At 60.8% G+C, this 53,078-nt stretch carries 50 protein-coding genes and 2 pseudogenes (1 of these 52 cut by a window edge); 23 read left to right on the forward strand and 29 right to left on the reverse strand.

What is annotated here, in order from left to right; genetic code table 11:
• A protein-coding gene (gene prfB / locus AACY45_RS16730) for a peptide chain release factor 2 (RefSeq protein ID WP_339546476.1) occupies positions 1-338 on the reverse strand; the annotation gives its coding sequence in 2 pieces (ribosomal slippage) (positions 1-265 and positions 267-338; 1,095 coding nt in all); it reaches 758 nt to the left of the window's first position.
• Between the two features lie 475 nt (positions 339-813).
• Between prfB and AACY45_RS16735 the strand changes: the two genes are divergently transcribed.
• From AACY45_RS16735 to AACY45_RS16755, 5 genes are read left to right on the forward strand one after another with little or no spacing between them, the layout of a single operon-like run.
• Positions 814-2,163, forward strand: a complete 1,350-nt coding sequence (locus tag AACY45_RS16735; RefSeq protein ID WP_339546477.1) for a saccharopine dehydrogenase C-terminal domain-containing protein — start codon at positions 814-816, stop codon at positions 2,161-2,163.
• 27 nt (positions 2,164-2,190) lie between these two features.
• Positions 2,191-2,925: a ferritin-like domain-containing protein gene (locus AACY45_RS16740; protein ID WP_339546478.1), complete on the forward strand. Its 735-nt coding sequence runs from the start codon at positions 2,191-2,193 to the stop codon at positions 2,923-2,925.
• A 26-nt stretch (positions 2,926-2,951) separates the two neighbouring features.
• Positions 2,952-3,665 (forward strand): hypothetical protein, encoded by a 714-nt coding sequence (locus AACY45_RS16745; protein ID WP_339546480.1) that lies wholly within the window; start codon positions 2,952-2,954, stop codon positions 3,663-3,665.
• Between the two features lie 14 nt (positions 3,666-3,679).
• A complete protein-coding gene (locus tag AACY45_RS16750) occupies positions 3,680-4,018 on the forward strand; it encodes a hypothetical protein (protein ID WP_339546526.1) in 339 nt (112 codons plus the stop codon).
• Between the two features lie 20 nt (positions 4,019-4,038).
• Positions 4,039-4,218 (forward strand): rubredoxin, encoded by a 180-nt coding sequence (locus tag AACY45_RS16755; protein ID WP_339546481.1) that lies wholly within the window; start codon positions 4,039-4,041, stop codon positions 4,216-4,218.
• Between the two features lie 140 nt (positions 4,219-4,358).
• On the opposite strand, the gene AACY45_RS16760 is transcribed toward AACY45_RS16755, so the two are convergent.
• The 8 genes from AACY45_RS16760 to AACY45_RS16795 form a co-directional block, all read right to left on the reverse strand.
• Positions 4,359-5,360: a PleD family two-component system response regulator gene (locus AACY45_RS16760; RefSeq protein WP_339546482.1), complete on the reverse strand. Its 1,002-nt coding sequence runs from the start codon at positions 5,358-5,360 to the stop codon at positions 4,359-4,361.
• Between the two features lie 48 nt (positions 5,361-5,408).
• Positions 5,409-6,419: a chemotaxis response regulator protein-glutamate methylesterase gene (locus AACY45_RS16765; RefSeq protein ID WP_339546483.1), complete on the reverse strand. Its 1,011-nt coding sequence runs from the start codon at positions 6,417-6,419 to the stop codon at positions 5,409-5,411.
• Positions 6,416-8,686 (reverse strand): hybrid sensor histidine kinase/response regulator, encoded by a 2,271-nt coding sequence (locus tag AACY45_RS16770; protein ID WP_339546484.1) that lies wholly within the window; start codon positions 8,684-8,686, stop codon positions 6,416-6,418. The genes AACY45_RS16765 and AACY45_RS16770 overlap by 4 nt, the downstream gene beginning before the upstream one ends.
• Positions 8,683-9,366 (reverse strand): chemotaxis protein CheW, encoded by a 684-nt coding sequence (locus AACY45_RS16775; protein ID WP_339546485.1) that lies wholly within the window; start codon positions 9,364-9,366, stop codon positions 8,683-8,685. Before AACY45_RS16775 ends, AACY45_RS16770 begins: the two co-directional genes overlap by 4 nt.
• Positions 9,363-10,640 (reverse strand): CheR family methyltransferase, encoded by a 1,278-nt coding sequence (locus AACY45_RS16780; RefSeq protein WP_339546486.1) that lies wholly within the window; start codon positions 10,638-10,640, stop codon positions 9,363-9,365. Before AACY45_RS16780 ends, AACY45_RS16775 begins: the two co-directional genes overlap by 4 nt.
• Positions 10,637-11,173 (reverse strand): chemotaxis protein CheW, encoded by a 537-nt coding sequence (locus AACY45_RS16785; protein ID WP_339546487.1) that lies wholly within the window; start codon positions 11,171-11,173, stop codon positions 10,637-10,639. Before AACY45_RS16785 ends, AACY45_RS16780 begins: the two co-directional genes overlap by 4 nt.
• Complete coding sequence (locus AACY45_RS16790; RefSeq protein ID WP_445261193.1) at positions 11,173-12,735, reverse strand: methyl-accepting chemotaxis protein; 1,563 nt, start codon at positions 12,733-12,735, stop codon at positions 11,173-11,175. The genes AACY45_RS16785 and AACY45_RS16790 overlap by 1 nt, the downstream gene beginning before the upstream one ends.
• A gap of 333 nt (positions 12,736-13,068) precedes the next feature.
• Positions 13,069-13,743: a tellurite resistance TerB family protein gene (locus tag AACY45_RS16795; protein ID WP_339546489.1), complete on the reverse strand. Its 675-nt coding sequence runs from the start codon at positions 13,741-13,743 to the stop codon at positions 13,069-13,071.
• Positions 13,744-13,940: 197 nt separating this feature from the next.
• Here AACY45_RS16795 and AACY45_RS16800 point away from each other — a divergent pair, with 197 nt between their 5' ends.
• The 8 genes from AACY45_RS16800 (at position 13,941) to AACY45_RS16835 (ending at position 24,384) form a co-directional block, all read left to right on the forward strand.
• On the forward strand, positions 13,941-14,855 hold the full coding sequence (locus AACY45_RS16800) for a LysR family transcriptional regulator (protein ID WP_166588604.1): 915 nt from the start codon (positions 13,941-13,943) through the stop codon (positions 14,853-14,855).
• Positions 14,856-14,956: 101 nt separating this feature from the next.
• A complete protein-coding gene (locus tag AACY45_RS16805; RefSeq protein WP_339546490.1) occupies positions 14,957-16,447 on the forward strand; it encodes a gamma-aminobutyraldehyde dehydrogenase in 1,491 nt (496 codons plus the stop codon).
• Between the two features lie 87 nt (positions 16,448-16,534).
• Positions 16,535-17,686, forward strand: coding sequence for a putative ABC transporter substrate-binding protein YdcS (ydcS, locus tag AACY45_RS16810; RefSeq protein ID WP_339546491.1), 1,152 nt, complete (start codon positions 16,535-16,537; stop codon positions 17,684-17,686).
• Between the two features lie 249 nt (positions 17,687-17,935).
• Entirely contained in the window at positions 17,936-18,973 is a 1,038-nt protein-coding gene (locus AACY45_RS16815) for an ABC transporter ATP-binding protein (protein WP_339546492.1), read from the forward strand.
• Position 18,974: 1 nt separating this feature from the next.
• On the forward strand, positions 18,975-19,922 hold the full coding sequence (locus AACY45_RS16820; RefSeq protein ID WP_339546493.1) for an ABC transporter permease: 948 nt from the start codon (positions 18,975-18,977) through the stop codon (positions 19,920-19,922).
• Positions 19,912-20,721 (forward strand): ABC transporter permease, encoded by an 810-nt coding sequence (locus tag AACY45_RS16825; protein ID WP_339546494.1) that lies wholly within the window; start codon positions 19,912-19,914, stop codon positions 20,719-20,721. The genes AACY45_RS16820 and AACY45_RS16825 overlap by 11 nt, the downstream gene beginning before the upstream one ends.
• 166 nt (positions 20,722-20,887) lie before the next feature.
• Entirely contained in the window at positions 20,888-22,312 is a 1,425-nt protein-coding gene (locus tag AACY45_RS16830; RefSeq protein ID WP_339546495.1) for a gamma-aminobutyraldehyde dehydrogenase, read from the forward strand.
• Positions 22,313-22,521: 209 nt separating this feature from the next.
• Positions 22,522-24,384, forward strand: a complete 1,863-nt coding sequence (locus AACY45_RS16835; RefSeq protein ID WP_339546496.1) for an NAD(P)-binding protein — start codon at positions 22,522-22,524, stop codon at positions 24,382-24,384.
• A 99-nt stretch (positions 24,385-24,483) separates the two neighbouring features.
• On the opposite strand, the gene AACY45_RS16840 is transcribed toward AACY45_RS16835, so the two are convergent.
• A complete protein-coding gene (locus AACY45_RS16840) occupies positions 24,484-24,669 on the reverse strand; it encodes a hypothetical protein (RefSeq protein WP_339546497.1) in 186 nt (61 codons plus the stop codon).
• Positions 24,670-25,064: 395 nt separating this feature from the next.
• Between AACY45_RS16840 and AACY45_RS16845 the strand changes: the two genes are divergently transcribed.
• Positions 25,065-26,699, forward strand: coding sequence for a glucan biosynthesis protein D (locus tag AACY45_RS16845; protein ID WP_339546498.1), 1,635 nt, complete (start codon positions 25,065-25,067; stop codon positions 26,697-26,699).
• A gap of 162 nt (positions 26,700-26,861) precedes the next feature.
• Here AACY45_RS16845 and AACY45_RS16850 read toward each other — a convergent pair whose 3' ends face one another.
• The 3 genes from AACY45_RS16850 to AACY45_RS16860 form a co-directional block, all read right to left on the reverse strand.
• Complete coding sequence (locus AACY45_RS16850; RefSeq protein ID WP_339546499.1) at positions 26,862-27,968, reverse strand: NADH:flavin oxidoreductase/NADH oxidase; 1,107 nt, start codon at positions 27,966-27,968, stop codon at positions 26,862-26,864.
• 168 nt (positions 27,969-28,136) lie between these two features.
• Positions 28,137-29,846, reverse strand: coding sequence for a single-stranded-DNA-specific exonuclease RecJ (gene recJ / locus AACY45_RS16855; RefSeq protein WP_339546500.1), 1,710 nt, complete (start codon positions 29,844-29,846; stop codon positions 28,137-28,139).
• Positions 29,847-29,927: 81 nt separating this feature from the next.
• Entirely contained in the window at positions 29,928-30,470 is a 543-nt protein-coding gene (locus tag AACY45_RS16860) for a YaeQ family protein (RefSeq protein ID WP_095166662.1), read from the reverse strand.
• A gap of 149 nt (positions 30,471-30,619) precedes the next feature.
• Between AACY45_RS16860 and AACY45_RS16865 the strand changes: the two genes are divergently transcribed.
• Positions 30,620-31,819, forward strand: a complete 1,200-nt coding sequence (locus AACY45_RS16865) for a CaiB/BaiF CoA transferase family protein (protein WP_339546501.1) — start codon at positions 30,620-30,622, stop codon at positions 31,817-31,819.
• Positions 31,773-32,726 carry a TIGR02285 family protein gene (locus AACY45_RS16870; protein ID WP_339546502.1) on the forward strand — a complete coding sequence of 318 codons (954 nt, stop codon included), beginning with the start codon at positions 31,773-31,775 and terminating at the stop codon, positions 32,724-32,726. The genes AACY45_RS16865 and AACY45_RS16870 overlap by 47 nt, the downstream gene beginning before the upstream one ends.
• 166 nt (positions 32,727-32,892) lie before the next feature.
• Here the strand turns inward: AACY45_RS16870 and AACY45_RS16875 are convergent, their stop codons facing one another.
• The 6 genes from AACY45_RS16875 to xerD form a co-directional block, all read right to left on the reverse strand.
• A complete protein-coding gene (locus tag AACY45_RS16875) occupies positions 32,893-33,180 on the reverse strand; it encodes a DUF3509 domain-containing protein (protein ID WP_339546503.1) in 288 nt (95 codons plus the stop codon).
• A 168-nt stretch (positions 33,181-33,348) separates the two neighbouring features.
• Complete coding sequence (locus tag AACY45_RS16880) at positions 33,349-34,710, reverse strand: transporter substrate-binding domain-containing protein (RefSeq protein WP_339546504.1); 1,362 nt, start codon at positions 34,708-34,710, stop codon at positions 33,349-33,351.
• A 119-nt stretch (positions 34,711-34,829) separates the two neighbouring features.
• A complete protein-coding gene (gene thrC / locus AACY45_RS16885; RefSeq protein WP_166588619.1) occupies positions 34,830-36,239 on the reverse strand; it encodes a threonine synthase in 1,410 nt (469 codons plus the stop codon).
• A gap of 65 nt (positions 36,240-36,304) precedes the next feature.
• Positions 36,305-37,609, reverse strand: a complete 1,305-nt coding sequence (locus tag AACY45_RS16890) for a homoserine dehydrogenase (protein ID WP_166588620.1) — start codon at positions 37,607-37,609, stop codon at positions 36,305-36,307.
• 136 nt (positions 37,610-37,745) lie between these two features.
• On the reverse strand, positions 37,746-38,477 hold the full coding sequence (locus tag AACY45_RS16895) for a DsbC family protein (protein WP_339546505.1): 732 nt from the start codon (positions 38,475-38,477) through the stop codon (positions 37,746-37,748).
• 163 nt (positions 38,478-38,640) lie between these two features.
• Entirely contained in the window at positions 38,641-39,537 is an 897-nt protein-coding gene (gene xerD / locus AACY45_RS16900; RefSeq protein WP_339546506.1) for a site-specific tyrosine recombinase XerD, read from the reverse strand.
• Between the two features lie 107 nt (positions 39,538-39,644).
• Between xerD and AACY45_RS16905 the strand changes: the two are divergent.
• Positions 39,645-41,453, forward strand: a pseudogene (locus AACY45_RS16905) (cation:proton antiporter).
• 73 nt (positions 41,454-41,526) lie between these two features.
• Here AACY45_RS16905 and rplS read toward each other — a convergent pair.
• From rplS to ffh, 5 genes are all read right to left on the reverse strand, one after another.
• Positions 41,527-41,877: a 50S ribosomal protein L19 gene (gene rplS, locus AACY45_RS16910; RefSeq protein WP_003175895.1), complete on the reverse strand. Its 351-nt coding sequence runs from the start codon at positions 41,875-41,877 to the stop codon at positions 41,527-41,529.
• Between the two features lie 45 nt (positions 41,878-41,922).
• A complete protein-coding gene (gene trmD, locus AACY45_RS16915; protein WP_174244565.1) occupies positions 41,923-42,696 on the reverse strand; it encodes a tRNA (guanosine(37)-N1)-methyltransferase TrmD in 774 nt (257 codons plus the stop codon).
• Positions 42,678-43,214: a ribosome maturation factor RimM gene (gene rimM, locus AACY45_RS16920; RefSeq protein WP_339546507.1), complete on the reverse strand. Its 537-nt coding sequence runs from the start codon at positions 43,212-43,214 to the stop codon at positions 42,678-42,680. The genes trmD and rimM overlap by 19 nt, the downstream gene beginning before the upstream one ends.
• A 5-nt stretch (positions 43,215-43,219) precedes the next feature.
• Positions 43,220-43,471, reverse strand: a complete 252-nt coding sequence (gene rpsP, locus AACY45_RS16925) for a 30S ribosomal protein S16 (RefSeq protein WP_003198088.1) — start codon at positions 43,469-43,471, stop codon at positions 43,220-43,222.
• 249 nt (positions 43,472-43,720) lie between these two features.
• Entirely contained in the window at positions 43,721-45,097 is a 1,377-nt protein-coding gene (gene ffh, locus AACY45_RS16930) for a signal recognition particle protein (RefSeq protein ID WP_339546508.1), read from the reverse strand.
• A gap of 208 nt (positions 45,098-45,305) precedes the next feature.
• On the opposite strand from ffh, the gene AACY45_RS16935 reads away from it, so the two are divergent.
• Entirely contained in the window at positions 45,306-46,118 is an 813-nt protein-coding gene (locus tag AACY45_RS16935) for a cytochrome C assembly family protein (protein WP_339546509.1), read from the forward strand.
• 12 nt (positions 46,119-46,130) lie between these two features.
• Complete coding sequence (locus AACY45_RS16940; protein WP_339546510.1) at positions 46,131-47,372, forward strand: transporter associated domain-containing protein; 1,242 nt, start codon at positions 46,131-46,133, stop codon at positions 47,370-47,372.
• Between the two features lie 196 nt (positions 47,373-47,568).
• Here the strand turns inward: AACY45_RS16940 and purT are convergent, their stop codons facing one another.
• The 5 genes from purT to AACY45_RS16965 all read right to left on the reverse strand — a co-directional run bounded on the left by purT (position 47,569) and on the right by AACY45_RS16965 (position 50,794).
• Complete coding sequence (gene purT, locus AACY45_RS16945) at positions 47,569-48,750, reverse strand: formate-dependent phosphoribosylglycinamide formyltransferase (RefSeq protein WP_339546512.1); 1,182 nt, start codon at positions 48,748-48,750, stop codon at positions 47,569-47,571.
• 101 nt (positions 48,751-48,851) lie between these two features.
• Positions 48,852-49,319 (reverse strand): preQ0 transporter, encoded by a 468-nt coding sequence (locus AACY45_RS16950; protein WP_339546513.1) that lies wholly within the window; start codon positions 49,317-49,319, stop codon positions 48,852-48,854.
• 89 nt (positions 49,320-49,408) lie between these two features.
• Entirely contained in the window at positions 49,409-49,624 is a 216-nt protein-coding gene (locus AACY45_RS16955; RefSeq protein ID WP_339546514.1) for a DUF1289 domain-containing protein, read from the reverse strand.
• Positions 49,621-50,145 (reverse strand): gamma carbonic anhydrase family protein, encoded by a 525-nt coding sequence (locus AACY45_RS16960; protein ID WP_339546515.1) that lies wholly within the window; start codon positions 50,143-50,145, stop codon positions 49,621-49,623. The genes AACY45_RS16955 and AACY45_RS16960 overlap by 4 nt, the downstream gene beginning before the upstream one ends.
• A 49-nt stretch (positions 50,146-50,194) precedes the next feature.
• Positions 50,195-50,794, reverse strand: coding sequence for a CoA pyrophosphatase (locus tag AACY45_RS16965; protein ID WP_339546516.1), 600 nt, complete (start codon positions 50,792-50,794; stop codon positions 50,195-50,197).
• A gap of 148 nt (positions 50,795-50,942) precedes the next feature.
• Between AACY45_RS16965 and AACY45_RS16970 the strand changes: the two genes are divergently transcribed.
• The 4 genes and pseudogenes from AACY45_RS16970 to AACY45_RS16990 all read left to right on the forward strand — a co-directional run.
• Positions 50,943-51,494 carry an NUDIX hydrolase gene (locus AACY45_RS16970; protein ID WP_339546517.1) on the forward strand — a complete coding sequence of 184 codons (552 nt, stop codon included), beginning with the start codon at positions 50,943-50,945 and terminating at the stop codon, positions 51,492-51,494.
• A gap of 40 nt (positions 51,495-51,534) precedes the next feature.
• Complete coding sequence (locus AACY45_RS16975; protein WP_339546518.1) at positions 51,535-52,038, forward strand: L,D-transpeptidase family protein; 504 nt, start codon at positions 51,535-51,537, stop codon at positions 52,036-52,038.
• 400 nt (positions 52,039-52,438) lie between these two features.
• Positions 52,439-52,735 (forward strand): annotated as a pseudogene (locus AACY45_RS16985) (N-acetylglucosamine-6-phosphate deacetylase); the annotation flags it as partial.
• A 126-nt stretch (positions 52,736-52,861) separates the two neighbouring features.
• Positions 52,862-53,078, forward strand: a 217-nt coding sequence (locus AACY45_RS16990; RefSeq protein WP_339546519.1) for a PAAR domain-containing protein, incomplete at its 3' end; no start/stop codon positions are given.

Consider the following 53,078-nt stretch of genomic DNA (forward strand, 5'->3'; position numbering starts at 1 on the left):
CAAGCTTCTCGAGGGCCTCGCGCAGGCGTTCGACTTCGGCAGCGACGTCATCGACGGCGGCCTGGTCTTCTTCCTCGGCAGACATCAACAGCAGGTCCTTGGCATCGGCCAGGCCGCTGGACATCTCATCGAGGGTTTCTACGATCTGGGCCAGCAGCGAGCGCTCGCGACCCAGGTTCTGAGCGTACTCAGGGTTGTTCCAGACGTTCGGATCTTCAAGCTCGCGATTGACCTCGGTCAGACGCTCATGCTTTTGATCGTAGTCAAAGATACCCCCGAATAGTTTCGGAGCGCTCGGACAGGTCCTTGATACTGTTAAGGATCGGGTTGATTTCCATGGCGGGCAGCACTCGTTGGCGAACTTTTGAAAGCCGGCGAGTATAACGTAATCAGGCCGTCACGGCAGCCCGCCTGGCCGCCAATCATCGAAATCAGTGGGCTCAGCCTGGGCATGCCAACGAGCGCATGCCATGGGCTGAAGCCCTTAAAAGCGAGGCAATGCCACTATCCCGATCCGGACACCGTCACATCCTCTCAGAAAACTTATCCGCGGCCAGACAAATACATCGATAAGGCTGTAGGAAATAACATCAAAGAAAGCGGACAGATCCTACTCAACTAATAATTGCGTAGTGGCCCGCACCCCCCTATAAATAAGCAACACAAAGAAACTTGAGAAAACAAGCACTCACTCTAAAAAACACAAAATCACTTTTTGTGGACCAGCTTAGCTTCCTACATTTAGACCGTACAACCTTATCCAATGACAATCGCACTTAAAAACCAACTCACCCCTCAAAAAAAGGAATAATAATGAGACCTACTAACAACATAATAATTGTAGGTTTTGGCAGCATCGCTCAAGCACTGCTTCCTTTATTAATAGAAAACTACACCAACGCGCAAATAGTCATATTCGACAAAGAAGCAAACCAGAATCAACAGAGCATCGCAAAAGAGTTTTCGGCCACCTTGAACAAGCAACTGATAACCAATGAGAATTTTAGCGAGGTTTTGTCACCACTATTAAGCAACCACAGCTTTCTTTTGAACCTGGCGGTATCCGTCTCAAGCATAGCTTTGATTGACCTTGCTCAACGCTTCGACACACTTTATCTAGATACGTGCATAGAACCTTGGGAGTATGAGTTTCAGAAAGACCATACCCTTACCAGCAATCATCACCTGCGGGAAGAGTTTAAACAATACGTACAATCTCAAACACCCACAACAACAGCACTTGTTGCACATGGTGCAAACCCAGGCTTCATCTCGATCCTGCTCAAAAAAGCAATGATTGAAATGGCAGCCATTAATAACATTCACGATAGACCAACGGCACAGATCGCGTGGGCCGAGCTAGCTGAGAAGCTACAATTGCAAGTTATTCAGATATCAGAGCGAGACACTCAAATAACCTCAGGAGTTCGTAAAAAACATAACTTCATGTGCACTTGGTCAGTAGACGGCTTCATCACGGAGTGTTTGCAACCAGCAGAAATGGGATGGGGGTCGCACGAAGAGACTGTGCCACCCAGAGCCAAAGTCATAGATCACTCGTTGAAATTAACCGAACGAGGGCAAGAGATCATAGTAAAAAGTTGGTCACCTAACTACCTGGAGTTTTTCGCATATTTACTAACTCACAACGAATCACTTTCCATTGCGGAGTACTTAACATTAGGCAACCCACTAAAACCCGATTATCGCCCGACCGTCTATTACGCCTACCACCCTTGTGACCAAGCGATAGACTCGATGCAACTACTTACTGAAGGAAGTGAACGCCAAGTCGCCACCAAAGAAGTACTAAAGGACGCCATTGTTTCAGGAATAGATGAACTAGGAATCTTCCTAATTAGCAAAAAGTACAAATCATTCTGGCTCGGCTCTAACCTCTCAATAGGAAAGGCGCGGAAAATGGCCAAGCACAATAGCGCTACAAGCTTACAAGTTGTCTCAAGCATAGTGGCTGGAATGAAGTGGGCTGAAGCGAACCCCAAGTCAGGGGCATTAGAATCTGAACATCTCGACTGGCAATACATTTACGACTTCGCAGAGCGGTACTGGCAACCTATAGTTACACAGGAAACGGACTGGCGGCCAAACCCAACTGACAACTCCTTGCTATTCAACAACTTCCGAGTAGCACCTAACTGTTAACTCCACAAACGACGGAGCGTCAGAACAATGAAGATAACAGCGAATATCAACCATAACCTCGGAGTTCGTCCAACCCCTGGCGCCGCAGTAGTTCTGGCTAATTTCAGATTCCCCGTTATTAACCTTAGCGAGGTCGAGCGCACTGAATGGGCGGACATATTATTTGACTCAATCATTACAGAATACGATGCTCGGCGTCTGTACTGGTATCTAGAAACCCAACACGCAGACTACTTCCCAACACTGGTAGAGGTATTAAATCCATGGCTCAGGGACGAAATTGACCACGCTTACGGCTTTTCCCTGATTTATGCGTCCTACACGGGCATACCGCTCGACCAAATCGTACTGGAAGCTGAAATAAGAAAACCAGACTTCAGCCTCATCAGCCCAATAACGAATGACGCTTTCAAATTACTCATCATGCTCGCCTACGACGAGATAATCACTACGCATGTTTATCATCGAAGCATAGCCAAGCACGACAAATTCGCATCCCAACAATTATCCACCTGGATCAGAAAAACAAAAAAAGATGAGGCCGCTCACTTCTTTTCCTTTGTACAGAAAGCCAAAGAATTATTTGCTGATCGGATAAATGAGACTCCTTCAATCCTTGAAGAAATTTTCGACATAGACTTTAGAAAAGAAACCTATTCCGGCACATTCGCTTTGGACCATAACACACCCGACTTCCCTATATCCAAGCAAGAAATTAAAAACATGATCATTCCTACCATCATAAAAAAACTTAACGAATAAAAAGTAGTCCACCAGGATAAAAACAAATGAAGCCAGCATTTTTAGCCAAAAGAAACTGGAGCTCCCGAGCCATATTTAATGAAATATCGGACAGCGGTTGGAAAAACTCAAAAATCGATCTTAAATACCGTGATTTTTTCATGGCGGATTTAGTTTCAGAATATGACGCCATCAACCTTTACCATCGCCTACACTTGCAAAGATCTAACTTCTCACCATACTTTGTTCAATACTTAGATTACTGGTTTGCAGATGAGAAAAATCATGCTGATGGTTTTTTTGAGCTGAATCGTCTTTTATTCGGCTCAAGCGAAGAGGAGCTGATTGACCAGTTAAAGACAAGAAAAGGAAATTTTGAGCGTCTCGAAGAAACACTTTCCAGCGAATTCAACCTATTACTCATGTTTGCCTACGACGAATACATTTCGGTCAAGACATACAAAAAAGACACTTTCTATAGCGAGTTCGGACACCCTGCTTTTAACACATGGATTAAAAATTTAATAGCCGACGAAGCAATTCACTTTGGAAACGCGATAAAAATACTGAAACACACCCACACCACGAACTTAGGCATGGCTGAAAATGCACTTTACAACATAGCCAAACTCGAAGCAGGAAGCTACCAAAACACATTCCTACTTGATCACGACGGACCACACTTCTTACTTGAAAAAAATCAACTCGGCAGCACTGTAATTGATACAATTTTATCAGCGCTCGCCAAAGGTCAAAAATGAAAAACCACTACTACATGATCACAGCCTTAGCACTCATGACCTTCGGCGAAATATTAACTATTTACAGCGAAGTATATGCCTCAAAACTTGAGAGCCAACCAATGGAAACCCCATTAATGTTTCTCAAGCCAATACTACTCATTAGCATTGCCGGCACAAGCCTGATCTTTGCATACTGGCTTGGATACAAGGCCACCGGAAACATTTGGGTGGTGACAGTCGCCTCTTTGACGCTACTACTTATTCTAGAGCCCATTGTTATCTATGCAATGTTAAAGGAACTACCTGAACGAGGAGCACTAATAGGTTTTTTCTTAGGGGCGACCGGACTAATTGCCACGATAACACTCTAAAAAATCAATAGGACATAACCATGCATCTCAAAAAAAACACAATGACCTGCACTGTCTGCGGCTATGAATACGACCCAATGGTAGGTGACCCTATGAACGGCATACCAGCCGGAACGCACTGGGAGAATATCCCTGACAACTGGTTATGCCCGGATTGTCAGATGCCCAAGGAAGATTTTGAGAAATCAATTCTATCGTGATAGCTGATCTTACTTGCGAACCACATCAAAAAATCCTTAAACACTCGTAATTAGCTGACAAACTTATTTTAGAATACCAAGCTTGCCAGCTACTTTTTCACCCCCCCCCTAAACAGCCCCATATGTAGCGTCGAAAGCTGTTACTCAATCCCCACCTGATTGCGCCCATTGTGCTTGGCCAGGTACAAGCCCTTGTCAGCCGCCGAAATCAATTGCCGGCAGTCGCTGCCCTGCTTCGGGGTGATGGTCGACAGGCCGATGCTGATGGTCAGGCTCGCCCCTTCGGCTGGGGCGATGTGCGGAATCTTCAGGGCTGCGACGGTCTGACGGAGTTTTTCCGCCACCAGCCGCGCACCGCCCGGCGAGGTGTTGGGCAGCACCAGGGCGAACTCTTCACCGCCATAACGCGCCGGCAGGTCCGAGGGCCGGCTGCTGGCATCGCGGATCGCGGCCGCCACCTTGCGCAGGGCTTCATCACCCTCAAGATGGCCGAAACTGTCGTTATAAGATTTGAAGTAGTCGACATCGATCATCAACAGCGACAGTTGGGTCTGGTCCCGCAGCGACCGCCGCCATTCCAGTTCCAGGTACTCGTCGAAGTGCCGGCGGTTCGACAGGCCGGTCAGGCCGTCGGAGTTCATCAACCGCTGCAGCACCAGGTTGGTGTCGAGCAACTGCTGCTGGCTGACCCGCAACGCCCGGTAGGCCGCATCGCGCTGGATCAGCGTGGTGTAGGAGCGCGAGTGATAACGGATGCGCGCCACCAGCTCGATAGTGTCCGGCAACTTCACCAGGTAGTCGTTGGCCCCGGCGGCAAACGCCGCGCTCTTGATCAAGGGATCTTCCTTGGTCGAGAGCACAATAATCGGGATGTCCTTGGTCGCCGGGTGGTTGCGGTAATCGCGCACCAGCGTCAGGCCGTCGAGGCCGGGCATCACCAGGTCCTGCAGGATCACCGTCGGCTTGATGCGAATGGCCTGGGCGATGGCCTGGTGCGGGTCGGCGCAGAAATGGAAGTCGATGTTGTCTTCGTTCGCCAGACCCCGCCGCACGGCTTCGCCGATCATGGCCTGGTCGTCGACCAGCAGCACCATCGCGGCATTTTCATCGTTCTTGAAAGCGTCGAGCTGTAACTCATCCATGGGGATTCACCTGAGATACTACGTGGCCCGTACCGCTGCGGATGTCATTCATTTTGCAAAGATCTCCAGCAATCGTGGCGCTATTTTTTCCAGCGGGCGAATTTCCACCGCGGCGTCGATGACGGCGGCGGCCTTGGGCATACCGTACACCGCGCTGCTGTGCTGATCCTGAGCGATGGTCAGATAGCCCTGCTGGCGCATCAATTTAAGTCCCTGGGCGCCATCGCGGCCCATCCCGGTGAGCAGCACACCCACTGCATCACCGTTCCAGTAACTGGCCACACTTTCGAAGAACACATCGATCGAGGGCCGGTAGATCTCGTTGACCGGCTCGGCGGTGTAGGCCAGCGTACCGTTTTTCAGCAAACGAATATGGTGGTTGGTGCCGGCCAGCAGCACCGTGCCGCTTTGCGGTGGCTCTCCTTCCTGGGCCAGGCGCACGTTCAGGCCACTGACACTGCTGAGCCACTCAGCCATGCCGGCGGCGAACACCTGGTCCACGTGTTGCACCAGCACGATGGCCGCCGGAAAATCGTGCGGCAAGCCCTTGAGCAGCACTTCCAGCGCCGCCGGGCCGCCGGCCGATGAGCCAATGGCGACCAGACGCTGGCGCGAGGCCGAACTGCGCAGCGGGCTGGGTACCGGGCGCTCGCGGTTGCCCTTCTCGCCGATCAGCCAGCCGATGTTGGTGATTTTGCGCAGCAGCGGTGCGGCGGCCTCCTGGGCATTGCCGACCCCCAGGGCCGGCGTGTCGACCACATCCAGCGCACCGTACCCCATGGCCTCGAACACCCGGTGCACATTCTGCTGGCGGTCGACCGTGACAATGACGATGGCGCACGGGGTTTCAGCCATGATCCGGCGGGTCGCCTCGACCCCATCCATGACCGGCATGATCAGGTCCATCAGGATCAGGTCCGGCGTCAGCTCGGCGCAGCGCTGCACCGCTTCCTCGCCATTACTGGCCACCCACACCACCTGGTGCGCCGGCTCGAACGCCAGGGCCCGGCGCAGCGCTTCGACGGCCATGGGCATATCGTTGACGATTGCGATCTTCATGCCCGCGCTCCTCCTATGAGCTCTACCACTGCGTCGAGCAGGGCATCGTCATGAAAGCTGGCCTTGGCTAGGTAATAGTCGGCGCCCGCGTCCAGCCCACGACGCCGATCCTCTTCACGGTCCTTGTAGGACACCACCATCACCGGCAGCGACTGCAGGCGATTGTCGCGGCGCAACAGCGAGACCAGTTCAATCCCGTCCATGCGCGGCATGTCGATATCGGTAATCAACAGGTCGAAGTCCTCGGCGCGCAGGGCGTTCCAGCCATCCATGCCGTCTACCGCGACGGCCACGTCATAGCCGCGATTGAGCAGCAGCTTGCGTTGCAACTCGCGCACCGTCAGCGAGTCATCGACCACCAGGATCCGTTTGCGGGCCACCTGCGTGGCCTGCTGGCTGTGTCGGGCGATCCGTTCCAGGCGCCCGGTATTGAGCAGTTTCTCCACCGAGCGCAGCATGTCCTCGACGTCGACGATCAACACCACCGAACCATCATCGAGCAAGGCCCCGGCGGAAATATCCTGGATCTTGCCCAGGCGCTCATCCAGCGGCAGCACCACCAGGGTGCGCTCGCCAACAAAACGCTCGACGGCCACGCCGTACACCGCATCGCGTTCACGAATCACCACCACCTTGAGGGTGGCTGCGCTGTGCTGGCTCACCGGCCGTTGCAGCAATTGGGTGGCAGCCACCAGCCCGACATGCCGGCCCTCGTGCCAGAAGTGCTGGCGCCCCTCCACCTGCACGATGTCCTCTGGCGCCAGGTCGCACATGCGCTCGATGTGCGCCAACGGAAAGGCGTACGCCTCTTCGCCCACCTCCACCACCAGGCTGCGGACCACCGACAGGGTCAGCGGCACTTCAAGGTGGAAGCGACTGCCCTCGCCCGCCTTCTGCTCCAGCACCACCGCGCCGCGCAACTGGCGCACCATGTGCTGCACCGCGTCGAGGCCGACCCCACGGCCGGAAACCTCAGTGACTGTGTCGCGCAGGCTGAAGCCGGGCAGAAACAGGAACGTCAGCAGTTCCTCTTCGCTTAATTGCTCAGCCGTCTCGGCCGGCGACAGCTGACGCTGGACGATACTGCGCCGGACCCGTTCCAGGTCCACGCCGTTGCCATCGTCGCTCAGCTCCAGCACCAACAGGCCAGCCTGATGGGAAGCCCGCAGGCGGATCAGCCCTTCGGCCGGTTTGCCGGCCAGCACGCGCTGCTCCGGCGACTCGATACCGTGGTCCACCGCATTGCGCAGCAGGTGGGTCAGCGGTGCTTCGAGTTTTTCCAGCACGTCACGATCGACCTGAGTCTTTTCGCCCTCGATCTCCAGGCGCACCTGTTTGCCCAGGCTACGGCCCAAGTCGCGGACCATCCGCGCCTGGCCAGTCAGCACGTCGGCAAACGGGCGCATGCGGCAGGCCAGCGCGGTGTCGTACAGCACCTGGGCACGCTGGCTGGCTTGCCAGGCAAACTCGTCCAGCTCTGCAGTTTGCTCCGCCAACAATTGCTGAGACTCGGCCAGCAGCCGGCGCGCCTCTTGCAGGGCCTCCTCGACCTCCAGGCTCAGGCTCTGCTCCTTGAGCTGGGCGTTGAGATTTTCCAGGGCGCGCAGGCCGTTGCTCTGCAGACGCTTGAGGCGCTGCAGGGTCGCGAGATAGGGTTTCAGACGCTGGGTCTCGACCAGCGATTTACTCGACAGGTCGAGCAGGCTGTTGAGGCGCTCAGCCGTCACCCGCAGCACCCGCTCGCCGCCCTCGGTGACACGTTTGGCGGGCTTGGCGAACTCCGCCGAGGTCACCAGCAACGGCTCGGGCTCCGACAGCTCAAAACGCGCGACCGGCAGTTCGAGTTGCAGCTCGGCCATCAGCAGCTCCGGCGCCGACGCGGGATCGAGCAACTGCCCCATCAACGCCACGTAGGCGTAGATATCACTGGGCCCGACGTCGTTGCCGGGGGTGGCGATGCGCATCAGCAGGTCGGTGCCTTGCAGCAAGGCGTCAATGTGCTCGGGGCGCAGCAGCAGGCGGCCCTCCTGGGCGCTGACCAGACAATCTTCCATCACATGGGACACTTCGACCCCGGCATCCACGCCAACAATCCGCGCCGCGCCCTTGAGCGAGTGGGCGGCGCGCATGCAGGCTTCCAGGTGATCGGCCTGGGTCGGATCACGCTCCAGCGCCAGCAACCCGGCGCTGAGCACCTGGGTCTGGGCTTCAGCCTCCAGGCTGAACAACTCCAGCAACGAAGCGTCGCGCATTTGCTCGGGGGTCATGTGAGGCTCCGGGTCACGGCGGACAGCAACTGTTCTTCATCCAGCCAACGCAAACTGCGACCGTTAAAGGGCAATACGCCTCGGGTGTACTTGGCGCCGGCCTGCTGGCCCGAGCGCGAGGCCGCGTCGAGCAGCCGTTGGTCGACGGCATGGATCCCGTCGACTTCGTCCACCGGCACCACCACCGGGCCGCCATGGGCGGCAATGATCAACATGCGCGGCATGACCCGCGCACCAGACGCAGTCGCCGTCGAAGCCTCCAGCCCCAGCAACTCCACCAGCGACAGGCAGGCCACCAGTGCGCCGCGCACATTGGCCACCCCCACCAGCGCCCGCGAGCGCTGGTGGGGCAAGGAATGCACCGGCTGCAAAGGCGCCACTTCCACCAGGCTGCGGGTGCTCAGCGCCAGCCACTCCTCCCCCAGGCGGAACATCAGCAGCGAACGGGTGGCGACCTGCGCCTCGACCGTCGCCGACCCATGGGCCTGATCGTCCTGCTGCAGCGCATAACGGTCCAGCAAGCGGGTGGCCGCGGCCGAGTAGACCGCGCAATTGCGGCAATGAATGTGCTCGGCCAACAACCCACAGGACTTGTCACCGTGGACCCCAATGCGGTTCCAGCAGTCGTCGATGGCCTGGGCATCGACATGGGTCACGTTCAACGAAACTGAACCGATCATCGTTTGCGCTCACTGTCCGCGGTACGTTCGTTGCGCGCCGCGCGCTCCTGCAAGCGTCGGCTCCCGGCCACATCACCCTGGGACGCGAGCAAGGCGGCCAGGTGCATCAGGGCTTCGGGGTGTTGCGGCTCCAGGTACAACGCCTTGCGATAAAAACCCTGGGCTTCCAGCACACCGCCGGCCACATCGCTGAGCAGGCCCAACCAGTAGAACACCTGCGCCACCGGGCCGTGGCTGCGCAGGTACGCCTCGCAGGCGGCACGCGCTTCAGGGCTCTTGCCTTCGTTGGCCAGGGTTGCAATGTTGGCCAGCAGCACCGCCGCATCGCCCGCGCCGGGCTGCTCGGCCCGTGACGACACTGGCCGGGACACAGGGGTAAAGGGTCGATTGCGTACCGACGGCGCAGGCGCGCGGCGCACCGGCAGACTCACCGGCAGCGCTGGCGTGATGTAGGCCGGCAGTGGTTGGGGCTCAGGCTCGGTGTGACGGCTGAAGGCAAACGACTGGGGAATGCCGATCGAGCGCATGCCCAGGCGCCCCAGCAAACTGCCTTCGGCGGGGCCGATGAACAGCACGCCGTCAACGTGGGTCAGGCGCTTGAGCACTTCAAAAACCTGGGTCTGGGTCGGCAGATCGAAATAGATCAGCAGGTTGCGGCAAAACACGAAGTCATAGGCCGGTTCATTGGCCAGCAGGGTCGGGTCCAGCAGGTTGCCGACCTGCAGGCGCACCTGCTCGCGAACCCGTTCGCTGAGGCGATAGCCGTCGTCTTCGGCGCTGAAGTGCCGCTCGCGAAAATCGTCCAACTGCCCACGAAAGGAGTTTTTGCCGTAGCGCGCCCGCTTGGCCCGTTCCACCGACAACGGGCTGACGTCCAGGCCGTCGACCTTGAACTGATGGGGTGCCAACCCGGCATCGAGCAAGGCCATGGCGATCGAATAAGGCTCCTCGCCGGTGGAGCACGGCAGGCTGAGGATGCGCAGTGCGCGCATGTTATTGAGCTCGGCCAGGCGTTTGCCCGCCAGCCGGGCCAAGGTGGTAAAGGATTCCGGATAGCGGAAAAACCAGGTCTCGGGCACGATCACCGCTTCGATCAGTGCTTGCTGTTCGTCTCGTGAAGCCAACAAGCGTTGCCAGTATTGATCGGCCGTTTGCACCTGTTGCGCAGTCGTGCGCTGGCGTACCGCGCGCTCGATGATCGCCGGCCCGACGGACGTCACGTCCAGGCCGATGCGTTCCTTGAGGAAGTCGAAAAAGCGTTGGTCGCTGCTCATGCGCGATCCTCAAGCATCGACAGGTCCAAGGGCGGCGACGGAAACAGCAGCGCCCGCACCTGGGGGTCCAGCAGGTCCGCGACCCGTACCCATTGCAGCAGCCCCTGGGCATCCTCGCGCACCGGCCCCAGGTAGGGCGCCTGGCAGTTGTCCAGACCGTAGGGTTGAAACTCCGCCGGATTGCAACGCAAGGTGTCGGTGGCCTGCTCGAGAATCAACCCCAGCAGTTGCGCCGGCAGCGTGGCATCGGGTCGATAGTGCACCAGCACCAGGCGTGTGCTGGTGCGCGCCTCGGCAACCTGGCCGAAGGTCAGCGCGCCGACATCGATCACCGGCACCACCGTCCCACGGTAGGCAAACACCCCGGCGACCCAGTGCGGTGCCCGGGCAATCGGCTTGAGCGGCAGGCGTGGCAGCACCTCCGCCACTTCGACGGCCTGCACTGCATAACGCTCGCCGCCGATGCGAAACACCAGGAACAGCGCTTGTTTCGGGGCCACACCCACGCCCCGCTTGGCCACAAGCTCGCTCATCAGACTTTGAATCGCGATACGCCGCTGCGCAGACCGACGGCCACCTGGCTCAATTCGTCGATGGCGAAACTGGCCTGGCGCAACGACTCGACGGTCTGGCTGCTGGCATCACCCAACTGCACCAGCGCATGGTTGATCTGTTCGGCACCGGTAGCCTGGGCCTGCATGCCTTCGTTGACCATCAGCACCCGCGGCGCCAGCGCCTGGACCTGATGAATGATCTGCGACAGTTGTTCGCCGACCTGCTGTACTTCGGACATGCCGCGGCGCACTTCTTCGGAGAACTTGTCCATGCCCATTACGCCGGCCGAGACCGCGGACTGGATCTCACGGACCATCTGTTCGATGTCATAGGTGGCCACGGCCGTCTGGTCAGCCAGGCGCCGCACTTCGGTGGCGACCACGGCAAACCCGCGGCCGTACTCACCGGCCTTTTCCGCTTCGATGGCGGCGTTCAGCGACAGCAGGTTGGTCTGGTCGGCGACCTTGACGATGGTCACCACCACTTGGTTGATGTTGCCAGCCTTCTCATTGAGGATCGCCAGCTTGGCGTTGACCAGGTCGGCCGCGCCCATTACCGAGTGCATGGTGTCTTCCATGCGCGCCAGGCCCTGCTGACCGGAGCCCGCCAGTACCGAGGCCTGGTCGGCAGCGGTGGAGACTTCGGTCATGGTGCGCACCAGGTCGCGGGAGGTCGCCGCGATTTCCCGCGAGGTTGCCCCGATTTCCGTGGTGGTCGCTGCGGTTTCGGTGGCCGTGGCCTGCTGTTGCTTGGAGGTGGCGGCGATCTCGGTCACCGACGTGGTGACCTGCACCGAAGAACGTTGGGCCTGGGACACCAGCGCGGTGAGCTCGGTCATCATGTCGTTGAAGCCGGTTTCCACCGCGCCGAACTCATCCTTGCGGTCGAGGTTGAGGCGATTGCTCAAATCACCGGTGCGCATGATGTCGAGGATCGTCACGATGCGGTTCATCGGCGCCATGATCGCGCGCATCAGCAGGAAACCGCAGAGCGCCGCCGCCAGCACCGCCACCAATAATGATACGCCCATGCTGATTTTCGCCGCGACGACGGCGTCGTCGATGGCGGTGGTCGCGTGGTCGGCCACCGCCTTGTTCTCACGGATGATGTCGTTGAGCTTGAGGCGGCCAGCAATCCAGGCCGGCGTCAACTGCTCGTTGAACAGCTTGATTGCCTCCTGCTCCTGGTGGTTTTTACGCAACTCAAGGACCGCGCCCAGAATCCGGCTGAAATTCTGATGCGCCTTCTCGAAGGCATCGAACTCGGTGCGGTCTTCGGTACCTTGAACGGTGGTGGCATAGCTGGCTATATGCTCTTCGAGACGCTGCTCGAAGGTCTTGAAGTCGGCGAGGTCTTGCTCAGTGACCCCTTGCCCCTCCTCCAGCCCGAGCATTTTCTGAGTCTTCAGGTAGCTGTCGACCCAGGCACTGCGAATCATCGAGCTGTAATAGACCCCTGGCACGGCATCATCGCGAACGCTGTTCTCACTGGCTTCGATTTTCAGCAGACGTGAATAAGAGACGACCACCATCAACAGCATGATGGCGATAATCACCGCAAAGCTCGCCAAAATGCGTTGGCGCAACGTCCAGTTCTTCACAGTCAGTCCTCGGGGCCATTCAAATGGTGGGGAGTATAGCCGAGGGCGCGCTGGGATTAAGCAGCGGTTGCGCACTGCGTCTCATCCCGAGCGAAAAGTCCGGGTCCGCTCTGGGACGGCTACTTTCCGTCAGATGAACCAAGGGCCGCCAGTGATATTTGTGTAGAAACAGACCGTGGATTGGCCATTACAGGCGGCGGGCGTGTGCCAATGCCCGCCTTGCACAGGACTTGATGTGGGAGCTCGCCGGGCGGCGCTCCCACACGACAACACTCAGAGGCGCACCTGCTTCTCCAGTTCAGCCTTCAAACCCGGTTCCAGCTTGAGCTGGCGGGCCAGTTCGTCGAGGTAGGACTTTTCCATGAAGTTCTCTTCGTCCACCAGCATCACGCTGGCGATGTACATCTCGGCGGCCATTTCCGGGGTGCTGGCGGCGCGGGCGACATCGGTCGGGTCCAGCGGCTTGTTGAGCTCGGCGTGCAGCCAGTGCTGCAACTCCTGGTCGTTGTCCAGCTTGCGGAACTCGCCCTCGATCAACTCACGCTCACGCGCGTCGACATGCCCATCGGCCTTGGCCGCTGCCACCAGGGCCTTGAGGATGGCCTGGCTGTGCTGCTCGACCTGCGCCGGTGGCAGGCGATCGAGGGTTTGCGGCTCGGTCTGCGGCGCCGTGCCCTGCTGAGCCTGCCAGTTGCCGTAGGCCTTGTAGGCGATCACGCCCAGTGCCGCGAGGCCGCCATAGACCGCCACCTTGCCGCCGACTTTGCGCGCCTTCTTGTTACCCAGCAGCAGCCCCATCGCGCCAGCGGCCAAGGCCCCGCCGCCCGCACCGGAGAGCAGGCTGCCCAGGCCACCGCCCGCTGCTTTGTTCTGGGTACCGCCGGCCTTGTTCTGCAACAGGTCCTGGCCGGACTTGAGTAACTGATCGAGCAAACCACGGGTAATCATGTATGGCCTCCAGAAATTAACGTTTAACCGATAAATAAGGCCATCAGCCTAGATCTAAAGTGCCCGGGTCCTGTCAGTGAGTGTACTTCCAGATGTTGCCCACCCCTTGCGGTCGCCGTGCCTGCTGAGCTAGGGCATCGATAAAAAAGATATACACTGGGAAAAATCTATAAAAACCGCCCACCGGGTAATTTCCCATGATGACTCTGCGTCAGATCCGTCATTTCATCGCCGTCGCCGAAACCGGCTCGATCTCGGCCGCCGCGCAAGCGGTGTATATCTCCCAGTCCACCTTGACCCTGGCCATCCAGCAACTGGAGCAGGAGATTGGGGTCAACCTGTTCAACCGCCACGCCAAGGGCATGACCCTGACCCACCAGGGACACCAGTTCCTGCGCCAGGCGCACTTGATCCTGGCCACCGTGGACAACGCCAAGCGCAGCCTGCAACAAAGCACCGACCAGGTGGCCGGGCAGTTGACCATCGGTGTCACCAGCCTGGTCGCGGGCTACTACCTGGCCGACCTGCTGACCCGTTTTCAACGGGCCTACCCCAATGTCGAGATACGGGTGATGGAGGACGAACGCCCGTACATCGAGCACTTGCTGGTCAGCGGCGAAATCGATGTCGGGGTGCTGATCCTGTCCAACCTCGAGGATCGCCACGCCCTGCAAACCGAAGTGCTGACCCACTCGCCCCACCGCCTGTGGCTACCGGCCCAGCACCCGCTGCTGGAGCACGACAGCATCAACCTGGCGGACGTCGCCCGCGAGCCACTGATCCAACTGAACGTCGACGAGATGGACCGCAACGCCCAGCGCATGTGGCGAGCCGCCTCGCTGCAGCCACGCATCACTTTGCGCACCGCCTCGACCGAGGCCGTGCGCAGCCTGGTAGCAGCGGGCCTGGGGGTGTCGATCCAGCCCGACATGACTTACCGCCCATGGTCCCTGGAAGGCGACATCATCGAAGCCCGGCCCATCGCCGACCTCAGCCAGACCCTCGATGTCGGCCTGGCCTGGCGCCGTGGCACCGCCCGCCCGGCACTGGTCGACCCCTTCCTGACAGTGGCCCGCGAACAGCCGCCCGGTGGACGCAAGCCATCTATTTAATCGAATGCGGCATTCAGTATTTAGTATTTGTCGTCCTCAAGCCCCGCCACTAGTCTTTGTGCATCTATAAGACGGTCGGGGCCCCAGTGACAGGGAGCACCATGGCCACACAACAAAAGAGAGCCCGAAAAATGCCCGGCGCGCAGACCCCGTTGTTCACCGCATTGCTGATCGATGGTGAGTTGGTAGCCGGCCAGGGTTTCGTCGAGCCGATTCTCAACCCGGCCACCGGCGAAGTGCTGACCCACATTGCCGAAGCCAACACCGAACAGGTCGAAGCCGCGATCCTCGCCGCCCACCGGGCCTTTGCCGGCTGGTCGCGAACCACGCCGCAACAGCGCTCGAACATCCTGCTGGACATCGCCAACGCCATCGAAAAACACGCTGACCTGCTGGCCCGCCTGGAATCGCTGAACTGCGGCAAGCCACTGCACCTGGCGCGCCAGGACGACCTCAGCGCCACAGTGGATGTGTTTCGCTTCTTCGCCGGCGCCGTGCGCTGCCAGACCGGCCAACTCAGCGGTGAATACCTGCCGGGCTACACCAGCATGGTGCGCCGCGATCCGATTGGCGTGGTGGCCTCGATTGCGCCGTGGAACTACCCGATCATGATGGCCGCCTGGAAAATCGCCCCGGCCCTCGCCGCCGGCAATACCCTGGTGTTCAAGCCGTCGGAACATACCCCGTTGTCAATCCTGGCCCTGGCGCCGGCGCTGGCCGAGATTCTGCCGCGCGGGGTGATCAACATCATCTGCGGGGGCGGCGAAGGGGTGGGCAGCCACCTGGTCAGCCATCCCAAAGTACGCATGGTCTCGCTCACTGGCGACATCGTCACCGGGCAGAAAATCCTCCAGGCCGCCGCCAAGACCCTCAAGCGCACCCACCTGGAATTGGGCGGCAAGGCGCCGGTGATCGTCTGCAACGACGCTGACCTGCAAGCCGTGGTCGCCGGCGTGCGCAGCTACGGTTACTACAACGCCGGGCAAGACTGCACGGCGGCCTGCCGCATCTACGCCCAGTCCGGGATACACGACAAACTGGTGGCGGAACTGGGCGCGGCGGTCAGCAGCCTGCGGTTCGCCGGCAAGCGTGACGCCGACAACGAAATCGGCCCGCTGATCAGCACCCGCCAGCGCGACCGCGTGGCCAGCTTCGTCGAGCGCGCCCTCGGCCAGCCGCACATCGAGCGGGTGACCGGCGCGGCGGTGCATTCCGGTGCCGGCTTCTATTACCAGCCAACCCTGCTCGCCGGTTGCAAGCAAAGCGATGAAATCGTCCAGCGCGAAGTGTTCGGCCCGGTGGTCACCGTGACCCGCTTCGACGAACTGGAACAGGCAGTGGACTGGGCCAACGACTCGGAATACGGCCTGGCCTCGTCAGTCTGGACGCAGAACCTGGACAAGGCGATGCAGGTCGCGGCGCGCTTGCAGTACGGCTGCACCTGGATCAACAGCCACTTCATGCTGGTCAGCGAAATGCCCCACGGCGGCTTGAAACGCTCCGGCTACGGCAAGGATTTGTCCAGCGATTCGCTGCAGGACTACAGCGTGGTGCGGCACATCATGGCCCGCCACGGCAATGACCTGAAGTAACGCTACTAAGCTAACAACAAGCCGAAAAGGCCAGCTGCATCACGTTCAATACTGCCCCGACCATAATTTAAAGAAGAGGGAAACCCCATGTTCGTGCACAAGACCGCACTGCTCAGTGCAATCACCACCGCGCTGCTGGCCAGTGCCAGCCTCCAGGCCGCCGAACCGCTGAAAGCCGTTGGTGCCGGCGAGGGCCAACTGGACATCGTGGCCTGGCCTGGCTACATCGAACGGGGCGAAAGCGACAAGGCCTACGACTGGGTGACCGGCTTCGAGAAGGAGACCGGCTGCAAGGTCAACGTCAAGACCGCCGCCACTTCCGATGAAATGGTCAGCCTGATGGCCAAGGGCGGCTACGACCTGGTGACCGCCTCGGGCGACGCCTCGCTACGGTTGATCGTCGGCAAGCGTGTGCAGCCGATCAATACCTCCCTGATCCCCAACTGGAAAAACCTCGACCCGCGCCTCAAGGACGCTCCCTGGTACGTGGTCAACCAGCAAACGTACGGCACCCCCTATCAATGGGGTCCGAACGTGCTGATGTACAACACCAACGTGTTCAAGACCGCGCCTACCAGCTGGAACGTGGTGTTCGATGCGCAGAACCTGCCAGACGGCAAGCCGAACAAGGGCCGCGTGCAGGCCTATGACGGTCCGATCTACATCGCCGACGCGGCGCTGTACCTGAAAACCACCCAGCCGGAACTGGGCATCCAGAGCCCCTACGAGCTGACCGAAGCGCAATACAAGGCCGTGCTCGACCTGCTGCGCGCCCAGCAGCCGCTGATCCACCGCTACTGGCACGACACCACCGTGCAAATGAGTGACTTCAAGAACGAAGGGGTAGTGGCCTCCAGCGCCTGGCCTTATCAGGTCAACGGCCTGATGAACGAGAAACAGCCCATCGCCTCGACCATCCCGAAAGAAGGCGCCACCGGCTGGGCCGACACCACCATGCTGCACGCCGAGGCCAAGCACCCGAACTGCGCCTACAAGTGGATGGACTGGTCGCTGCAACCCAAGGTCCAGGGCGACGTCGCGGCCTGGTTTGGCTCGTTGCCCGCGGTCCCGGCGGCTTGCCAGGGCAGCGAACTGCTGGGTGCCGAAGGCTGCAAGACCAACGGATTCGACCAGTTCGAGAAGATCGCCTTCTGGAAAACCCCGCAGGCTGAAGGTGGCAAGTTCGTGCCATACAGCCGCTGGACCCAGGACTACATCGCGATCATGGGCGGCCGCTAAAAGTCATTCCGGTAGCGGCTGCGCGTCGATTATTCGCGCCCGGGCAGTGCTCGCCTCCTCACGTACTGACGTACGCTCCGGGGGCTGTGCGCTGGCCGGACACGACTAATCGCCGCTCGCGACGCTCCCGAAACGACTTTTCCACATCCTGAGCTTTGTCAAAAGCTCAACGGTTTACGCAATAACTGTTTTTTCAGAAGTCCAGGCAGGGCCGCTGCGACGGCCCGCGCCTTTTTGGAGCATCGCACCATGACGCTTGCAGTCCAGTTCACCAACGTTTCCCGTCTATTCGGCGAAGTGAAAGCCGTAGACCGGGTTTCCATCGACATCCAGGACGGCGAGTTCTTTTCCATGCTCGGTCCTTCCGGCTCGGGCAAGACCACCTGCCTGCGGCTGATCGCCGGCTTCGAACAGCCGAGCGCGGGGTCGATCCGCATCCACGGCGAAGAAGCCGCCGGCCTGCCGCCCTATCAGCGTGACGTCAACACCGTCTTCCAGGATTACGCCCTGTTCCCGCACATGAATGTCCGCGACAACGTCGCCTACGGCTTGAAGGTCAAGGGCGTGGCCAAGAACGAGCGCCTGGAGCGTGCCGAAGAAGCCCTCGCCATGGTGGCCCTGGGTGGCTACGGCGAGCGCAAGCCGGTGCAATTGTCCGGCGGCCAGCGCCAGCGCGTGGCCCTGGCCCGGGCGCTGGTCAATCGCCCGCGGGTGCTGTTGCTCGACGAGCCCCTGGGGGCGCTGGACCTGAAGCTGCGTGAGCAAATGCAGAGCGAGCTGAAAAAGCTCCAACGCCAGCTCGGCATTACCTTCATTTTCGTCACCCACGACCAGACCGAAGCCCTGTCGATGTCCGACCGCGTGGCGGTGTTCAACAAAGGCCGCATCGAGCAGGTCGACACCCCGCGCAACCTGTACATGAAACCGGCCACCACCTTCGTCGCCGAATTCGTCGGCACCTCCAACGTGATCCGCGGCGACCTGGCGCAACAACTGAGCGGCAACCCGCAGCCCTTCTCGATTCGTCCGGAACACGTGCGTTTCGCCGAAGGCCCGCTGGCCAGCCATGAGATCGAAGTCAGCGGCCTGCTGCACGACATCCAGTACCAAGGCAGCGCCACCCGTTACGAGTTGAAGCTGGAAAACGGCCAGACCCTGAACATCAGCAAGGCCAACAACCAGTGGCTGGACACCAGCGCCCAGCACCAGACCGGGCAACGCATCAGCGCACGCTGGGCCCGCGAGGCGATGACCCCACTGCACGACACCGTCACGAGCGGGGCTTGAGATGAACACCGTAGCCATGACCCAAACGCCCCCCGGGGGCTCGCCGCTGCGCCGGTTCTCCAACCTGCTGTACCGCCGCCCCAACCTGTACCTGTCGATGCTGCTGGTACCGCCGCTGATCTGGTTCGGCGCGATCTATCTGGGTTCGCTCCTGACCCTGCTGTGGCAGGGCTTCTACACCTTTGACGACTTCACCATGGCGGTCACCCCCGACCTGACCCTGGGCAACTTCGCCGCGCTGTTCCAGCCGTCGAACTTCGACATCATCCTGCGCACCCTGAGCATGGCCATCGTGGTGTCGATCGCCAGCGCCATCGTGGCGTTTCCGATTGCCTACTACATGGCACGCTACACCACCGGCAAGACCAAGGCGTTCTTCTACATCGCGGTGATGATGCCGATGTGGGCCAGCTACATCGTCAAGGCCTACGCCTGGACCCTGCTGCTGGCCAAGGGCGGCGTTGCGCAGTGGTTCGTGCAGCACCTGGGGCTGGAGCCGGTGCTGCAGTTCGTCCTGGGGATTCCCGGGGTCGGTGGCAGCACCTTGTCCACCTCGCACCTGGGACGCTTCATGGTGTTCGTGTACATCTGGCTGCCGTTCATGATCCTGCCGATCCAGGCGTCGCTGGAACGCCTGCCACCGTCCCTGTTGCAAGCCTCCGCCGACCTCGGGGCCAAGCCGCGCCAGACCTTCATGCAGGTGATCCTGCCGCTGTCGGTACCGGGCATCGCCGCCGGCTCGATCTTCACCTTCTCCCTGACCCTGGGCGACTTCATCGTGCCGCAACTGGTGGGCCCGCCGGGTTACTTCGTCGGGAGCATGGTCTACGCCCAGCAAGGCGCAATCGGCAACATGCCCATGGCCGCGGCCTTCACCCTGGTGCCCATCGTGCTGATCGCCATCTACCTGTCCATCGTCAAACGCCTGGGGGCCTTCGATGCACTCTGAAAAAGCTTCTTTAGGTCTGCGCATTGCCGCCTGGGGCGGGCTGGTGTTCCTGCACTTCCCGATCCTGATCATCTTCCTGTACGCCTTCAATACCGAAGACGCGGCGTTCAGCTTCCCGCCCAAAGGCTTCACCCTGAAGTGGATCGGCGTGGCGTTCTCACGGCCTGACGTACTGGAAGCCATCAAGCTGTCGGCCCAGATCGCCGCCCTCGCGACCCTGATCGCCATGGTCCTCGGCACCCTGGCCTCGGCGGCGCTGTACCGGCGGGATTTCTTCGGCAAGCAAGGTATCTCGCTGATGCTGATCCTGCCGATTGCCCTGCCGGGGATCATCACCGGCATCGCGTTGCTGGCGACCTTCAAGACCCTGGGCATCGAGCCAGGCATGTTCACCATCATCGTCGGTCACGCGACTTTCTGTGTGGTGATCGTCTACAACAACGTCATCGCCCGCCTGCGTCGCACCTCCCACAGCCTGATCGAGGCCTCGATGGACCTGGGCGCCGACGGCTGGCAGACCTTCCGCTACATCATGCTGCCGAACCTGGGCTCGGCGTTACTGGCCGGCGGCATGCTGGCGTTTGCCCTGTCGTTCGACGAAATCATCGTGACGACCTTCACCGCCGGCCATGAACGCACCTTGCCGCTGTGGCTGCTCAACCAGCTCAGCCGCCCACGGGATGTGCCCGTGACCAACGTGGTGGCGATGCTGGTGATGATCGTGACCATGCTGCCGATTCTCGGTGCCTATTACCTGACGCGTGGGGGTGAAAGCGTGGCCGGTAGCGGTGGGAAGTAACTGACGACCAACATCTCCTGTAGGAGCGAGCCTGCTCGCGAAAAACGTTGACGATGACGAGTGCTGCCTGGATGAACGCGGTGCTCTGACGTTCTTCGCGAGCAGGCTCGCTCCTACAGTGATCCGGTTTCTACAGAACAATAAAAGCGCCAAAGAGGACATGAACATGCAAACCAAACTGCTGATCAACGGCCAACTGGTGGAAGGCGAAGGCCCGGCCCAGGCCGTCTTCAACCCGTCGCTGGGCCGCGTGCTGGTGCAGATCAACGAAGCCAGCGAAGCCCAGGTCGACGCGGCCGTACGTGCCGCCGATGCCGCCTTCGACAACTGGTCGCAGACCCCACCCAAGGACCGTTCGCTGTTGCTGCTCAAGCTCGCCGATGCCATCGAAGCCCACGGCGAAGAGCTGGCCAAGCTGGAATCAGACAACTGCGGCAAACCCCTGAGCGCGGCGTTGAACGACGAGATCCCGGCGATTGCCGATGTGTTCCGCTTCTTCGCCGGCGCCAGCCGTTGCATGAGCGGCATGGCCGGGGGTGAGTACCTGTCGGGCCACACGTCGATGATCCGCCGCGACCCGGTGGGCGTGATCGCCTCCATTGCACCGTGGAACTACCCGCTGATGATGGTCGCCTGGAAAATCGCTCCAGCCCTGGCGGCCGGCAATACCGTAGTACTCAAGCCGTCGGAACAAACCCCGTTGACCGCCTTGCGCCTGGCTGAGCTCGCGTCGGAGATTTTCCCGGCGGGTGTGCTCAACCTGGTGTTCGGTCGTGGGCCAACGGTGGGTAGCCCGCTGGTCACCCACCCGAAAGTGCGCATGGTGTCGCTGACCGGCTCGATTGCCACCGGCTCGAACATCATTTCCAGCACCGCCGACAGCGTCAAACGCATGCACATGGAACTGGGCGGCAAGGCGCCGGTGATCATCTTCGACGACGCCGACATCGACGCGGCCGTGGAAGGCATCCGCACCTTCGGTTTCTATAACGCCGGGCAAGACTGCACCGCTGCCTGCCGCATCTATGCCCAGGCCGGGATCTACGAGCGGTTCGTGGAAAAGCTCGGGGCCGCGGTGAGCAGCATCAAGTACGGCCTGCAGGATGATCCCGCCACTGAACTGGGCCCGCTGATCACCGCCCAGCATCGCGACCGCGTCGCCGGTTTTGTCGAGCGTGCCGTGGCGCAACCGCACATTCGCCTGGTTACCGGCGGCAAGGCGGTGGAAGGCGATGGTTTCTTCTTCGAGCCGACGGTACTGGCCGATGCCCAGCAGGACGATGAAATCGTTCGGCGTGAAGTGTTCGGGCCAGTGGTCTCGGTGACCCGTTTCAACGATGAGGCCCAGGTACTGGGCTGGGCCAACGACTCGGACTACGGCCTGGCGTCTTCGCTGTGGACCGCCGACGTGGGCCGCGCCCACCGTCTCGCCGCGCGTTTGCAGTACGGCTGCACCTGGGTCAACACCCACTTCATGCTGGTCAGTGAAATGCCCCATGGCGGTCAGAAACTGTCCGGGTATGGCAAGGACATGTCCATGTATGGGCTAGAGGACTACACCACCGTGCGGCATGTGATGTTCAAGCATTAACCGCTTCGCGAGCAGGCTCCCACAGGTTCACCGCAGCCCCTGTGGGAGCCTGCTCGCGAAGCCCCCCCCCAAAAAAACGATAACCTCGGATCCTGGTTGAGCCATCGTGCTCGCCGCGGCAGGCGATGCCTGGAAAGTCAGCCGGTAACGATAACGCCCTGCCCCATGCACGCGGGTCCGGGCGACTAAAAAACCACCAAGGATTGAACATGGATATCACCCGCCGCGACTTCCTCAACGGCGTCGCCATCGGCATTGCCGCCGGAATGACCCCGCTGCAACTGCTCCAGGCCGCCCCTGACGGCCGCTACTACCCACCCGCCCTCACCGGCCTGCGCGGCAGCCACGTTGGCTCGTTCGAACTGGCGCACCAGATGGGCTGGGAGAAAAAAGTCTTCGACACCGACTCACTGCCGATCAGTGAAGACTACGACCTGGTGGTGGTGGGCGGCGGCCTGAGCGGATTGTCCGCGGCCTGGTTCTACCGCGAGAAACACCCCAAGGCACGCATCCTGATCCTGGAAAACCACGACGACTTCGGTGGCCACGCCAAGCGCAACGAGTTCTCCGCCGGCGGACGGATGATCCTCGGCTATGGCGGCAGTGAAGCCTTCCAGTCGCCCAACCACCTCTTCAGCCAGGAAGTGAACGGCCTGCTGAAGAAGCTCGGGGTCGACATGAAGCGCTTTGAAAGCGCTTTCGATCGCCAGTTCTACCCTGGCCTGGGTCTGTCACGCGCGGTGTTCTTCGACAAGGAAAACTTCGGTGAAGACAAACTGGTGACCGGCGACCCAACCCCCATGGTGGCCGACGACATCGCGCCGGACCAGTTGCACGCCCGCCGCATTGAAGACTTCATCAACGACTTCCCGCTGCCGCAGGCCGACCGTGATGCCCTGATCGCGGTGCACAGCGCACCCAAGGATTACCTGGCAGGCCAGTCCACCGAGGAAAAAACCGCTCACCTGGAACGCACCAGCTATCGCGACTTCCTGCTCAAGGACGTCGGACTCTCGGAACAGGCGGTGAAGTATTTCCAGAGCCGCACCAACGATTTCATGGCCCTGAGCATCGATGCCGTGGCAGCGTATGACGCCTACAACGTCGGTTTCCCAGGCTTCGCGGCGATGAACCTGGAACCGATCAGCGAAGAAGCCCAGGCGGAAATGGAAGAGCCCTACATCTACCACTTCCCCGACGGCAACGCCTCGCTGGCCCGCTTGCTGGTGCGCAGCCTGATCCCGGCGGTGGCCCCCGGTCACACCATGGACGACATCGTCCTGGCACCGTTCGACTACAGCAAACTCGACCAGGCGAAAACGCCGGTACGGATTCGCCTCAACAGCACTGCAGTCAGCGTGCGCAACGTCGGCAATGGGGTGAACATTGGTTACAGCCGTGGCGGGCAATTGAGCCAGGTGCGTGGCAAACACTGCATCATGGCCTGCTACAACATGATGATTCCCTACCTGCTGCGCGACCTCTCGGCCGAACAATCCCACGCCCTGAGCCAGAACGTGAAATTCCCGCTGGTGTACACCAAAGTGGTGATCCGCAACTGGCAGTCGTTCCAGAAACTGGGGGTCCACGAAATCTATGCCGCGACCCAACCCTACAGCCGGATCAAGCTCGACTACCCGGTGAGCATGGGCGGCTACGATCATCCCAAGGACCCGACACAGCCGATCGGCCTGCACATGGTCTACGTGCCCACCAGCCCCAACAGCGGCATGAACGCCCGCGACCAGGCCCGTGCCGGTCGAGGCCGACTGTACGGGCAGACCTTCGAGGTCCTCGAAGCCCAACTGCGCGATCAGTTGCAACGCATGCTCGGCCCGGGTGGCTTCAACCACCAGACCGACATCCTGGGCATCACCGTCAACCGCTGGTCACACGGCTACGCGTACTTCTCCAATAGCTTGTACGACGATTCCGACGAGAGTGAAAAACTGATGAACCTGGCGCGTCAGCCCGTGGGCAAGGTCAGCATCGCCAACTCCGACGCAGCCTGGAGTGCTTATGCCCACGCCGCGATCGATGAGGCGTACAGGGCGGTAGGTGAAGTGGGCTAAGGTCCAGGCGCCACGAAATGCTGTCTGCGCGAACCGAGCGTACCCCCTATTGGTAGTGCTCTCCCCCGGCAATGGCCTGGGGAGAGTTCAAGCGTCCCTTCAGTACCGTGAAACACTGCGCATCGCATCCACCAGATAGCGCATGGCAATCCGGTCACTCTCCGAGAGCTCGCGATAGCGCTCCACCAGCTTTATCTCCTCTGAACTCAACCGGCGCGATCGCCGTGAAAGGTTCATGCCTGAAAAAAACCCCAGCCAACCGATGATGCCGTGCGCTTTAGCCATGGACGATGTCCCTCTGCATGTGATGAAACCCTGGTTACTCCATCGCCCTGCTGTTGCTCCAACCTGCGCCAACCCAAGGGCAAGGGCCGGTCATGAACCTAAGAATAGAAACAAAAAATCCGTTGCGAGGTGTTTTTAGAGTAATTAGTCAAAAAAATGAAAACGCTTATTTTAAACACGGCACCGCACAGGCATTGCCCCCCCAGCCGTGACCTGACCCATCGCAGTTTTGCGTAAAGTGCAAGCCAATCAGTTTGCGAGTTATTTCGAACCCTTTAACTTGTTTGCCATCTGTTTAAACTCCCATGCGTTTGGCCGAAGGCTTGTCCGAACCTTTATTTCTGATCCGTAACGCAGCCAGGAACGCCGCGGGATCGTCCAAGACAGGTTGTCCTATGCACCGCAGGAATTTGCTCAAGGCCTCCATGGCCATCGCCGCCTACACCGGCCTCTCGGCCACCGGCCTGCTGGCCACCCGTGCCTGGGCCGGCACGGCTGATGGTGAGGCGCAAGCCTTCGATTTCGAGGCGTTGAAGGTGCAGGCCAAACAACTGGCCAGCACCCGCTACGCCGACACCAAGCAGGTGCTGCCACCGACATTGGCCAGCATGACGCCGCAGAATTTCAATGCCATTCAATACGACGCCAAGCATTCCCTGTGGAATGAACTGAACGGCCAGCTCGACGTGCAGTTTTTCCATGTCGGCATGGGCTTCAAGCAGCCAGTGCGCATGTACAGCGTCGACCCGAAAACCCGGCAGGCGCGGGAAGTGCACTTCCGCCCGGCACTGTTCAACTACCAAAACTCCAAAGTCGATACGGCGCAGCTCAAGGGCGACCTGGGGTTCTCCGGGTTCAAGCTGTTCAAGGCCCCGGAACTGGACCGGCACGACGTGGTGTCGTTCCTCGGCGCCAGCTACTTCCGCGCGGTGGACAACACCGGCCAGTACGGCTTGTCGGCGCGCGGCCTGGCCATCGACACCTACGCAAAAAAACGCGAAGAATTCCCTGACTTCACCAAGTTCTGGTTCGAAACCCCGGACAAGGACAGCACCCGGTTCGTGGTCTATGCCCTGCTCGACTCGCCGAGCGCCACGGGGGCCTACCGCTTCGACATCGATTGCCAGGCCACGCAGGTGGTGATGGCCGTCGATGCCCACGTCAACGCCCGCACTGCCATCGAACAACTGGGCATTGCACCGATGACCAGCATGTTCAGTTGCGGCACCCATGAGCGGCGCATGTGCGACACCATTCACCCGCAAATCCACGACTCGGACCGTCTCGCCATGTGGCGTGGCAACGGCGAGTGGATCTGCCGTCCGCTGAACAACCCGGCGACCCTGCAGTTCAATGCCTTCGCCGACAAGGACCCGAAAGGTTTCGGCCTGGTCCAGACCGACCACGAGTTTGCCAGCTATCAGGACACCGTCGACTGGTACAGCAAGCGTCCAAGCCTGTGGGTCGAACCGACCACCGCCTGGGGCGAGGGCTCCATCGACCTGCTGGAAATCCCGACCACGGGTGAAACCCTGGATAACATCGTGGCCTTCTGGACGCCGAAAAAGCCAGTGGCGGCCGGCGACTCCCTGAACTACGGCTACAAGCTCTACTGGAGCGCCCTGCCGCCCGTCGGTACACCGTTGGCACGGGTCAACGCCACCCGTTCCGGCATGGGCGGGTTCACCGAAGGCTGGGCCCCGGGCGAGCATTACCCGAAGGTCTGGGCACGACGTTTTGCCGTGGACTTCAACGGCGGCGGCCTGGATCGCCTGCCGGCGGGGACCGGCATCGAGCCGGTGTTGACGGCCTCGAACGGTGAGGTCAAGGATTTCAACGTGCTGGCGCTCGATGACATCAAGGGCTACCGGATCACCTTCGACTGGTTCCCCACCAACGACAGCGTGGAGCCGGTGGAACTGCGCCTGTTTATCCGCACCCAGGACCGGACGCTGAGCGAGACCTGGTTGTACCAGTACTTCCCGCCGGCGCCGGACAAGCGTAACTATCCGGATTGGCCTGCGGCGTAAAAGCCCCCTCGGCGGGCCAGCCCCTACGTTTTGAACGGTCCCCTGTAGGGGTGGGTGCCCGCTTGCGGCTCGCTCGCGAAGAACTCAAGGACAACGCGTTGATTCAGACCATGCGCGTCATCGTTGACGTCCATCGCGAGCAAGCTCGCTCCTGCACATCGGTCAATCCCGCAGATCCGACTCATGGATCGGCTGATCGCGGTGGGTCGCCCGTTGGTACTGTGACGGCCAGATCGCCTTGCGTCCGCCCAGGTCGTCGTCGGCGTGCAGCGGCCAATAAGGGTCACGCAGCAGTTCACGGGCCAGCAGAATGATGTCGGCCTGGCACGTGCGCAAAATGTGCTCGGCCTGGGCCGGTTCGGTAATCAGGCCGACGGTGCCGGTGGCGATCCCGGACTCTTTGCGCACCCGCTCGGCAAACCGCGTCTGGTACCCCGGCCCGGTCGGAATCTCGGCATTTGCCGCGGTCCCACCCGAGGACACATCGATCAGGTCGACCCCCAAGGCTTTCAGGCGACGCGCCAGCTCCACGGTTTCGTCCGGATTCCAGCCGTCTTCGACCCAATCAGTGGCCGATACCCGCACGAACAACGGCAGTTCCTCTGGCCACACGGCACGCACCGCCTCGGTCACCTGCAGCACCAGACGAATGCGGTTGTCGAACGACCCCCCGTATTGATCGCGCCGCTGGTTACTCAGGGGCGAAAGAAACTGATGCAGCAGGTAACCGTGGGCGGCGTGCACTTCGACCACTTTGAAGCCGGCCTCCAGCGCGCGTTTCGCGGCCTCGACAAAAGCCTGGATGACGTCGCCGATCTGGGTTTCGCTCAGTTGAGTGGGCTGGCTGTGTTCCGGATCGAAGGCGATCGGCGAAGGGCCTACCGGGGTCCACCCGCCATCGGCCGGCTTGACGCTGCCATGTTTGCCCAACCAGGGCCGATGAGTGCTGGCCTTGCGCCCGGCGTGCGCCAATTGGATGCCAGCCACCGCCCCCTGGGCGGTAATGAAGCGGGTGATGCGTTGCAGCGGTTCGATCTGCGCGTCGTTCCACAGGCCCAGGTCCTGGGCGGTGATGCGACCGTCGGCAGTCACGGCGGTGGCTTCGGTGAACACCAGGCCGGCCCCGCCCACGGCGCGGCTGCCGAGGTGCACGAGGTGCCAGTCATTGGCCAGTCCATCGACGCTGGAGTATTGGCACATCGGCGACACGGCGATGCGGTTGAGCAGGGTCAATTGACGAAGGGTATAGGGTTCAAGCAGCAGACTCATGGGGCACCTCTCGAATCAGTGGGCAGGCTCCAGGGTTCTGTTTGAATAGTCGACGAGTGACAGGAAAGGATGCAGGACCCGCCCCCGCGGGTAAAAAATGGACAAAACGTCACAAGGCCAATCAAGCAGTGCTTAGAGCCTAGTCGACATCGGCGCAGGCAGCAGGGTTTAACGCGGCTCGATATGGGCGATCATCAACTGCACGGTTTCCTGGCCGCGAAACTCGTTCACGTCGAGCTTGTAGGCCAGTTCGACCCAGCGGATGGTCGGGTTCGGCCACACTTCGCGATCGATACCAAAGGCAATGCCGTCGAGCTTGACCGAACCGCATTCGCTTTTCAGGACCACTTTGAGGTGCCGCTCACCCACCACCCGCTGCTCGACCAGTTGGAACACGCCATGAAACAGCGGCTCCGGGAAGTGCTGCCCCCAGGGTCCGGCGTGGCGCAAGGCGCGGGCCAGTTCCAGGTGGAACTCTTCAACGGCCAGGGTACCGTCCGACAGCAGCCGCCCGGTCAGGTCTTCTTCACGCAGTTGGCGGCGCACTTCGGCGTCGAACGCCGCGGCGAACAGCGGGAAGTTCGCTTCAGGCAAGGTCAGGCCCGCCGCCATGGCGTGACCACCGTACTTGCTGATCAGGTCCGGGTGCTGTGCCGCGACCACGCTCAAGGCGTCGCGAATGTGCAATCCCTGCACCGACCGCCCGGAGCCTTTGAGCATGCCGTCGCCCGCATCGGCAAAGGCAATGGTGGGGCGGAAATAGCGCTCTTTCATCCGTGACGCGAGAATGCCGATCACCCCCTGGTGCCACTCAGGATCAAACAGGCACAAGCCGAACGGCATCGACTCCACGGGCAGGTCCTTGAGCTGGGCCAGCGCTTCACGCTGCATGCCCTGCTCGATGGATTTGCGGTCCTGGTTCATGCCGTCCAGTTGTGCGGCCATTTCCCGCGCCAGTTCGACGTTATCGGTAAGCAGGCACTCGATGCCCAGGCTCATGTCATCCAGGCGCCCGGCGGCGTTCAGGCGCGGACCGAGGATGAAGCCCAGGTCGGTGGAGGTGATCCGCCCGTGGTCTCGCTTGGCCACTTCGAGGATCGCCTTGATCCCCGGCCGCGCACGCCCGGCGCGAATCCGCTCCAGGCCCTGATGCACCAGGATCCGGTTGTTGGCATCCAAGGGAACGACGTCGGCCACACTGCCCAGCGCCACCAGGTCCAGCAACTCACCGATGTTCGGTTGCGCCGTGCTGGCGTACCAGCCCAGGCTGCGCAGGCGTGCACGCAACGCCATCAGCACGTAGAAAATCACCCCGACCCCGGCCAGTGCCTTGCTCGGAAAAGCGCAGCCCGGCTGGTTCGGATTGACGATCGCATCGGCCTGCGGCAGTTCGTCGCCCGGCAAGTGGTGATCGGTGACCAGGACCTTGAGCCCGGCCTTTTTGGCTGCGGCCACGCCCTCGACGCTGGAAATGCCGTTGTCCACGGTGATCAGCAATTGCGGGGTGCGGGTCAACGCCACCTCGACGATTTCCGGGGTCAGGCCATAGCCGTATTCAAAGCGGTTGGGCACCAGGTAATCGACATGGGCCGCCCCCAGCAGGCGCAACCCCAGCACTCCGACCGTGCTGGCCGTCGCGCCGTCGGCATCGAAGTCGCCGACAATCAGGATCCGCTGGCGCTGCTCCAGTGCCACCACCAGCAGGTCCACCGCGGCCTCAATCCCCTTGAGCTGCTGAAACGGGATCAAGCGCGCCAGGCTCTTGTCCAGCTCCGCCTCCGACTGCACCCCGCGCGCCGCGTACAGGCGGGTCAACAGCGGTGGCAGATCACCGAGAAATGGCAGGGTGGCGGGAAGCTGGCGAGGTTCTATGCGCATGGGATGACAGTGGTTTCTCTTCAATTCACAGGTTAAATGCGGCGGGACTACAGGCTAATGCCGCCACATCGACAACAGGCCTCAGCCGCGTTCGCCCGCCAGCCACTGCAACTGGACTTCATGCTGGCCACGGTCGTCGGTGACGAAGATCGTGCCCTCGCTGATCATCACGTCCCACTTGATGACGCGGGGCATGTCCTTGGCCAGGGTTTCCAGGACTTCCTGGGGCACGGCGGCGATGTTGACGTTTTTCAGGTTCCTGATCGCCGGGATCACTTTGCCTTCCCAGACTCGCAGGCTGCCGTAGGCCAGCAGGCTGGTGCGCTCGGTGCGACGCGAGCACCAGGTCAGGCGGTCGGCGTCTGGCTGGCCGACTTCGATCCAGTGCAGCACGCGATCGTCCAGGCTCTTTTCCCACAGTGCCGGTTCGTCCACGTCCGACAACCCGCGACCAAAAGACAACTGCTCGTTGTACCAGAAGGCATACGCCAGCAGCCGCACCGTCATGCGCTCTTCGGTTTCCGAAGGGTGACGGGCGATGGTCTGCTTGACGTTCTCGTACACGCTGCGGTCGAGGTCGGTAAGGTTCAGTTCAAACTTGTAGGTCGTGGACGGCTGGGCCATGAACGGGCTTCTTGATACGAGGAAAGGCGGCAAGTCTAACCGATGCCGGGGCCATTCAACGAATCATGACGACCATCAAGCTTGGGCGATGACCGCCCGGCTATGATAAAAGGCTGCATTGACTCCGCTTTTGTCCTACAGGATCGCCCATGCCGCTTACCGCCAAACCGCTTTCCGGCCTGAAAGTCATCGAGCTCGGCACCTTGATCGCCGGGCCTTTTGCCTCGCGTATCTGTGCCGAATTCGGCGCCGATGTGACCAAGATCGAATCCCCGGATGGCGGCGACCCGTTGCGCAAGTGGCGCAAACTCTATGAAGGCACGTCGCTGTGGTGGTTCGTCCAGGCACGCAACAAGAAGTCCCTGACCCTGAACCTCAAGCACCCCGACGGCCTGGCCATTCTGAAAAAGCTGCTGGGTGAAGCCGACATCCTCATCGAAAACTTCCGTCCCGGGGTGCTGGAGAAACTCGGCCTGGGTTGGGATGTGCTGCATGCCTTGAATCCAAAACTGGTGATGGTGCGCTTGTCCGGCTTTGGCCAGACCGGCCCGATGAAAGACCAGCCCGGCTTTGGTGCGGTGGGTGAGTCCATGGGTGGCTTGCGCTACATCACCGGCTTCGAGGACCGTCCGCCGGTACGCACCGGGATCTCCATCGGTGACTCGATTGCCGCGTTGTGGGGAGTGATCGGCGCCCTCATGGCTCTGCGCCATCGCGAGGTCAACGGAGGCCAGGGGCAAGTGGTGGACGTGGCGCTGTACGAAGCGATCTTCGCCATGATGGAAAGCATGGTCCCGGAGTTCGATGTGTTCGGCTTTATCCGCGAGCGCACCGGCAACATCATGCCCGGCATCACGCCCTCCTCCATTCACACCAGTGCCGACGGCAAGCATGTGCAGATCGGCGCCAATGGCGATGCGATCTTCAAGCGCTTCATGCAGACCATCGGCCGCGACGATCTGGCCGGCGACCCGATCCTGGCCAGCAACGATGGCCGCGACAGCCGGCGTGACGAGCTGTACGGGGTGATTGATCGGTGGGTCAGCTCGCTACCGCTGGACACCGTGATCGAACGCCTGAACGCCGCCGAGGTGCCCGCCAGTCGCATCTTCAGCGCCGAAGACATGTTCAGCGACCCGCAATTCCTCGCGCGCGAGATGTTCCTCCAGGCCAAGCTGCCCGACGGCAAGGACTTCAAGATGCCCGGCATCGTGCCAAAACTTTCGCAAACCCCCGGCAGCTGTGAATGGGTGGGCGCCGAATTGGGCGAACACAACGCCCAGGTACTGGGTGCGCTGGGGTATGACGCGGCACAGATCACGCGCCTGCGTGAAGATGGGGCGATCTAAGCTGAACGGCCTGCCTGCACTGGGTCGGCTGATGGGCCGACAACTGCACCTGGCGCTGATCGGCGCGGTGCTGGCCGGCCTTGTGGTAATGCCGGCCGCCGCCCAAGGCAAGGGCGCCCTGGTCTGGCTGCTGCGCGATTTACCGCCGCTGACGATTTTCGAGGGGGCGCAGAAAAACCAGGGAGCGGTCGATCAGTTCATGCCGCTGCTGATCGCCAGCTTGCCCGGGTACCAGCACAGCCTGATGCGGGTCAACCGCGCGCGTGCCATGCAAATGCTCCTGGAGCCGAGCTTCACCTGCGACCCTTCGCTGTTGTGGAGTCCGCAACGGGCAAAACGCCTCGCCTATTCGATCCCGGTCTTCCGAATCCACAGCAACGGCATCACCATCCGCCATCAGGACCGTAGCGCGCTGGCGCCCTACATCATCAATAACCAGGTTGACCTGGGGTTACTGTTGGCGCGCGGCGACAGCAAGCTGGGCGTGGTCGCCGAACGCAGTTACGGCCAGGTGGTCGATCGCGTCTTGCAGCAAGCTCCCGGCAGCAGCCTGTCGGCCCACTACGGTAACGATGCCCTGGGCAGCCTCCTGCAAATGCAGCGTGCGGGGCGCCTGATGGCGTTGCTGGGCTACTGGCCGGAAATCCGCTATCAGGCGCAGCAACAGGGCATCGCGCCCGAGGAGCTGGAGTTCTACGGGATTCGTGGCGCAGACAAGTACCAATCGATCCATATCGCTTGCTCGGATACGGTCCAGGGACGCCAGGCCATCAAGGCGATCAACGCCACGGTGCTCAGGCTCAGGGACAATCGCTTGATCGAGTTTTATGCACAATGGCTCGACCCACAGATGCGCGACGAATACCTGGAAGACGCCCGAAGTTTTTTCCAGGACCCGGCCCCCTGAATAAACGCCAGACAAAAGAAACCCCGAGAAGTGGGGAGACGACTCGGGGTTAAACGTGGTCAACAAGGACCCGTACCACAAGCGACAAGCACCGGAGCACAATGCTTGAGCGTGTTGGTACAGGGTCTGACTCGCAGGATACCGGGAAGGTTCCCGGAAAAATCAATCAGTGGCCAAGTGTTGCCAGCTTGTCTTGCGCTGCGTTGCGCAAAGCCGCGATCACACAGGGCTGCAGCCGTCCTTCGGCAATCAGCACATCACGGTGCAAGCCGTCGACCACGTCGGTGAGCTGGCGCTTGTCGCGCAGTTGAGCCTGACTGAACTCACGCTCGACCACTATCGCGCCCACGGCATTCTTCAAGGTCACCAGGCACTGTCCATGAACACCCGACGGGGTCAGCGTTACCTGGTACGGGCTCAGTGCTTCACCCAACAATAGGCTGATACTTTCCATCTCGATCACCACTCAATAGTCCGAAACAAAGTGCCAAGGCGCGTTCACTGTAAATGACCACTGGCCCGAGAAGAAAGCTCTAGATCTCGACTGAAGGCATATCGCAACACCCTAGTTGGCAGAGCATGCCGGGAAAAGATGACAGGATAAAAACACCGCGCCAATGCCTCAGCGCGGCTCCTGGTGGCGCGGCCCACGGGGCGCGGTCCAGCCGCCCAGCACACCGCGCAGCACGCCCTTGGCGCTATAGAACGGCACCGTCCACTGGTAGATGTCCCGGGTGCCGTGGTTGAACGTCAGTTGGCGCTCGATAAACCGGCCTTTGCGGCTGCCCAGTTGCTCGATGAATTCAGCGTGCAGCAACTGGCCCGTGGCGGCCGGCAGAATATCGACCTCGGTCAGCCGTTTGCCCTGGATCCGGTCAAAGCGTGTCGACAGGTACTCCTCATAGCTCTTGTTGCACAGGATCAAGCGCCCCTCCAGGTCCCTGACGAACACCGGATCGGGCATGGCATTGATCAGGCATTGCTCAAACGCCAGTTGATCGTCCAGCGTCTCTTCGGCCTTGAGGCGCCGCTCGACCTGGCACTTGAGCCGGCGATTCCACAGCACCGAGATCAACCCGAACACGCCTGCGAGCACGCCGCCCCAGCACGCCCATTGAATCAACCGCTGCCACGGTGAAGGCTGGGGCATGGGCACTACGCCACTGAGCCACTTCACCCGGATCGCGCGCAACTCGGCAGGAGGAAAGGCCTCGAGGGCCTTGTTGAGGATGCTCAACAGGTGCGGCTGGCCCTTGCGCACGGCCAAATGATCAGTCACCCAGTGGCCGTCGACACTCATTCCGATGCTCAGGCGCCCCGCCGGAAACTGATAGGCGCCGTTTTCGTTCTCGATAGTGGCCTGGGCTTCGCCGCTCTCGACCAGGGCACGCGCTTCGGCGTAGGTTTTCACCGAGCGTAACTGGATTTGCGGATAGTCACGCCGGATACCGGCTTCCAGGGCATGCCTGGCCGGCAGTGCCAGGACCTTGCCTGAGAGCGCCTCCAGCGACTGCACAGGCTCCCCCGTGGCCAGCCCGACGAAGACCCAGCCGGACCCACCAAAGGCGTGGCTGAAGTCGAGGAAGCCCTTGCGCTCATCGTTCACCACCAGCGTGCTGCTCATGTCCGCCTGCCCGCTTTCCAGCAGGCCCAGCAGGTGCTCGGTGGAAAACGATTCCTGGTGGACAAACTGCAAGCCTGTCATCCGCGAGAGCCGCAGCAGGATATCGTTGCTCAGGCCTGTCCATTGCCCTTGTTCGTCCTTGAACAAGTACAACGGGTACTGCACCGAGGCGACAATCACCTGCGGGTTGCGGGCTATCCACGCCCGCTCCTGCGGACTCAGCACCAGCGGCCTGACCGTCACCCCGCTCGGCGTTGCCAAGGCCTGCTGCGCCGCGGCCATGGCTTCCCGGCCCAGCATCAGCACGCTGAAAAAAACCAGCCAGCGCAAGGCTGGCGTCAACCGTCTCAAAAGCTGCATGCCCACGTCCTTCACATTCACTTACCCGTCCTTGAGGGGCAAAACGATGCGCAGTGTGACATGCAGAAATAAGAAAGCCCGTCAGGAGACGGGCTTCAAATGTGTCAGACTTTTGCCGCTCAGAGCGGCTTGCCACGGTTGCCATGCTGACTGACAAAGGCCTGTACCGCTTTCAGGTCATTTGGCAGAACGGTGCAGCGCTCGTCTCGCTCAAACAAGTCGGAAAGATGAGCAGGTAGCTCAAGCGCTTTTCCTACGCCGGCTTTTTCAACGGCCTCGGGGAACTTGACCGGGTGCGCCGTGCCGAGAATCACCATCGGGATATCCAGACTGCGGCGGCACTCACGCGCGGCCTTGACGCCAATGGCGGTGTGCGGATCCAGCAACTCACCGGTCTGGGCAAACACCTCGGCGATGGTCTCGCAGGTCTGCGCATCGTCAACGGCCAGGGAGTCGAAGAGCTTGCGCGCTTCGGTCCAGCGTTCCTGTTCGACGCTGAACCCCCCGCCCTGCTTGAAGTTGTCCATCAGGCCGGCGATTGCCGCGCCGTTGCGACCGTGCAGGTCGAACAGCAGGCGCTCGAAGTTCGAGGAGACCATGATGTCCATCGACGGCGACAGGGTCGCGTGCAGGGTTTCCTTGACGTACTGATTGCCGCTCATGAAGCGGTGCAGGATGTCGTTGCGGTTGGTGGCGACGATCAACTGGTTGATCGGCAGCCCCATGTTGCGGGCCAGGTAACCGGCGAAGATGTCGCCGAAGTTGCCGGTCGGTACCGAGAACGACACCGAACGCGCCGGGCCACCCAACTGCAGGGCCGCGTGGAAGTAGTAAACGATCTGGGCCATGATCCGCGCCCAGTTGATCGAGTTGACCGCGACCAGGCGCGTGCCCTTGAGGAAGCTCTGGTCGGCGAAGCTGGCCTTGACCATTTCCTGGCAGTCATCGAAGTTGCCTTCGATGGCGATGTTATGGATGTTGTCGCCAAACAGCGTGGTCATCTGCCGACGCTGGACTTCCGAGACCCTGTTGTGCGGGTGCAGGATGAAGATGTCGACGTTTTCGCAGTGCTTGCAGCCTTCGATCGCCGCCGAACCGGTATCACCCGATGTGGCACCGACGATGACCACACGCTCGCCGCGCTTTTCCAGCACGTAGTCGAGCAGACGGCCGAGCAGTTGCAGGGCAAAATCCTTGAACGCCAGGGTCGGGCCGTGGAACAGTTCCAGCACCCATTCGTTGCCATTGAGCTGGCGCAAAGGCGCTACTGCGCTGTGGGAAAACGCGCCATAAGTGGCTTCAAGAATCTTCTTGAAATCGGCATCCGGAATGCTGCCGGCGACAAACGGGCGCATCACCCGGAAGGCCAGTTCGTGGTACGGCAGGCCGGCCCAGGAAGCAATTTCTTCCTGGGTGAAACGTGGCAGGTTTTCCGGCACATACAGGCCGCCGTCGCTGGCCAGACCCGCCAGCAGAACGTCTTCGAAATTCAGGGCCGGTGCCTGGCCGCGAGTACTGATATAACGCATAGGGGCAAACCTTCGGTTTGGGCTTCAAGCGGCAAACTGCGAGCAGCGAGCCGCTTGCCGCTGAATTAATTCAAATGTTCGACACGGATCCGTACCACCGGACCGTCCACACCTTGCAACGCTTCGAGGGCCGTGATGGCGTCGTTCATGTGCTGCTCCAGCACACGGTGCGTCAGCAGGATCATGGGCACCAGGCCGTCGTGTTCTTCGACTTCCTTTTGCATGATCGATTCGATGTTGATGCCCCGCTCCGACAGAATGCTCGCCACCTGGGCCAGCACGCCCGGATGGTCCTTGGCCTGGATGCGCAGGTAGTAGGCGCTCTCGCAGGCTTCGATCGGCAAGATCGGGTGGGCCGACAGCGAATCCGGCTGGAAGGCCAGGTGCGGGACGCGGTTTTCCGGGTCGCTGGTCATGGCGCGAACCACATCCACCAGGTCGGCGATCACCGACGAAGCGGTCGGTTCCATGCCAGCACCGGCGCCGTAGAACAGGGTCGACCCGGCAGCATCGCCGTTGACCATGACCGCGTTCATCACCCCGTTGACGTTGGCCAGCAGGCGATCAGCCGGGATCAGGGTCGGGTGCACGCGCAGCTCGATGCCGCGGGAGGTGCTGCGAGCCACACCCAGGTGCTTGATCCGATAGCCCAGCGCTTCGGCGTAGTTCACGTCAGCGGTGGTCAGTTGGGTGATGCCTTCGGTGTAGGCCTTGTCGAACTGCAGCGGGATACCGAACGCAATGGAGGCCAGAATGGTCAGTTTGTGCGCGGCATCGATGCCTTCGACGTCGAAGGTCGGATCGGCCTCGGCGTAACCCAGGGCCTGGGCCTCGACGAGCACGTCTTCGAAGGTACGGCCCTTCTCGCGCATTTCGGTGAGGATGAAGTTGCCAGTGCCGTTGATGATCCCTGCGACCCAGTTAATGCGGTTGGCCGAGAGGCCTTCGCGGATCGCCTTGATCACCGGGATGCCACCGGCTACCGCCGCTTCGAATGCCACGATCACGCCTTTCTCGCGTGCCTTGGCGAAAATCTCGTTACCGTGAACGGCGATCAGCGCCTTGTTCGCGGTGACCACATGTTTTCCGTTTTCGATCGCTTTGAGTACCAGCTCGCGGGCAACGGTATAGCCGCCCATCAGCTCTATGACGATGTCGATCTCAGGGTTCGTGGCCACTTCGAAGACATCGTTGGTAATCGTAATGCCGGTCGTCTGGAACTGAGGCTTTGGCGTGCGCATGGCAATTTGTGCCACTTCGATTCCACGCCCGGCACGACGAGCAATTTCCTCGGCGTTGCGCTGAAGTACGTTGAAGGTGCCGCCACCGACGGTACCTAACCCACAGATGCCTACTTTGACCGGATTCACTTTGAACTCCCCATAAAACGGCCGACACAAGGTCGGCCGTGAAAAACAGCCACAACCTGTGCGGCTCTCTATTAATGGAGCGCCGACGGCTGTCGTCACTCCATGATCGTCAAAGGCTTACCGTGACGACACAGGATTATTTCGCACCCAACGCCAGTTTGGCGACTTGTGGCGCCGGCTGGTAGCCCGGAATCACCTGACCATCAGCCAAAACGATTGCCGGCGTACCGTTCACCCCAATCGACTGGCCCAGGGCGAACTGCTTGGAAACCGGGTTGGCGCACTTGGCGGCCTTGATTTCCTTGCCATCGACCATCTTGTCCATGGCCGCTTTCTTGTCGGTGGAGCACCACACGTTCTGCAGTTGCTCATCACCCGGCGAACCAAGGCCCTGGCGCGGGAAAGCAACATACCGCACTTCGACCCCCATTTTGTTCAAGGCCGGCACTTCAGCGTGCAATTTGTGGCAATACGGGCAGGTGGTGTCGGTGAATACGGTGATGTGGGTCTTGGTTTCGCCAATGGCTGGGTAGACCACGGTCTCAGCGACCGGGATACCGTTGACCAGCTTGGCAACGCCCAGGCGCTCGGTTTTCTCGGTCAGGTTGACCGGCTTGCCGTCCTTGAGCTGGAACAGGTAGCCCTGGACGATGTACTGACCGTCGGCGCTGGCGTACAGCACGCGGCTGCCCTTGAGCTTGACTTCGTAAAGACCGGCCAGCGGGCTGGCGCTGATGGTTTCGATCGGCGTGTCGAGCTGGAGGGTTTCCAGGCTCTTGCGGATGGCTTTGTCAGCCGCATCATCGGCGACGGCGAAAGTGCTGACCAACGCAATGGCTGCGGCGGCGAAAATCTGGGTCAGACGCATGAGAACTCCTGAAGGCGGACAAATGGATCGACTAGAACGCCCGTATCGGAACACCGGGTCATAACCGTCCATCGTGCAAACCGGCAAAGCCTATCACATAAGGTCCCTGTGGCCGACTCCCGGTAACGCGAGGCAACGAAGCGCCTACCCACGGGCCTTCGATTCAGCCTCTTGGGTGGTGCTTGGCATGCAGGTCCTGCAGGCGGGCCCGGGCCACGTGGGTGTAGATCTGGGTGGTCGACAGGTCGCTGTGGCCGAGCAACATCTGCACCACTCGCAGGTCGGCGCCGTGGTTGAGCAAATGGGTGGCGAAGGCGTGGCGCAAGGTGTGGGGCGACAGGGACTTGCCGATGCCGGCGACCTTGGCCTGGTGCTTGATCCGATGCCAGAACGTCTGGCGGGTCATCTGCTCACCGCGCAGGCTGGGGAACAGCACATCACTGGGTCGCCCGCCCAGCAGTTCGCCACGGGCATCACGCATATACCGCTCGACCCAGACAATCGCCTCCTCCCCCATCGGTACCAGGCGCTCCTTGCTGCCCTTGCCCATCACGCGCAACACACCCTGGCGCAGGTTGACCTGTTCCAGAGTCAGGCTGATCAACTCCGTAACCCGCAGGCCACAGGCGTACAGCACCTCGAGCATCGCCCGATCCCGCTGGCCGATCGCCTCACTCAGATCCGGTGCCGCCAGCAAGGCCTCGACGTCGGCTTCCGACAAGGATTTAGGCAACGGCCGACCCAATTGCGGCATGTCGACCCGCAGTGTTGGGTCCACGCTGATCAGCTTTTCCCGCAGCAGATAACGATAAAACCCACGTACACCTGAGAGAAATCGTGCGGTGGAGCGTGGTTTGTAATTCTGTTCCAGGCGCCAGGCCAGGTGGTCGAGGATCAACTCGCGGCCGGCGTTGAGCAACTCCAGCCCCTGCTCTTCAAGCCAGCCGTTGAACAGCGCCAGATCACTGCGGTAGGCATCGCGCGTATTGTCCGCGAGGCCTTTTTCCAGCCACAAGGCGTCGAGAAACTGGTCGATCAGGGGGTGTTCGATAGCAGGCATGGGCACTCAAGACACGCAGACCAAGTGCTGCGCGTAAAAAAACAGGGAACGGTAAGGATGCCCGCTAGTCTTTCATAGCCGGCTATATCAAGGAACAGGGAGCATCAATGAACGAGCAGCAAATTCTTTTGGCCTTCGGTGGCATTGGTGCGGCGGCATTAGGCTGCCAATGGCTGGCCTGGCGCCTGAAACTACCAGCGATTCTGTTTCTGCTGTTGACCGGGATTTTGGTGGGACCGGTACTGGGCTAGCTGGACCCGCAGGAAATGTTCGGGCCGCTGCTGATGCCCCTGGTGTCACTGGCCGTGGCGCTGATCCTGTTCGAAGGCAGCCTGACCTTGCACCTGTCCGAATGGCGCGAGATCGGCAGCGTGGTGCATCGCCTGGTGACTATCGGCGCCTTGGCAACCTGGGTGGTGATCGCGGTGGCCACCCACTGGCTGCTGGGTTTCGACTGGTTGCTGGCGATCCTGTTTGGCAGCCTGACCCTGGTCACCGGGCCCACGGTCATTGTGCCAATGCTGCGAGTGGTGCGCCCCAAGGCCTCGATTGCCAACATCCTGCGCTGGGAAAGCATCGTCATTGACCCGATCGGCGCCTTGCTCGCGGTGGTGGTCTACAGCTTCATCATCGCCAGCGCCGAAGGCCACGGCATCAAGCACAGCCTGCTGACATTCGCTGGGGTGATCTTGTGCGGCAGTCTGTTCGGCATCGCCGGCGGCTGGGCACTCGGCACCCTGATCCGGCGCCAATGGCTGCCGGAATACCTGCACAACCTGGCGTCACTGGCGGCCGTGCTGGCAATCTTCATCGCCGCCAACCAGGTGATGCACGAATCGGGGCTGCTGGCGGTGACCCTGATGGGCATGTGGCTGGCTAACATGAAAGGCGTGGATGTGCGGCACATCCTGCACTTCAAGGAGAACCTCAGCGTGCTGCTGATCTCCGGCCTGTTCATTCTGCTGGCAGCGCGCCTGGACCTGAACGCGATGATCGCCCTCGGGCCGCTGGTCCTGCTGTTGTTGCTGGTGATTCAGTTCATCGCCCGACCACTGAACGTGGTGCTCTCGACCCTGGGCTCCAACCTCAATTGGCGTGAGCGCGCCCTGCTGGCCTGGATCGCGCCACGAGGCATTGTCGCGGCCGCGGTGTCGGCAATCTTTGCGATCCGCTTGCATGAAGCCGGTCACCAAGGGGCGCTGCTGCTGGTGCCCCTGACCTTTGCGGTGATCATCGGCACGGTGGTGTTGCAAAGCGCCACTGCCCGCCCCCTGGCACGCCTACTGAAAGTCGCCGAACCCGCCCCCAGTGGATTTCTCATCGTCGGTGCCAACAGCCCTTCACGGGCGCTGGGCAAGGCCCTGCAGCAACTGGGCTGCCGCGTTCTGCTGACCGACTCGAGCTGGGAAAACATCCGTGCAGCCCGCATGGCGGGGCTGCCCACCTACTTCGGCAACCCGGCCTCACAACACGCGGACGCCCACCTGGACCTGGTCGGCCTCGGCCACCTGCTGGCGCTCTCTCCTTCGGGGGAGCTCAATACCCTGGCAACCATGCGCTTTCGCCATGAGTTCGGGCATCAGCGCATGTTCTCCCTGGCCAGCGGCCAGGAAAGCCGGCGCACCGACAAGCACCGCGCCAGCCACGAGCACCGTGGGCAACTGCTGGGCAGCCAGGTGCTGACCTACACCAAGCTGGCCAGCCTGCTCAGCCAGGGCGCCGAACTCTATACCACCCACCTGACCGACGGTTTTGCCTGGGAGGACTATCAGGCCTTGCACGGTGATCGCGCGACCCTGCTGTTCGCCCAGGACCCCAGTGGCTGGGTCTATGTGCTGACGCCCGACAGCGCGATTAAACCCGCGGCTGGATGGACTCTGGTGGCGCTGATCCAGCCCGAGGCCAATGGCGCCTGACCAGCGCCGGGGGCAAATTCCAGGCACAAAAAAGCAGCCCGTAGGCTGCTTTTTTCTGCATCGGAAGCTGGACTTAAGCCAGTTTTTCCTTGATGCGAGCTGCTTTACCCGACAGGTCACGCAGGTAGTACAGCTTGGCTTTACGTACGTCACCGCGACGCTTGACAGCCATGCTGTCGATTTGCGGGCTGTAGGTCTGGAAAGTACGCTCTACGCCAACACCGTTGGAGATCTTACGTACGGTGAAAGCACTGTTTACGCCGCGGTTACGCTTGGCGATAACAACACCTTCGAACGCTTGCAGACGCGAACGGTCGCCTTCCTTCACTTTCACCTGAACGACAATGGTGTCGCCCGGGGCAAAGGTAGGGATCTCTTTGGTCATCTGCTCTGCTTCGAGTGCAAGGATGATTTTGTTAGTCATGCTGTGCTCCTAAGGTAAATCGTCGGATCTACCATCGATACGTTGTTAACTATCGTCCCGCTCGCGGATGTATTCCTCGAGCAGCTTCTTCTCTTCTCCAGAAAGCGAGCGGCTTTCCAGAAGATCGGCGCGTCGTTCAAAGGTCCTACCAAGGGACTGCTGTAAACGCCAACGCCGGATATGCGCGTGATTGCCACTTAGCAACACGTCGGGAACACGCTGATCCGCATACACCTCCGGTCGGGTGTAGTGCGGGCAATCCAGCAGACCATCCGTAAAGGAATCTTCCTCGGCGGAGTCCGCATGCCCTAAAGCTCCAGGCAGCAGTCGCGTAACCGCGTCAATCAGGACCATCGCCGGCAGCTCGCCGCCAGACAGTACATAGTCACCAATCGACCACTCTTCATCGACATGAGCTTCAATAAATCGCTCGTCAATGCCTTCATAGCGGCCGGCAATCAGGATTAATGCTTCCTCATTCGCCAACTCGCGTACCGCCGACTGAGTCAGTTGACGGCCTTGGGGCGACAGGTATATGACCTTCGCCGCCTCCCCGGCTGCTGCCTTGGCCTGAACCAGAGCATCTTCCAGGGGCTTGATCTTCATCACCATGCCCGGGCCACCGCCAAATGGGCGATCGTCCACAGTGTGATGTCGATCCGTCGTGTAGTCTCGCGGATTCCAACAGGTCAGCTGCAAGAGCCCCTGTTTCACCGCCCGACTGGTGATGCCGTACTCGCTGATGGCGGAGAACATCTCGGGAAACAAACTGATCACTTCTACGCGCAAGTTAGCCACGCTTAGAAGTCCGCATCCCATTCCACCTTCATCTCGCCTGCTGCCAGGTCGACGGCCAACACACATTGCTCCGTATAGGGCAACAAGCGTTCGCGATCATCCAGGCTGCCAGCGCAAGGCTTGACCACCATTACATCATTGGCGCCGGTTTCCAGAAGGTGATCGATCTTCCCGAGCAATTGCCCAAGTTGGTCAATAACCTTCAGACCTTCGAGCTGGTACCAGTAGTACTCGCCGTCGGTCAGTTCAGGGAACAGGTTGCGCGGCACGCAGATCTCATAACCGGCCAGAAGACGCGCTTCTTCACGATCATCAAGACCCTTGAGCTTTGCGACCAGGAACTTGTCGTTCCCACGTCCGCTGACCAGCTCAACCTGCTTTACGCTGCCTTCGCGCTTGAGCGTCCAGGTTTTGTACTGCAAGAGGTTTTCAGTCGGATCAGTAAAGGAATACACCTTCACTTCGCCGCGAACGCCATGAACAGAATAAATTTTGCCGATAACGATCAAATCATCAGCAGTGGCTGGCGTCGCGTTCATATTGCTCAGGCCGCAGCCTTAGCAGATTCCTTCAACAACTGAGCAACACGCTCAGAAGGTTGTGCACCAACGCTCAGCCAGTAGGCTACGCGCTCTTGGTTCACGGACAGACGGACTTCTTGACCACGAGCAACAGGGTTGAAGAAACCAACCTGTTCCTTGTGCGAACCGTCGCGCGGGTTGCGGCTATCGGTTACGGTCAAGTGGTAGAACGGGCGCTTTTTGGAGCCGCCAAGGGCAAGACGGATTGTTAGCATGTGAACATAGTTCCTGTAGTCGGTGCTGCAAATCTAAATGCACAGCGGGCATAGGTGCCCGAAAGGCCGCATATTCTAAGGAATATCCGGACTTTTGCAAATGTCTTTTTCTGGCGCCTATCGGCGTGCCATCCAGATTTGCGGTAGAGCCGTTGTCTCCAACGGCGAGTCAGCGCCCGCCAAGGCAGGCTACTGCTGGCCCCACGTCCGTGCGGGGACCGCGCCGACAAGACTGTCGGCGCGAATTCTTTACATTCTCGGCATGCCGCCGCCGGGCAACATACCGCCCATGCCGCGCATCATTTTGGCCATGCCGCCTTTGGCGGAAAATTTCTTCATCATCTTCTGCATCTGCTTGTGCTGCTTGATCAAGCGTCCGATGTCCTGCACCTGGGTGCCGGAACCCATGGCGATCCGACGCTTGCGCGAACCGCTGATCAGCTCAGGGTCGCGGCGCTCGGCCGGGGTCATGGAGTTGATGATGGCTTCCATCTGTTTGAACTGTTTCTCTGCCGCGCCCTGGGCATTGCCCATTTGCGCCAGGTTGACACCACCGATGTTCGGCAGCTTGTCCATCAGACCGCCGAGGCCGCCCATGTTTTTCATCTGTTGCAGCTGATCACGGAAGTCTTCGAGGTCGAAGCCTTTGCCCTTCTTCAGCTTTTTCGCCAGTTTGTCGGCCTTGTCCTTGTCGAGGGTCTGTTCGGCCTGCTCGATCAGGCTGAGCACGTCGCCCATGCCGAGGATGCGCGAAGCAATACGCTCGGGGTGGAACGGCTCGAGGGCTTCGGTCTTCTCGCCCATACCGATGAACTTGATCGGCTTGCCAGTGATGGACCGTACCGACAACGCGGCACCACCACGGGCATCACCGTCGACCTTGGTCAGGATCACCCCGGTCAGCGGCAGCGCATCGCCAAAGGCCTTGGCCGTATTGGCGGCGTCCTGGCCGGTCATGGCGTCGACCACGAACAGGGTCTCGACCGGCTTGATCGCGGCATGCAGGGCCTTGATCTCGCCCATCATCTCTTCGTCGATGTGCAGACGACCGGCGGTATCGACGATGACCACGTCGATGAATTTCAGGCGTGCTTCTTTAATAGCGGCTTCGGCGATATCGACCGGTTTCTGGCTCAGGTCGGACGGGAAGAACGTCACGCCAATGTCGTTGGCCAGGGTTTCCAGCTGTTTAATGGCCGCCGGACGGTAGACGTCCGCGGACACCACCATCACCGACTTCTTCTTGCGCTCTTTAAGGAAGCGCGCCAGCTTGCCGGCGGTAGTGGTTTTACCGGCACCCTGCAGACCGGCCATCAGGATGACGGCTGGCGGCACGGCACTCAGGTTCAGATCTTCGTTGGCCTCGCCCATCAGGCTTTCGAGTTCGGCCTGGACAATCTTCACGAAGGCCTGGCCCGGCGTCAGGCTGCGCGACACCTCGGTGCCGACAGCGCGCTCCTTGACCGAATTGACGAAGTCCTTGACCACCGGCAGGGCGACGTCGGCTTCGAGCAACGCCATGCGCACTTCACGCAGGGTGTCTTTGATATTGTCTTCAGTCAGCTTGGCCTTGCCGGTGACATGGCGCAGCGTCTGCGAGAGACGGTCGGTTAAGTTTTCAAACATGCGCGATCCTTTCAGGCCCTATGGAGACCGAGGTAATGGCGGCCCAGACCGTGAAAAACATGTGCTCGGCGAGCCTGCGGCGTGGGCAGGTCGCGGATTATAGCGAAGACTGCGTCTGGCGCACACCCGCCGTCTGGTTGTGCGGTCTTTCATGCGACAAGGGTTGTATGCCAAACTCATTCTCTTTCGGGCTTGCCTAACAGGATTTATGCTCCCCTTGTCACCCAGTTTGCTCACCACACTCGCCGCCGCCTGCTTGTACGCCGCTGCGACTTTCTACCAAGGCTCACGCCTGGCCACCGGCGCCAAGGTGAACAAACGCCTGCTGGTCACGCTCGGCATCCTCGCCGTGCTGGCCCACAGCGCGAGCCTGTTCACCCATCTGGTGACGCCAATTGGCCTGGGCCTGGATTTTTTCAGCGCTGCCAGCCTGATAGCCGCCGCGGTGATCGCCCTGACCCTGCTGGCGTGTTCGCGCATCCCGGTGGAAAACCTGCTGTTGCTGTTGTTCCCACTGGGACTGGCCACGGTGTTGCTGGCGCAGTTCGCGCCCTCGGGCACGGTGCAGGTGATCGACGAGGAGCCCGGGATTCTTGCCCATATCCTGCTGTCGATCCTGGCCTACGGCATGTTCACCATTGCCGTGTTCCAGGCGCTGCTGGTGCTGGTGCAAGACCACCAGCTCAAGCACAAGCACCCCTCGGGGCTGATCAAGAACTTCCCGCCGCTGCAAACCATGGAAAGCCTGCTGTTCGGTTTCCTCTGGGCCGGCTGGACCCTGCTGTCGTTGTCGCTGATCTCCGGCTGGCTGTTCGTCGAGAACCTGTTTGCCCAGCACCTGGTGCACAAGACCCTGCTGGCGTGCCTGGCCTGGATTGTCTTCAGCGTGCTGCTGTGGGGCCGCAACCGCCTCGGCTGGCGCGGACACAAGGCCATTCGCTGGACCCTGGCCGGCTTCTGCCTGCTGATGCTGGCCTATTTCGGCAGCAAGCTGGTCCGCGAATTCATCCTGCACATCTGACGGGCATTCGTTATGGATAACCTGCCCATCGGGCCCTTGCTCGCCGTCCTGGCCCTGCTGATCCTCTGGTCGGGCCTGTTCACCGCCATTGAGGCGGCGCAACAGCAACTGCTGGCCCAACGCACCGCATCACGCGCGAGCGACAAGCCGGTGACCAGGCTCAACTTCCCGCTCAGCAGCCTGATTCTCTGCAACACCCTGTGCCGGGCACTGGTGGTGGTCATCAGCACCTTGCTGGCAGTGTTCGGTTGGGCCGACAACGGCCCCTGGCTCGCCTGCCTGAGCGCCACGGCCGCCTTGCTGATATTCGCCGACTACCTGCCCCGCACCCTCGCCAACCGTTATCCGGACGCCATCCTGGCGCTGGGCAATACCTTGCTCGGCGTGCCATTGAAGATCCTCTACCCGCTCGCCTGGCTGCTCAGCGGCATCAGCCTGCTGCTGCTCAAGCCCCTGGCGCGCAAACCCAAGGTCGTGCAACAGAGCGAAGACGAGCCACAGCCCACCCCGGCCAACGACAACGAGCACGAACATGCCGCCTGTCGACCCCACGCCCTGGCCGGCATTCATGCGCTGGACAACATCACCGTCAACGACATCCTGGTGCCGCGCAGCGAAGTGGACGGAATCAACCTCGACGATCCGCTCCAGGACATCATCGAACAGCTGCGCGCCAACAAACGCACGCGCCTGCCGGTGTTCCACAGCGATATCAACCAGGTCGAAGCGGTACTCAACACCCGGCAGATCCGCCACTTGCTGCCCGATGCCAGCCTGACCACAGAGGCCCTGCTGGCCGCCTGCCGCGAACCCTACTTCGTGCCAGAAAGCACCCCGCTGCAACTGCAACTGCTGAACTTCCACAAGCAGCAGCGTCGCCTGGGCATGGTGGTCGACGAATACGGCGAAGTGCAGGGCATCGTGACCCTGGAAGACATCCTCGAAGAAATCGTCGGCGAGTTCGAAAGCCAGCACAGCCTCGACAACCCGCACATTCACCCGCAAGCCGATGGGCGCCTGGTGATCGACGGCGCAGCCTCCATCCGCGAGCTGAACAAGAGCCTGGGCTGGCACCTGCCCAGCGACGGCCCGAAAACCCTCAACGGCCTGGTGACCGAAGCGCTGGAAACCATTCCGGACTGCCCGGTGTGCCTGAAGATCGGCCGTTATCGGTTGGAAATCCTCGAAACCGAGGAAAACCGCGTCAGCCAAGTGTTGATCTGGCACACCACGTCCGTGCCTGTCATTGGCTGAAAGTGCACGGCGCAGCCCCTTGTTGAATCGTTAGCCCCCTTCCTATCATCACGGCGCTTACCCAAGCCCCGCCGCAGACCGTGCTACCCGCACCCAGCGTCTTGCGGCCGGTTGCACGACTCTGCGGCCAGCGCTCGCCATGGATGCAAGCCGGTGCTGATCGTCGGTAGCGTTCCGACGATAGCCGCGCTGCGGTTTAGAGCTCTACCATTACAGCCTGAGAAGCGCGGGTCGCTTTCGCCCGGGCCAACTCGATCGACTCATCCCGCGCCAGCGCCACACCCATGCGACGCTGACCGTTCACCTCTGGCTTGCCGAACAGACGCAATGCCGTATCTGGCTCAGCCAATGCAGCCCCCAGGTTGGCAAACGCCGTCTGGGTCGACTGCCCTTCCACCAGAATCACCGCCGAAGCCGAAGGCCCGAACTGACGGATCAACGGAATCGGCAGGCCGAGAATGGCCCGGGCGTGCAGTGCAAACTGCGACAGGTCCTGGGAAATCAGGGTCACCAGGCCGGTGTCATGGGGGCGCGGCGAGACTTCGCTGAACCACACCTGATCACCCTTGATGAACAGCTCGACGCCAAACAGACCACGACCACCCAGGGCCTCGGTCACGGCCTTGGCGACCCGCTCGGATTCCGCCAGGGCAATCGGGCTCATGGCTTGTGGCTGCCAGGACTCCTGATAATCGCCCTTCTCCTGACGGTGACCGACGGGGGCACAGAAAGTGGTGCCGCCCACATGGCGCACGGTCAGCAGGGTGATTTCGTAGTCGAAGTCGATGAAACCCTCGACGATCACCCGCCCTTTACCGGCCCGCCCGCCTTCCTGCGCGTAGTCCCAGGCGCTCTGCACGTCATCGGCGCTGCGCAGCAGGCTCTGGCCCTTGCCCGAGGAACTCATCACCGGCTTGACCACACAGGGGAAGCCCAGGTCTTCGACGGCCTTGCGGTAGTCTTCGACGGTATCGGCGAAGTGGTACGGGGACGTCGGCAGGTCCAGCTCTTCCGCCGCCAGACGACGGATGCCTTCACGGTTCATGGTCAACTGCGCAGCACGGGCAGTAGGGATCACGGTGAAACCCTCGGCCTCCAGCTCCACCAAGGTGGCGGTGGCGATGGCCTCGATTTCCGGCACGATGAAGTGCGGCTTCTCGGCTTCGATCACGGCCCGCAGTGCAGCGCCGTCGAGCATGTTGATCACGTGGCTGCGGTGCGCCACCTGCATCGCCGGCGCGTTGGCGTAACGATCCACGGCAATCACTTCAACGCCCAGGCGTTGCAGCTCGATCACCACCTCCTTGCCCAACTCACCACAGCCACACAGCAATACGCGGGTCGCGGTTGGCGACAATGGAGTTCCGATACGAGTCATCTGAAGTTCCTCAAAGGAGCGGATCATCGAGGGATATGGCGCAGCGCGCACTTCCCATGGGGAGAAAGCGCGGCATTTTACATGAACCAGCGGCTTTGGCCTTAGCTGGCGATCGCCTGTTTGCGCAGGCGCCAGGCCATGATCAGCCACACGGCCGTGACGCCGGCGAACTTCGAGCCCAGGGCAGTGAGCAGCACGCCGGGGGTCAGGGCGTCGATCATGCCGAAGAAAATGAAGGTATCCAGGGGAATGCTCAGCGCCGAACTGATCCACAACCGGTCATGCAAGGGCCGCTTGGTGATGCTGAACACCAGCCAGTCGATGCACTCCGACACTGCAAACGCGGTGGCGCTGGCCAGGGCGATGGAGGGATCGGACGTCAGGTACGACAGCACCAGCGCCGCCAGCATGGCAATGATCGCGCCATGGCCGAAGCGAGTCTGCACCATGTCGCGCAGCACAAACACCAGACCACCCCAGGCCGACCAGATGATGTCCAGGTGCGGAGCAGTGGAAAAGGCGTAGTTGATCAGCACGACGCTGCTGATGTAGGCGATCAGGAAGAGCATGGGGCGCGGGCTACCTGGCAAATTGGCGCATAGGGTACTGCAGCGGCGCGAAGCCGCCAAACCCCAATGCTGCTATAGACAAGGGTCGCTCAGGGCGCCGGCGTTTTGCCCAGCATCCACACCAGCCCGCTGGCCTTGGCGCGCTCATGGCACAACCCCAGCACCCGGCGGCGCTCGTCGTTGTCCATCCGGCTCCAGCGGGTAATTTCCCCGACGGTACGCTGGCAACCGGTGCAGATGTCCTGCTCGTCCAGCGCACAGATGTTGACGCAGGGCGACATCACGGGTCTTTCAGGGTGAGTCATGGTTCCTGCTCGACCAAGTCCACGGCGTATCGCTGGGAGCGATGCACATAGTGTGCGGCTGAGGCTTCAAGCATCTTTACTTGCGGCTCGGTCAGCTCGCGCACCACTTTGCCGGGCGAGCCCATGACCAGCGAACCGTCAGGGATCTGCTTGTTTTCGCCAATCAGCGAGTTGGCGCCGATGATGCAGTTCTTGCCGATCTTCGCCCCATTGAGGATCACCGCGTTAATCCCGATCAGGCTGTTGTCGCCCACCGTGCAGCCGTGGAGCATGGCGTTGTGGCCGATGGTCACGCCGGTGCCGATGGTCAGCGGGTAGCCCATGTCGGTGTGCATCACGGTGCCGTCCTGCACATTGCTGTTCTTGCCAATCAGGATCAGCTCGTTATCACCGCGCAAGACCGCGTTGAACCAGACACTGGCCCCCTCTTCCAGCTTGACCTTGCCAATCAGCACGGCGTTCGGTGCAACCCAGCTCTGCGGGTGGGTTTCGACACGGGCGTCGCCCAGGCGGTATTTCATCGTTGTTATCCTCATGGCTCAGGCAGCCGCGGGTTCATGCCGGATGGCGTCAGGTATTGATAAAGTTCTTGGGAGGTTGATGCAGGCTGATCTTCGCGTCATAGAGCAAATTGATCAACTCGACAACCATGATCGCAGTCAGGCCCCAGATCTTGTATTCGCCATACCGGTAGCTCGGCACATACCAGCTGCGGCCCTGATAATCGATGCGGTGCGTGTGTTCACGGGGGTCCGTGCGGAAGAACTCCAGTGGCACACTGAATACCGCGGCAATTTCCGCGTCATTGGCGCGGTACTCGACAAAGTCCGGAATCACCCCCACATAAGGTGTGACTTTGATGCCGTGCAGCGAGATCAAGGGACTCAAGGGCCCGATCACTTCCACCAACCCCGGCGGCAGGCCGATTTCCTCTTCGGCTTCGCGCAGGGCGGTGAACACCAGGTCCGGGTCTTCGGGGTCGCGCCGTCCGCCAGGAAAGGCGACCTCACCACCATGGGTCGAGAGCCCGCTGGCGCGCAGGGTCAGAACCAGTTCCGGTTCGTCACTGCGGGTGATGGGCACTAGCACCGCGGCTTCAGGGAAACGTCGGTCAGTTTCCAGCGTACGTGGCGTGTGATTACTTACCCGGTGCAGTAGCTCGTCCAGCATGAGTGCTCTCGATCTGTTGGCTACCTTGCATCATGCACCAAACCTACAGGCCGCCCAACCCCTGGGCTGCGGCATGTCGCTAAACGACAACTTGCCGACAGACACCGCGGCACGCCAAGATAGGCGCGGCCTATTCGGAAAACCCAGCATGAAATTCTGCAGCCAGTGCGGTAACCCGGTCACCCAACGTATTCCCGAAGGGGATTCGCGCCTGCGTTTTGTCTGCGACACCTGTCAGACCATTCACTACCAGAACCCCAATATCGTCGCCGGCTGCCTGCCAACCTGGGGCACCCAGGTGCTGCTGTGCCGTCGTGCCATCGAACCGCGCCGGGGTTACTGGACCCTGCCAGCCGGTTTCATGGAGAACGGCGAGACCGTCGAACAGGCCGCCGTGCGTGAAACCGCCGAGGAAGCCTGCGCTCGGGTACGCAACCTGAGTATCTACACGCTGATCGATGTACCACACATCAGCCAGGTCCACGTATTTTTTCGCGCCGAAATGGCCGACCTGGACTTTGCCGCCGGCCCGGAAAGCCTGGAAGTGCAGCTTTTCGAGGAAGCGGACATCCCTTGGTCAGAGCTGGCTTTCCGCACGGTGGGCCGTACCCTAGAATGCTTCTTCGCTGACCGCCTGCGCGGGGACTACCCGGTGCGCAGCGAATCCATTCCTCCGCTTGCTCAGCCTGCGATCACTTAAACAACAAAAAGTACGCCGTACTCTCAGGGATATCGTTTTAATGCGCTGGTTGCTCGCGTTCCTCTGCCTGTCGTTCGCTGTCGTTTCCCAGGCTTCCAGCGTGGAAACCCTGGACGGCAAAATCGTCGAAAAAGTCCTGGTGCTCAAATCCGCCCGTCAGTTGCAACTGATCAATGACGGCAAGCCCATCAAGACCTACCGCATCTCGTTGGGCCGCAATCCCAAGGGCCAAAAGCTCATGGAAGGCGACCGACGCACGCCCGAAGGCTTGTACTGGCTGGACTGGCGCAAGGTCAGCGACCGCTTCAACCTGTCCATGCACATCTCCTACCCGAACATCAGCGACGCTGCCCGCTCGCGCCGCGAAGGCGTGGCCCCGGGCGGCATGATCATGGTCCACGGCACCCCGGACACCGAAGAAAACCCCGAGGAGCTGTTCCACACCCTGGACTGGACCGACGGCTGCATCGCCATGCGCAACGTCGATATGCGCGAAGTCTGGGGCCTGGTGCCCGATGGCACGATGATCGAAATCCGCCCCTGAAGGGATCACGCCAGGGCCTGACACCGCCATCGTGGGCAAGCCCTTGTTCCCAGGGTGCAGCGGCGCGGCGTGAGCATGAGCGCCGCTTCCTGCCATTTCGCAAAAAATCCAAAAATCCAGGCCGGTTTGCGCACGCCAGGCAGCCTCCCGCAGCGTTGACCTGGCATGCAAGTGATACGGGTTCTTGCCCCACCACCGAGCGACAACAACCCCATAACCGCATCGGACAAAACCGACACGCCCACCTCTCAATCCCTACGCCCAGACGACACCCAACCCACGCCCCCTGTACCTGCAATTGGCGTGTAACCTGGAAGCGGCGATTCACACCGGTCTCTGGAAAACCGAACAGGCACTGCCCTCCGAGCGACTCCCCGAGTCTTTCAGGTCCCATGTGCGCTTTGGCACCACCGCGCTGCTGGCCGAAGTAGAGGCCTAGCTGGCCGTCGCACCGATCCGGGGGATCACCATTGCGCCGCAGATCACCGGCCACGACCAGTTGATCCACACCCTCAGCGCACGGGGTGTGCACATGCAGATCGGTCACACCCTGGGCAGTTGTAAAGAAGGGGTGGCTGCCCTCGATGGTGGCGTCACGACTTCACCCACCAGTACAACGAAATGAGTCCGCTGCATCACCGCGATGCCCGGGATAGTCGGTACCGCGTTGGCCCACGCCACCTTTACGGAGGCGATTGAGATGGCTACGGGGTGACGCCGATAAAGTTGAACAATGTTGGTGGGCGAAGTTGGGAATTGCCTTACATCTTCCCGAGAACTCGTTTGTTAGCATCCGGGCTCACTCCGAGAACAAGGAATACTCATGGCTTTTGTTATCAGGGAAGGAGATCCGACCAGCACAGGCGCAAAGGTGCTCGCAGGTTCGACCACAGTGAATGTGGAGTACCGCAACGCGGCGAGAATCAGCGATCCGGTATGGTGCCCAAAATGCAGCAGCATGGGGTTTATCGCTGAAGGCAATCCGACCTTTATCGTTGAGGGCGTTGCCGTCGCAACTCACGGGCACGCGGTGCAATGCG

Source organism: Pseudomonas sp. RA_35y_Pfl2_P32 (assembly GCF_963970735.1).
Taxonomy (GTDB): Bacteria; Pseudomonadota; Gammaproteobacteria; order Pseudomonadales; family Pseudomonadaceae; genus Aquipseudomonas.

Bases quoted from the DNA above. Each gene is read 5' to 3' on its own strand.
- AACY45_RS16735 (WP_339546477.1), top strand. From the start codon at position 814: ATGAGACCTACTAACAACATAATAATTGTAGGTTTTGGCAGCATCGCT.
- AACY45_RS16740 (WP_339546478.1), top strand. From the start codon at position 2,191: ATGAAGATAACAGCGAATATCAACCATAACCTCGGAGTTCGTCCAACC.
- AACY45_RS16745 (WP_339546480.1), top strand. From the start codon at position 2,952: ATGAAGCCAGCATTTTTAGCCAAAAGAAACTGGAGCTCCCGAGCCATA.
- AACY45_RS16750 (WP_339546526.1), top strand. From the start codon at position 3,680: ATGATCACAGCCTTAGCACTCATGACCTTCGGCGAAATATTAACTATT.
- AACY45_RS16755 (WP_339546481.1), top strand. From the start codon at position 4,039: ATGCATCTCAAAAAAAACACAATGACCTGCACTGTCTGCGGCTATGAA.
- AACY45_RS16760 (WP_339546482.1), bottom strand. From the start codon at position 5,360: ATGGATGAGTTACAGCTCGACGCTTTCAAGAACGATGAAAATGCCGCG.
- AACY45_RS16765 (WP_339546483.1), bottom strand. From the start codon at position 6,419: ATGAAGATCGCAATCGTCAACGATATGCCCATGGCCGTCGAAGCGCTG.
- AACY45_RS16770 (WP_339546484.1), bottom strand. From the start codon at position 8,686: ATGACCCCCGAGCAAATGCGCGACGCTTCGTTGCTGGAGTTGTTCAGC.
- AACY45_RS16775 (WP_339546485.1), bottom strand. From the start codon at position 9,366: ATGATCGGTTCAGTTTCGTTGAACGTGACCCATGTCGATGCCCAGGCC.
- AACY45_RS16780 (WP_339546486.1), bottom strand. From the start codon at position 10,640: ATGAGCAGCGACCAACGCTTTTTCGACTTCCTCAAGGAACGCATCGGC.
- AACY45_RS16785 (WP_339546487.1), bottom strand. From the start codon at position 11,173: ATGAGCGAGCTTGTGGCCAAGCGGGGCGTGGGTGTGGCCCCGAAACAA.
- AACY45_RS16790 (WP_445261193.1), bottom strand. From the start codon at position 12,735: ATGCTGTTGATGGTGGTCGTCTCTTATTCACGTCTGCTGAAAATCGAA.
- AACY45_RS16795 (WP_339546489.1), bottom strand. From the start codon at position 13,743: ATGATTACCCGTGGTTTGCTCGATCAGTTACTCAAGTCCGGCCAGGAC.
- AACY45_RS16800 (WP_166588604.1), top strand. From the start codon at position 13,941: ATGATGACTCTGCGTCAGATCCGTCATTTCATCGCCGTCGCCGAAACC.
- AACY45_RS16805 (WP_339546490.1), top strand. From the start codon at position 14,957: ATGGCCACACAACAAAAGAGAGCCCGAAAAATGCCCGGCGCGCAGACC.
- ydcS (WP_339546491.1), top strand. From the start codon at position 16,535: ATGTTCGTGCACAAGACCGCACTGCTCAGTGCAATCACCACCGCGCTG.
- AACY45_RS16815 (WP_339546492.1), top strand. From the start codon at position 17,936: ATGACGCTTGCAGTCCAGTTCACCAACGTTTCCCGTCTATTCGGCGAA.
- AACY45_RS16820 (WP_339546493.1), top strand. From the start codon at position 18,975: ATGAACACCGTAGCCATGACCCAAACGCCCCCCGGGGGCTCGCCGCTG.
- AACY45_RS16825 (WP_339546494.1), top strand. From the start codon at position 19,912: ATGCACTCTGAAAAAGCTTCTTTAGGTCTGCGCATTGCCGCCTGGGGC.
- AACY45_RS16830 (WP_339546495.1), top strand. From the start codon at position 20,888: ATGCAAACCAAACTGCTGATCAACGGCCAACTGGTGGAAGGCGAAGGC.
- AACY45_RS16835 (WP_339546496.1), top strand. From the start codon at position 22,522: ATGGATATCACCCGCCGCGACTTCCTCAACGGCGTCGCCATCGGCATT.
- AACY45_RS16840 (WP_339546497.1), bottom strand. From the start codon at position 24,669: ATGGCTAAAGCGCACGGCATCATCGGTTGGCTGGGGTTTTTTTCAGGC.
- AACY45_RS16845 (WP_339546498.1), top strand. From the start codon at position 25,065: ATGCACCGCAGGAATTTGCTCAAGGCCTCCATGGCCATCGCCGCCTAC.
- AACY45_RS16850 (WP_339546499.1), bottom strand. From the start codon at position 27,968: ATGAGTCTGCTGCTTGAACCCTATACCCTTCGTCAATTGACCCTGCTC.
- recJ (WP_339546500.1), bottom strand. From the start codon at position 29,846: ATGCGCATAGAACCTCGCCAGCTTCCCGCCACCCTGCCATTTCTCGGT.
- AACY45_RS16860 (WP_095166662.1), bottom strand. From the start codon at position 30,470: ATGGCCCAGCCGTCCACGACCTACAAGTTTGAACTGAACCTTACCGAC.
- AACY45_RS16865 (WP_339546501.1), top strand. From the start codon at position 30,620: ATGCCGCTTACCGCCAAACCGCTTTCCGGCCTGAAAGTCATCGAGCTC.
- AACY45_RS16870 (WP_339546502.1), top strand. From the start codon at position 31,773: ATGACGCGGCACAGATCACGCGCCTGCGTGAAGATGGGGCGATCTAAG.
- AACY45_RS16875 (WP_339546503.1), bottom strand. From the start codon at position 33,180: ATGGAAAGTATCAGCCTATTGTTGGGTGAAGCACTGAGCCCGTACCAG.
- AACY45_RS16880 (WP_339546504.1), bottom strand. From the start codon at position 34,710: ATGCAGCTTTTGAGACGGTTGACGCCAGCCTTGCGCTGGCTGGTTTTT.
- thrC (WP_166588619.1), bottom strand. From the start codon at position 36,239: ATGCGTTATATCAGTACTCGCGGCCAGGCACCGGCCCTGAATTTCGAA.
- AACY45_RS16895 (WP_339546505.1), bottom strand. From the start codon at position 38,477: ATGCGTCTGACCCAGATTTTCGCCGCCGCAGCCATTGCGTTGGTCAGC.
- xerD (WP_339546506.1), bottom strand. From the start codon at position 39,537: ATGCCTGCTATCGAACACCCCCTGATCGACCAGTTTCTCGACGCCTTG.
- rplS (WP_003175895.1), bottom strand. From the start codon at position 41,877: ATGACTAACAAAATCATCCTTGCACTCGAAGCAGAGCAGATGACCAAA.
- trmD (WP_174244565.1), bottom strand. From the start codon at position 42,696: ATGGGATGCGGACTTCTAAGCGTGGCTAACTTGCGCGTAGAAGTGATC.
- rimM (WP_339546507.1), bottom strand. From the start codon at position 43,214: ATGAACGCGACGCCAGCCACTGCTGATGATTTGATCGTTATCGGCAAA.
- rpsP (WP_003198088.1), bottom strand. From the start codon at position 43,471: ATGCTAACAATCCGTCTTGCCCTTGGCGGCTCCAAAAAGCGCCCGTTC.
- ffh (WP_339546508.1), bottom strand. From the start codon at position 45,097: ATGTTTGAAAACTTAACCGACCGTCTCTCGCAGACGCTGCGCCATGTC.
- AACY45_RS16935 (WP_339546509.1), top strand. From the start codon at position 45,306: ATGCTCCCCTTGTCACCCAGTTTGCTCACCACACTCGCCGCCGCCTGC.
- AACY45_RS16940 (WP_339546510.1), top strand. From the start codon at position 46,131: ATGGATAACCTGCCCATCGGGCCCTTGCTCGCCGTCCTGGCCCTGCTG.
- purT (WP_339546512.1), bottom strand. From the start codon at position 48,750: ATGACTCGTATCGGAACTCCATTGTCGCCAACCGCGACCCGCGTATTG.
- AACY45_RS16950 (WP_339546513.1), bottom strand. From the start codon at position 49,319: ATGCTCTTCCTGATCGCCTACATCAGCAGCGTCGTGCTGATCAACTAC.
- AACY45_RS16955 (WP_339546514.1), bottom strand. From the start codon at position 49,624: ATGACTCACCCTGAAAGACCCGTGATGTCGCCCTGCGTCAACATCTGT.
- AACY45_RS16960 (WP_339546515.1), bottom strand. From the start codon at position 50,145: ATGAAATACCGCCTGGGCGACGCCCGTGTCGAAACCCACCCGCAGAGC.
- AACY45_RS16965 (WP_339546516.1), bottom strand. From the start codon at position 50,794: ATGCTGGACGAGCTACTGCACCGGGTAAGTAATCACACGCCACGTACG.
- AACY45_RS16970 (WP_339546517.1), top strand. From the start codon at position 50,943: ATGAAATTCTGCAGCCAGTGCGGTAACCCGGTCACCCAACGTATTCCC.
- AACY45_RS16975 (WP_339546518.1), top strand. From the start codon at position 51,535: ATGCGCTGGTTGCTCGCGTTCCTCTGCCTGTCGTTCGCTGTCGTTTCC.